Genomic DNA, 57671 nt, shown 5'->3' with positions numbered 1-57671 from the left:
TGAAGCTAGATAAGTACACAGTGGGTAAACGCTACGGTAAAGCTTTGTTTGAATTGGCAATTGAAAAACAAGAAGCCGACAGCATTTATCAAGACTTATTAAAACTTAGAGAAATTTTTCACGAAGTTCCAGAATTAGGCGATATTTTAAGCGATGTACGTCTTGAACCATACGAAAAAGATGAAATCATGAAACAATTAGTTAGCGGGTTTGAAGGAACAATAGAAAACTTCTTATACGTTGTTTATAACTATAGTCGTATGAATGATTTATTATTGATGATCGATGAGTATGAAAGACGTTATGATGAACATAAGAGCTTGCTTTTAGGCACAGCTTTGACGGCAGTTCCATTAACCAAAGAACAACATCAACTGATGGAAGAAAAAGCAGCAAAACTTTTAGGGTACGAACAAGCTAATTTAATCAATCTAATCGATCCTGAAATCGTTGGCGGAGTCATCATAGAAGCCAATTATAAAGTCATCGACGGTAGTATCCACAAACAATTACAACGAATCCAAGAATTGTTATTAAAATAACGTTCAGCACAATAAAGAGGTGAATTGAATGGCTATCAAAGCAGAAGAAATCAGTGCCTTGATTAAGGAACAAATCAAAAATTATCAACAAGAATTAGCAGTCGAAGAAATTGGGACTGTCACATATGTTGGGGATGGAATCGCTCGTGCCCATGGCTTAGAAAATGCGATGAGTGGAGAATTACTTGAATTTTCTAACGGTTCATATGGAATGGCGCAAAATCTAGAAACCAATGATGTCGGTATTATCATTTTAGGTGATTTTGAGACTATTCGAGAAGGCGATAAAGTAAAACGTACGGGTAAAATCATGGAGGTTCCAGTTGGTGAAGCAATGATTGGACGTGTTGTTAATCCGTTAGGTCAGCCAATCGATGGATTAGGCGAAATCAAGACAACGAAAACTCGTCCAGTAGAAGCAGCTGCACCAGGCGTTATGCAAAGAAAATCGGTCGATCAACCAATGCAGACAGGTCTTAAAGCAATTGATGCATTAGTACCAATTGGCCGTGGACAACGTGAATTAGTCATCGGTGACCGTAAAACAGGTAAAACATCTATTGCCGTTGATACAATCATCAACCAAAAAGGGCAAGATGTCATTTGTATCTATGTTGCGATTGGTCAAAAAGAATCAACTGTACGTAACCAAGTTGAAACTTTAAGAGCGTATGGTGCACTTGATTATACAATCATCGTAAATGCAGGAGCCTCTCAACCAGCGCCATTACTATACATTGCCCCTTATGCAGGAGCTGCGATGGGTGAAGAATTTATGTATAACGGCAAACATGTTTTGATTATCTTTGATGATTTATCAAAACAAGCGGTAGCTTATCGTGAACTATCATTACTATTACGCCGTCCTCCAGGTCGTGAAGCCTACCCAGGTGACGTGTTCTATCTACATTCTCGTTTGCTAGAACGTGCGGCAAAATTAAGTGACGAATTAGGTGGCGGTTCAATGACGGCCCTACCATTTGTTGAAACCCAAGCCGGAGATATTTCAGCTTATATTCCAACAAACGTTATTTCAATCACTGATGGACAAATTTTCTTAGAAAGTGATTTGTTTTATGCAGGGACTCGTCCAGCTGTTGATGCCGGTCTTTCAGTATCACGTGTTGGTGGTTCAGCTCAAATCAAAGCAATGAAAAAAGTAGCAGGTACGCTTCGTTTAGATTTAGCAAGCTACCGTGAATTAGAAGCATTTACTCAATTTGGTTCGGATTTAGATGCGGCAACACAAGCCAAATTAAACCGAGGCCGTCGTACAGTTGAAATTTTAAAACAAAAATTACACGCACCACTCGCTGTAGAAAAACAAGTTGTGATTTTATATGCGTTAACTCATGGATTTTTAGATAGTATCAGTGTTGCTAAAATTCTGGATTTTGAATCAGAATTATTCGACTTCTTAGATGGAAAACATCCTGAATTATTTGAAACGATCCGCACAACGAAAGACTTGCCAAAATCAGAAGACCTAGATGCTGCAATCAACGAATTTAAAGAAATTTTTGATGCTGCTAATTTAACAGGATCAACAGCTAAAGATACACTTGAATCAATTCAAAATGCGTAAGAGAGGTGACAAGAATTGGGTGCTTCATTAAATGAAATCAAACAACGCATTGCTTCAACTAAAAAAACAAGTCAAATTACTAATGCCATGCAGATGGTCTCTGGTGCTAAATTGACAAAATCAGAAGCGGCTTCTAGAAGCTTTCAAGAATACGCCTCAAAAATCCGTTCTATCGTTACGCATCTTGTTGCTGCTCAATTAAGTGATCTGGAAGAATTGGATTCATATAATTCTGGGGAAGCATCAGAAAATGGCAACTTTCATATGATGCTGACATCACGTCCAGTTAAAAGAACCGGTTATATCGTCATCACCTCTGATAAAGGATTGGTCGGCGGATATAATAGTTCAATTTTGAAACAAACGATGAAAATGATGGCAGATGATCATGAATCGCAAGATGAGTATGTTTTGGTTGCAATCGGCGGAACTGGCGCAGATTTTTTTAAAGCACGTGGAATAAATGTTGCATATGAACTTCGTGGTTTAAGTGATCAACCAAGTTTTGATGAAGTTAGAAAAATTGTTTCAACAGCAACAAGTATGTATGAAAATGAAGTGTTTGATGAGTTGTATGTTTGTTATAATCACCATATCAATTCACTAACAAGTCAATTTCGTGTAGAGAAAATGCTACCGATTTCTGATTTAGATCCAGACGAAGCAACAACCTATGAGCAGGAATATATTTTAGAACCTTCAGAAGAAGCGATTTTAGATAATTTATTGCCTCAATATGCAGAAAGCTTGATCTATGGCGCAATAATTGATGCGAAAACAGCAGAACATGCTGCTGGGATGACCGCAATGAAAACCGCCACTGATAATGCACAAAATATTATTAGTGACTTGACGATTTCTTATAACCGAGCTCGTCAAGGCGCGATTACACAAGAAATCACCGAAATTGTAGCTGGCGCAGCTGCGTTAGAGTAATAATCAAGACTTGAGCCTATAGGGCAAGAAGTTCTTACGAAGTAATAGAAGGAGACAGGTTTTTATCACGACCTCGTTAGGGCATAAAATGTCGAAAGCCTGACACTTTTATACCTCTTCAAACGAAATGGAGGAAAGACACATGAGTTCAGGAAAGATTGTTGAAGTAATCGGTCCCGTTGTTGACGTGGAATTTTCACTAGATCAATCCTTACCAGATATAAACAATGCATTAGTCGTTTACAAAAATGGCGAAGAAAAACAAAAAGTCGTTTTAGAAGTAGCTTTAGAATTAGGTGACGGTATTATCCGTTCAATCGCAATGGAGTCCACAGATGGTCTTCAACGAGGAATGGAAGTTATCGATACTGGAAAACCGATCTCTGTCCCAGTTGGGAAAGAAACATTGGGTCGTGTATTCAACGTTTTAGGTGATACGATCGACTTAGAAGCTCCATTTCCAGAAGATGCAGTCCGTAGCGGTATCCATAAGAAAGCCCCAGCTTTCGACGAATTAAGCACAAGTAATGAAATTTTAGAAACAGGAATCAAAGTGATCGACTTACTAGCACCTTATTTAAAAGGTGGTAAAGTTGGGCTTTTCGGTGGTGCCGGTGTTGGTAAAACCGTTTTGATTCAAGAATTGATTCATAATATTGCCCAAGAACATGGTGGTATCTCTGTGTTTACCGGTGTTGGTGAAAGAACGCGTGAGGGGAATGACCTTTATTTTGAAATGAAAGACTCTGGTGTTATTGAAAAAACAGCCATGGTTTTTGGACAAATGAATGAACCTCCTGGTGCACGTATGCGTGTAGCTTTAACTGGTTTGACAATTGCAGAATATTTCCGTGATGTTGAAGGTCAAGATGTGTTATTGTTCATTGATAATATTTTCCGTTTCACGCAAGCTGGTTCTGAGGTTTCTGCCTTATTAGGCCGTATGCCTTCAGCGGTTGGGTACCAACCAACACTTGCAACTGAGATGGGGCAATTACAAGAGCGGATCACGTCTACTAAAAAAGGCTCCATCACATCGATTCAAGCAATCTATGTGCCAGCCGATGACTATACTGACCCTGCTCCTGCAACAGCATTCGCTCATTTAGATGCAACAACTAACTTGGAACGTCGATTGACTGAAATGGGTATTTACCCAGCGGTGGATCCGTTGGCCTCCTCTTCAAGTGCTTTAGCACCAGAAGTTGTGGGAGACGAGCATTATGCTGTAGCGACAGAAGTCCAGCACGTATTGCAACGTTACCGTGAATTACAAGATATCATTGCCATTTTAGGGATGGACGAATTGTCTGACCAAGAAAAAATCTTGGTTGGTCGTGCCCGTCGCATTCAGTTCTTCTTATCACAAAACTTTAACGTGGCTGAACAATTTACAGGACAACCAGGATCGTACGTTCCGGTTGCTGATACAGTCAAAGGATTTAGAGAAATTCTTGATGGAAAATATGATGATTTACCGGAAGAAGCTTTCCGTAGCGTTGGTAGAATTGAAGATGTTATAGAAAAAGCTAAAACGTTGAACTACTAAAAGGAGGAGACACAGAAATGGATTATTTAACTGTCAATGTGGTGACTCCTGATGGATTAGTTTATGATCATCATGCAGCGATTGTTGTTGCAAAAACAACAGATGGCGAAATTGGTATCTTACCTAAACATGCACCGATCATCGTTCCTTTAGCGATTGATGAAGTTCGCGTAAAAAGAACTGATTCTGATACACATGTCGATTGGATTGCTGTTAATGGCGGCATTATGGAAGTTCGTGATAATGTCGTTTCGATCATTGCCGATAGTGCAGAACGTGAAAGAGATATTGATGTAAGCCGTGCAGAACGTGCTAAACAACGAGCTGAACGTATGATTGAAAAAGCGAAGGAAAATGCTAACACAGATGAATTACGCCGTGCAACAGTTGCACTTCACCGAGCAATCAATCGGATCAATGTGTCAAAACATACGTAAATTTATGGTTGGCTGAGACAACGAAAATGAGCTGTCTCAGCCATCTCTTATAGTAAAAAAACAGTATACATATGTTATTTATATAAAAGTTAAGAATCTTTATTTTTTGTTTGAGACAATCTATGATAAACTATCTTTATATTACTTAATGAGGCTTAAGAAATCGTTCAGAAAAACAGCAACTATCCCTGTGACCAAAACGTCACAACTCTGTTTTTGTTTTTTCAGTCGAAGTTAGATGAGCCCACTACTTTTTTTAATTAAGGAGAAAGTTATGCAATTTTTTGGTGTTGATGCAGTAATTCGAATCATCTGCCATATGATGTTTATTTATGTTAGCTTTTGGGCGATGCAATCTATCAGAATAGAGCAGTTTTTTAAGACACATCAAACCTCTCAAGTACGCTTACTGATCGTATTATTTTCAATAGTTATCGGCTTCACTGTAAGCTCATTTTTCTTAGAGTTTCTAGCGTTATGCCGTAACTTATTTAGTGTATTTTTTCCATGAGGATTGACAAATAAAAAGAAAAGATACAATTTGTTGTTAAATAGTGGTATAATAGAAAAGATTTTGGGTCGAAGCATCCAATTCTAACTTTTTTGGGGGGAACAAAATGGAACAGATCATTGTTCATGGTGGTAACCAATTAAAAGGAACTGTGAAAATCGAAGGGGCTAAAAATGCAGTATTACCAATTTTAGCAGCTACCCTTTTAGCAGAAGAAGGAACAACAACATTAACGAATGTGCCGATTCTTTCTGATGTCTTTACAATGAACCAAGTAATCAAACACTTAAATGTAGATATCGAATTTAATGAAGAAAATAACCAAGTCACTATAGATGCAACGCAACCTTTAGGCATCGAAGCAAATTATGAGTATGTTAGTCAAATGAGAGCATCGATTGTTGTCATGGGTCCTTTATTGGCTCGCAACGGCCATGCTAAAGTTGCTATGCCTGGTGGATGTGCGATTGGTAAGCGACCAATTGATTTACACTTAAAAGGCTTCCAAGCGTTAGGTGCGAAGATCATTCAGAAAAATGGCTACATTGAAGCGATTGCTGATGAATTGATCGGAAATACGATTTATTTAGATTTCCCAAGTGTTGGGGCGACTCAAAATATCATGATGGCGGCTGTTAAAGCCAAAGGTACGACCGTGATTGAGAATGTCGCGAGAGAACCTGAAATCGTAGATTTAGCGAACATCCTAAATAAAATGGGTGCCAAAATTGTCGGTGCGGGTACTGAAATGATGCGTATCGAAGGGGTGAATAAACTTCATGCCGTTGAACATTCAATTGTTCAAGATCGTATTGAAGCCGGTACATTCATGGTTGCAGCTGCGATGACCGAAGGAGATGTTTTGATCGAAGAAGCAATTCCTGAACATAATCGTCCACTTATTTCTAAATTAACCGAAATGGGCGCTGTTATCCGTGAAGAAAGAGGCGGTTTACGCGTTATTGGTCCTAAAGTGATCAAACCAACTGATATTAAAACACTACCGCATCCTGGTTTTCCAACAGATATGCAAGCACAAATGACTGCGATTCAAATGGTTGCAGATGGTTCAAGTGTTGTAACAGAGACTGTTTTTGAAAATCGTTTCCAACACTTAGAAGAAATGCAGCGAATGAATGCTGATGTGAAAATGGACGGCAATATCGCTATTATAAATGGTAGTCAAGCATTACAAGGTGCTGCTGTAGAAGCAACTGACTTACGTGCTGCTGCTGCGTTGATCTTAGTAGGATTACGTGCCCAAGGTATTACACGTGTATCACATCTAGAATATTTAGATCGCGGATACTATAAATTCCACGAAAAGCTTCAAAAATTAGGAGCAAAAGTGGAACGAGTAAACGACGAAAAAGCGACAGAAAAGACACTGTCAACAGTTAGCTAAAAGGGGAAATAGATATGAGTTCGACACGCTATATTATAGTGACTTTGTTGAAAGTTTTAGTAGTGATTTCTTTAGTGATTATTTTATTTGTAGCCGGCACCATGATCGGTTACGGAGTAGTCGGTGGAGGAAATCCAAAAGATGTGTTCAAAGAAGAAATTTGGACTCATATTCTAGATTTTTTTAAGTAGACCATATTAAAAAGCAATCCAAACCGTACATTTGTTTGGGTTGCTTTTTTTGCTCAGTTTAAAATAATGGATGTTCTATAAATTCCTTTCAACATTTTTGTAATATAAAGGCTTTTGATAGCGTTTACATACGTAATTATTGAAAATATAACAAATAAGGCTAAATAAAAATTTCATATCATTTCTAAAAAGAAAATAGAAAGTCCGTCATATCAGGCCTGATTGATACAAAATTTAACTATTGCTCTTATAACATGTTTTGGAGCGCTTTCCAACAGATTGTAACGTATCCTTAATTGAATAGTAGCCATCAAAGATCAACGACATGGTATCATAGCTCTCGTATGAATTTTAGGGAGGATCTAATGAATGAAGAAACGATGGTTACCAATTTTATTTATCAGTTCCTGTTTTGTTAACGGCTCACTCATTCCTGTCTATGCTGCAGAGAATAAAAATAATGAAATCAAGAGCTTAGATAGTTACACAGTTGTGTCAGAAGAGTCAGCACAAAATTTATCGAGTTCATTGATTTATTCAATAACAGAAAACAAAGCCTTTAAACAAGGAAAAAGCAGAAGCTGAAATTGTTAAACCAGAGGGACAAATCATGATGATGGAAGCCGCAGCTTATTCAAGTAATGAAGGATTATAGGGTGAGGCAATTTAACTGCTACAGCTCAAGATTTACGTGTAGATCCAAGGGCAATTGCTGTTGAACCCAGTGTGATTCCACTGGGTACAAAATTATATGTCGAGGGGGATGGAGAGGCTATTGCAAGTGATACTGGTGGTGCAATTAAAGGGAATATCATCGATCTACATTTTTCAGATGTATCTCAATGTATCAACTGGTGGAGAAGACAAGTAGCTGTAACGATTTTATCTTAAAGATCTAAACACATTTTAACTATAGTTCTCTACAACGATCAAAAGATGGACAGAATGTTTGAATTCTTGTTTGTCTTTTTTTATGGTGCTCAAAGTCCGAATTATAGAATAAGAAAAAAAGTTATATGTTATAATAAAGGTTGATTAATGAAAGAAGGAGCGATAAATATATGAAAGCTGTAATTACTGAAATTGGTAGTCGAGCATTAGATGAAAAAGAACCGATGATCATACTTTTTGGTGAGAGCGCCACAGAGGCTTTAAAAGAATATTCTGTGATTCAAAAATTTCAAGAAGATCAATCTTTAGAAGTAAAAAAAGGGGATTTACTAAAGATCGATGACCAAGAGTACACGATTGATTATGTTGGATCTTTTGCAAATAATAACTTAAAAAGCATTGCTCATGTGACCTTGGTTTTTGCGGATGTACCAAAAGAGGATGCAATTGTTAATGGGGTATACCTCACGCCTAAAGTCTTTCCAACACTCAAGGTTGGTTCAACAATAGAATATATATCTCGTGGAGTGTAAGTGAATGGAACAAGAGAAAAATAAAGAGAAACGATTATCTTGGTTTTGGCGTTGGTTTTTAAATAATCAAGTTGTAACCACCTTATTGATCGTGCTATTGATTTTGCTAATTTTATTAGTATTTACAAAAGTATCATACTTATTTGAACCAGTTTGGCAGTTTATTGGCGTTGTTGGCTTGCCATTGATCATGGCGGGCATTTTATATTATTTAATGAATCCTGTCGTCGACTATCTTGAACTAAAACGAGTACCCCGTATTTGGAGTATTATCGGACTGTTTATCATCGTCGTAGCGTTGATTATTTGGGGACTTGTAGTGATTGTTCCTAAAATTCAAGAACAGACTGTTAGTTTTGGTAATCATTTTCCTCAATATATTGATACGATCGATCAAAAAATGCAAGAAATTTTAAGTGAACCTTTCTTTGCGCAGTTTCGTAGTCAGTTAGAAGATATGGGCGATAAGCTGGTCAGTTCTTTAGGGGATATTATTCGTAATATTTCTACGTTTACGGTCCAAGGATTAGGAAGCTTTGTCGGAGCTGTTGCGACTATCGTAGTAGCGATTATCACGATGCCATTTATTTTGTTTTACCTTTTAAAAGATGGGAAGCAATTAGCGCCTTATTTGATGAAGTTTTTACCGAATAAAATGCGAAAACCCACATTAAAAGTATTAGGTGAAGTGAACTCACAAGTTTCTTCTTATATACGCGGGCAATTAACAGTAGCATTTGCAGTTGCTGTAATGTTTATTCTAGGTTTTTCATTTATCGGACTCGATTATGCGATTACGCTAGGAATAACAGCTGGATTTTTGAATTTGATTCCATATCTAGGTTCATTTCTAGCGATGGTACCAGCTGTATTTTTAGGAATTGTGGGCGGACCAGTATTATTGGCTAAAGTTTTAGTTGTTTTTATTATTGAACAGACAATCGAAGGCCGTCTAATCTCACCGTTAGTATTAGGTAGCCAGTTAGATATCCATCCAGTGACGATTCTAGTCGTGCTGTTGACGTCTGGGAAATTATTCGGTGTCGTAGGAGTCATTCTGGGAATACCTGTTTATGCCGCAGCTAAAGTCATAATTACGCATATATTCGAATGGTATAAAGATGTATCAAGTTTATATCACGAAGAAGAAGAACTTAATAAATTAGAATGAAAAAAGAGGGCGGGATAGAAGCTTATTTCCGAAAGCATTGCTTCTATCCCACCCTCTTTTTTTCATTTTTAAGGTGTGAAACAAAAGTGATTTTTCCTTTTGCCACACCCTTTTTTTGTTATTAGAATGATTTACCTAAAGTTGTTGCTTGGTCCATTGCTGCACTTAATAATTCTTCAGCTTTTTCTGGATGGTGATCGATTCCTTCGATAAACAATTGATCGACTTCAGCCACACCGATGAAGTTTAAAATTCCTTTTACATATTGGGAAGCAAAATCTTGTCCTTCATAAAAGCCACCATTCGATTGAATGTGTAAAGCTTTTTTACCAGTAGTTAAAGGTTTAGGTCCTTCTTCAGTATATTTAAATGTTTTTCCAGCCACATTGATTGTATCAACCCATGCTTTTAAGCGAGTTGGAACATTTAAATTCCATAGAGCGTTTGCGATAACTACTTTGTCAGCTCCTAAAAATTGATCCGTTAATTCATTGAAGCGAGCAACTTTTGTTTGTTGGCTTTCATTTAAAGCTGTAAATTCAGTACCAGTGCGTAATGCACCCCATCCGGAAAGTAACTCTTCATCTATTTCAGGAACGAAATCAGCATAGACATCAAGTACATCGATTTCATCAGCTGGATTTTGAGCTTGATAACTTTCTAAAAATGTTTCTAACGCGCGGACAGAACGAGATTCTTCTTTAGTAAGTGGGTGCGCTTTAACAACAAGTAATTTTGACATGTAAAGTCTCCTTTAAATACCTAAGTATCATTATTATTTATAAACAAAAACTATTTTACTAATAAAAAGTAAGAAAATCAATGTTTTTATTTAATTTCTATAAAAAAACTAGTATTCAGTAGTAGAACTCCTGTTTTTATGCTACTAATAAGCCCTAGAAAGTTGTTTCATGCCGCCCACTGTATCGAATGATAGGGTATGTTTTTACTTTATTAAGCTGCTTTGACGTAGTAGGTTATTTTTAGTGTAAAGCGATTGAGAATCAGGAGTAGAAAGGGATTTAGACATCAACGAATCCTTTAAATTTTTTTTAAAACTACGGGATAGATTGTAATGCTTTTAAAAGTGATTTAGAAAACAGTTCGACAACTCTTGATAAGTTTCATGAAAAATACATTTAAATTTCGTTTTTGAAAAGGGTTGCAAATAAAGTAGAAAGATGGTATGCTAATCATGTAATAAGGATTGTTACTGTTCGGCAGGCAAAACCTGAATCTTCCATATTATTTTGTTGGGGTGGATTCTAGGTTTTTTTCGTTTGTAATTGTAAAAGTGAGGTTCATCATGCATATTGAAAAAATTTTAAATAACAATGTCGTTATGACAAAAAATGAATCAGGTGAAGAAATAGTCTGCATGGGCCGAGGACTAGCCTTTCAAAAAAAAATTGGCGATGTGATCGATCCGACTTTTATTGAAAAGGAATTTGTTCTGAAAGATTCTATTACTTCAGGTCAGTTCCAACAATTATTTGCGGATATTCCGTTAGAAGAAGTAGAGCTTGTTAAAAAAATCGTGGATATGGCAGAAGAAGAACTGGGTATCGAACTTTCTTCGAATATTTATTTGACATTGACTGATCACGTACATTACGCGATCATGAGGGCAAAAGAAGGAATAGAGATGCCGAATCCATTGATGTTTGAAACAAAAAAGTTTTATCCTAAAGAATATGCTATTGCAAAAAAAGGCGTAGCGCTGATTAAAGAAAAACTGAACATTGATTTCTCTGAAAGCGAAGCAGGTTTTATTGCTTTTCACATCGTGAACAGTGAACAGGCAAATGGAAATATGGAAGTGACAATGTCTGCGACTGAAATGGTAAGAGATATTCTAACGATCATTAGTCGTTATTTTGGGAAACCATTTGATGAAGATTCATTGAACTATCAACGAATCGTTACCCACTTACAATATTTTGCTCAACGGTACTTGCAAAACGAAGCACACGATGAAGAAGATGACTTTCTTTATGAGTTGATTCAAAGCAAATACCCTAAAGCCTTTCAATCAGTACAAAGAATCAGTGATTATTTAGTCCAAAAATATCAAAAGCCAGTTGACAAAGCAGAACAAATTTATTTGACGATCCATATCCAACGCGTTGCTGGTGAAAAAAAAGTGTAACATCGATTTATAAAAAATTAGCATTCAATCGAAGCGGATTGTTACTGTTTAGCAGGCAAAACCTAGATTGAAAAAACAAGAGATTCATCTATAGTTACGTCTTTGTAAGTATAGTAGATTATTGTTTTTTCAGTTTAGGTTTTTTTATATAAAAAATCAAAGAAAAGAGGCATATAAAATGAGTAAAAATCAAGAAATCGCCGAGCGCGTCTTAACGCTAGTTGGTGGAGAAGAAAATGTGAATAGTGTTGTCCATTGTGCAACTCGTCTACGTTTTAACTTAAAAGATGAGGATAAAGCAGAAACAGAAAAATTGAATCAAGATCCTGATGTGATTCAAGTTGTTAGAAGTGGCGGACAATATCAAGTCGTTATCGGCAGCCATGTAAGTGATGTGTATAAAGAGTTGATGGCACATAGTGGTTTAGGTGAGGATGATACTGAAAAAAATGAAGGACCTAAAGGAAATGTTTTCAACCAGTTAATTGATATTATTTCTTCTATATTCACACCTTTCTTAGGTGCGATGGCAGGAGCTGGGGTTTTAAAAGGATTCTTGACGTTAGCAGTAACATTGAACTGGCTAACAGCCGAATCGGGTATCTATGTAGTCCTCTTTGCGATTGCAGACGGAATTTTTACCTTCTTACCGATTATTTTAGCGTTTACTGCTGCGAAGAAATTCAAAACAAACCAATTCTTAGCGGTCTGTCTTGCAATGGCACTTGTTCATCCTAGTATTACTGCTTTAGCTGGACAAACCCTAAGTTTTGCTGGAATTCCAGTGATTATCGGCGCAAGTGCGTATACATCATCTGTTATTCCAATTATTTTAGCAGTATATGTTCAAAGTTATGTTGAACGTTTCTTCAAGAAAGTTATTCCATCTTTCTTACAAATCATTTGTGTTCCTTTAGCTGTTTTTCTTGTGATGGCACCTGTTACGTTTATTGCAATTGGCCCGATCGGAACCATTTTAGGTGATTTGCTTGGTAAAGGGTATGATGGAATTTATGGATTTAGCCCAATTATTGCGGGTGCAGTTATGGGTGGTTTATGGCAAGTGTTCGTTATGTTTGGTATGCATTGGGGCTTTGTTCCAATCATGCTATTAAATCTTTCAGCTACAGGTATAGATACAATGGCACCAATGCTTTTACCAGCTGTATTATCACAAGGAGGAGCGGCATTAGCTGTATTCTTTATGACAAAAAATGTAAAACTAAAAGGATTAGCGTTTTCTTCAACAATTACGTCGATCTTTGGGATTACAGAACCAACCGTTTATGGTGTGACATTACCACTTAAAAAACCATTTATTGCTGCATGTATCGGTGGTGCAGTTGGTGGCGCTTTTATCGGTTTCAGTCATGTTCAAAACTATGTCTTTGGGTTGATTAGCTTATTGAGTTTACCAGGATTTATTCCCCAAGATACTAAAGATACTTCTGGTCTAGTTGCAGCAGTTATTGGAACGGTGATCGCTTTTGTAATTGGTTTTGTTTTAACATTTATTTTAAAATTTGACGATAAACCAGAAGCAGGTAGTGAAACTCCCAAAGAAACGAACTCAAAAGCGCAAATTAATAATGATAGAATTGTTTTAACAAGTCCAATTACAGGTACGATTGTTCCTTTAGAGAAAGTCGAAGACCAAGTATTCTCATCAGGAGCTCTAGGTAAAGGAATCGCCATCGAACCAACAGTAGGCGAACTTTACGCTCCCGCTAACGGTGAAATCACAACCTTATTTCCAACAGGACACGCAGTTGGAATCACAACGGAAGATGGTGCAGAAGTTTTGATGCATATCGGGATGGATACCGTTGAAATGGACGGGGATGGATTCGAATTAGTAGTGAAACAAGGGGACAAAGTAAAACAAGGTGATTTGCTAGTGAAATTTGATATTGAAAAAATCAAAGCAGCTGGACATCCTGTGGTAACACCAATCGTTGTTACAAATAGTGGTGATTATTTGGATGTATTAGATATGGATCAAACAGATGTTTTACATGGTGAAGATTTCTTGGCGATTGTACGTTAATTGAATTCACTTAATCGCTTTTACGGTTATCTAGCTTCAGGAGTCAGTATCTCGGAAAAAAGATAAAATCAGCTTGTGACTAAAATCGTCACCATCTTATTTTCCTATTTTTCGACGATACTAAGCGACTCATTACGCTTTTACGGTTATCTAGCTTCATGAGTCAGTATCTCGGAAAAAAGATAAAATCAGCCTGTGACTAAAGGCGTCACCATCTTATTTCCTATTTTTCGACGATACTAAGCGACTCAACTTACTATTAGGTTAACTTGCTGAGAGGGCTAGTGTTTTGGGAAAAGAGCCCTCAATGCTTTTAGAATAAGGAGGAATTGATATGTCAACTAAAACAACAGTATTTCCAGATGGATTTTTATGGGGTGGTGCAACGGCAGCGAATCAATTAGAGGGTGCGTATCGCTCAGATGGTAAAGGTTTATCAGTTGCGGATGCAATGCCTGGTGGCAAGCAACGTTTCCAAATTTTAGGTAGTGATACATTTAATTGGGAAATCGATTCGGATAAATTCATTTATCCGAATCATCGCGGGATCGATCATTATCATCGCTTTAAAGAAGATATTGCATTATTTGCAAAAATGGGCTTTAAATGTTACCGTTTTTCAATTGCTTGGTCTAGAATCTTTCCTAAAGGAGATGAGACTACACCCAATGAAGCAGGCCTGAAATTTTATGATCAAGTAATCGATGAGTGCTTGAAACATGGTATTGAACCAGTAATTACGATTTCTCACTATGAAATGCCTTTGCATTTAGCTAAAGAGTATGGTGGTTGGAAAAATCGTAAAATGATTGATTTCTTTGAAAATTACGCAACAGTTGTCTTAACACGCTATGGCAAAAAAGTAACCTACTGGATGACATTTAATGAAATCAATTCAGCGTTTCATTTTCCAGCACTAAGTCAAGGAATGGTCAAAGCAACAGGTGCAGGCGATTATCAAAATGTTTTCCAAGCATGGCATAATCAATTTGTGGCTAGTGCTAAAGCTGTGAAAATTGGTCATGGCATCAATCCTGATATGCAAATTGGTTGTATGATCATTTACGCAACAACTTATAGTATCGATGCAAATCCAGTGAATCAAATGGCGACATTGGCTCAAAATCAAGAATTCAATTTCTATTGTACAGATGCTCAAGTTCGCGGTGAATATCCTGCTTACCAACAACGTATGTTTGATAAATATGGTGTTTCAGAATTAGAAATCGGTGCAGATGATTTAGAGTTAATGAAAACATATTCAGTAGATTATATTGGCTTTAGTTACTACATGTCCTCAGCAGTTAATGAAACAGCTGAAGAGGATGATACTGTAGTTGGAAACTTATTAGGTGGCGTACGCAATCCATTCTTAGAAGCGAGTGAATGGGGCTGGCAGATCGACCCTGAAGGCTTAAGAATTGCATTGAATGAATTATATGATCGTTACCAAAAACCGTTATTTATCGTTGAAAACGGCTTAGGTGCAATCGATAAAGTAGATGAAAACTTTTATGTAGAAGATGATTATCGAATTGATTATTTACGTCGTCACATTGAAGCTATGTCAGATGCAATTAAAGATGGCGTTGATTTAATAGGGTACACACCGTGGGGCTGTATTGATTTAGTGAGTGCTTCAACAGGTGAAATGAGTAAACGCTATGGCTTTATCTATGTGGATCTAGATGATAATGGCGAAGGAACCATGAATCGCTATGAGAAAAAATCATTTAATTGGTACAAACAAGTAATCGAAACGAATGGACAAGAGTTGAAATAATGAATAAAACCAGAGGAATAGGTCAGACAACATCTGATTTATGCTCTGGTTTTCTTAATAGTCAAAGATACCAACTAGAAGAACATTTGGCTTTTCTTTTTCATTGAAAGGAAACTTTAGTTATTGTATAGTCAATATTAGGAGGAGTGATCAGTGAAAAGAACCGAATTAAAGCATCCATTTTTTGTTGTGATAGGTCCTAGTGGTTCAGGAAAAACCAAGGTAGCTGAAGCTGTTTTTCCAGCATCGTACAAGGTGATTTCTCACACAACAAGACCCATCAGAAAAGAGGAAACAAATGAGATAGATTATTACTTTGAATCAGAGGACCGATTTGAGAAGCTACTTACTACAGGCGCGTTAGCAGAACATGATACATATCATGGGTATCAATATGGCGTTGGAAGAGCCGAGTTGATTGAAAAAACATCAGATCATTATGCTTACGACGTTTTAACAATTAAAGGATTTCAAGCAATCGAAAACCAATTCGGCAACAGGGTGATTCCAATTTTTTTAGAAGTATCTAAAGAAAATATTTTAGCTAGGTTACAAACGAGAGATGAGGATACAAAAATCATATTACAACGCGGTGCTCTATATGATCAAGAAATAAAGAATAAAAGTAAAGTGATCGAATACACAAACAGTTACATAATCAATGCGAATCAGCCATTCGAAAACGTGGTGAACGATGTAAAGCAAGTGGTAAATGAGACCCTAAAAATCAAGTTAAGATGAGCTGTAAATTAACACAGGCAGGCTAGGCGTTCTGAGTTTCTAGATGATTGAGAACTGACTCCAAGAGTTAGCGCTATTCACAAAGAACTTTCATTATTTTTAAAGTATGAACGTATAGCTGTTATTTAAACTCTGTTTTTTTAAATTGGTATAGAGTAACTAAATGGTTAAAAAGATGATCGAATCCCTAGATTGGTATAGGAGCAAGCCCCCTATTTATCAAAATGCTCTCCTAGTGACATTTTTTTTGAAAAGAGCATTTACTTGCTGAAATCAGTAGACATGTTTAGAATAAATAGATGGAGACATTCGGAGGGGGAAGACGAATGGGAAAGTTTCAATTAGCTGAAGATGTATATGTGAAAACGATTGCAATTCGTATCGACGATGTAGAGAGAATGGTTGACTTTTATAAAAATGTATTGGGATTTATTTTAAAGCTAGAGGAAAATAATTTATCAATATTTGGTTCACAAAAAAGAGATAGTCGATTACTGATATTAGAGGAAACGGCTTCTGAAGAAGGACAAATAGAATCTTTTGAAAAATCTGTCTGCTTTTCTTTGTTGATTCCAACAGTGGGAGAGTTTGGTAGTCTTTTACGAAGAATTACAGCGCATAATTATCCAATCAAGAAATCAGTACAAGATGGAAATCGCCAAAGTGTATTTTTAGAAGATCCAGAAGGAAATGAACTTGAAATTAGTTATCAAGGCGCAACAGGTCAAATGAAAGAAACAGTTGAAACACTGGATATACAATCGTTGATTGATCAAAGTAACGTTTTGTATTCGAGCCTTTCGGCAGGTGTAAGAATTGATCGACTTAAACTGCATGTAAATGATAAAATAGCACACCATTCGTTTTATCAAGACATTTTAGGAATGGTACCTGAAAATAACACAGCCGATAAGTTAACAATGAATAATCGAAACTTTTGGATTTTTTTAGACGATTCAGTCGAACAAAATAGTCAAAAAGCTACCATAGAAAAATCGCTGGGAGTAGATTTTTTTGTTGTAACCTTAAATGATGAAACAGAAATGGAGCATCTAAAACAACATTTAGAAGAACAGAAACAAGAATTTTTTGTCGATAAAAAATTAACGATTTTAACGATTTACGATCCTAGTCAGATCGAATGGTGGTTTGTTAGAAATTAACGAATAAAAATTGAACACAAACAATGAGGAAAATAAATCATGTATAAAAAAACAAAACAAAAAATAGAAGAGTTGGTAGATGAGAAGGTTTTTCCTGGTGCCAGTTTTTCGTTTATAACAAGAGGAGAATCTGAAGATCACACTATAGGGAACGCTCAAATAATCCCTAAAATCGAACCATTGAAGCCGTCATTACTTTTTGATGTTGCCTCTTTAACGAAGGTCGTTTGTACGACAACGGTCGTGTTACAGTTGATGGAGGCAGGACAGATTGACATTGATGCACCATTTAACACCTATTACTCAGCCTTTGAAGATGGAAATATAACGATTCGCCACCTCTTGACGCATACATCTGATATTCAAAGTTTTATTGAAAATCGAGATGCCTTGTCAAAAGATGAATTAATAGCCGCTTACAATCAGGTTCGGCCAGGTGTAGAGATAGGGAACAAGGTAATGTATACAGATACGGGAACAATTTTACTTGGTTTTATGTTGGAAGAATTATTAGGGAAAGATGTTATAGAAATTTTTAAAGAACGAGTGCTGCAACCAATGGAAATGACCGAAAGTAGTTTTTTACCTAAGGATTTTTCTAAAGTCGTGCCAACTGAAAATCATCCTATCAGAGGATTGATTCAGGGACAAACGCATGATCCAAAAGCGTTTGTTTTAGCTGAACATGCTGGAAATGCTGGACTCTTCACTAATTTGAATGATCTAAAAAAATTCACGTCAATGTACATGAATGAAGGGCTGCATCAGACAACCAGAATAGTGGAAAAAGATACAGTTCGCTCGCTATTAAAGGATCAAACACCTAGTGGAAAAGGACATCGCTCATTAGGATGGGATCTCAAAGATGATTTAACAGGACGACCATTGTTGTTTCATACAGGTTATACTGGCACTTTTTTGATGATTGATCTTCTGGAAAAAGAAGGATTTATCTTCCTTTCTAATCGAGTTCATCCAGCAGATAATCGGAAAGAGTATATCCAAAAAAGAGATGAGCTTATTGAAATTTATTTAAAAGAAAAAAGAATACTCAAAGATGAATCGCTTTCTTTTTAGTGGTATAATTGACGAGTGTTAATGGAAGGGAGTCTCTAAACTATGCAGGAACCTTTATTTTTAAAGCCAGTTTTTCAAGAAAAAATTTGGGGTGGGGATCGGCTACAGACTGTATTCGGTTTTGACCTACCAAGTAATAAAATTGGAGAAGATTGGGCAATCAGTGCTCATCCTCATGGGGTAAGTAAGGTAGAAAATGGGGAATTTTCTGGTCAAAAACTAGATGAACTTTGGACGAATCATCGTGAATTATTCGGCAATGCTAAGGGAGCTGTTTTTCCTTTATTGACGAAAATTTTAGATGCTGAAGATGATTTGTCTGTACAAGTACATCCAGATGATACTTATGGAATGGCTCATGAAGGCGAACTTGGGAAAACGGAGTGTTGGTATATTATTGACGCTGAACCAGGATCAACCATCATTTACGGACATAATGCCCAGAGCCGAGAAGAACTTGAAGCGATGATCAAAGAAGAACGCTGGGATGACTTGCTCAAGAAAGTCCCAGTAAAAAAAGGCGACTTTTTCTATGTACCAAGTGGCACGATTCATGCTATTGGTAAAGGAATCATGATTTTAGAAACACAACAAAGCAGTGATACCACTTATCGTGTGTACGACTATGATCGAAAGGATGATCATGGTCGAACAAGAGAACTGCATATTCAACAATCTGTTGATGTGACGACAGTTCCGGCAAAAAATGCACAATTATCGATTCAACAACAAAACCAAGGACAATCAAGCATTATTACGTATTTGAAAACACCATTTTTCAATGTGTATGAATGGCAAGTCCAAGGGATATTGAATTTGAAGAAAAATGCGCCCTATACATTAGCAACCGTTATTGACGGTATCGGTCACTTAATTATTGAAGACACAGAATCAATGAAGACTGACCGTTATGAATTGGCTAAAGGGACAAGCTTCATTTTACCGACCGATATTGCCAAATGGCGCATTGAAGGCAATCTTACGATTATTGCGTCTGAACCGGGAATTGACGCGTAAAAGTTAAAATAAAAAGAGACTGGATTAGAAGCGTTTAATCCCGAGAAATAAGAAGTAACCCTTTCAGCTTGTTACCGAAAGGGTTACTCCTTCTCCCACTGTTTTTTCGCATTAGGGTGTGATACAAAAGTGATTTTTTACTTTTGTACCACACTCTTTATTTATTCTGTAGTCTGCATTTCTTGTGGTACATTGAAAGGTTCATTGTATTTTTTTTCTAAAGCAGTTTTAATCAACCGAATCCCTAAATTTTCATTGCGCGCAAGAATGGGACCATGGAAATAAGAGCCAAAAACATTTTTGTAAATAACGCCTTCAGAACCATCTTCACTATTGTTGCCATTACCTTTAACAACATTGCCTAGCGGGCGTTCACCTTTACCTAAAAAAGTTCGACCGTTATGATTTTCAAACCCATAATAGGTTTCATTAAATTCTTCATTATGAATCACGATATCACCGATGTAACGGTTATTATCTTGGCTTAACGTATAGTGATCAAGCGCACCAATGCCGTGAATTTTTTCACCTTTAGCCCCCATGTAATAATGGCCCAATAATTGATACCCACCACAAATTGCGAGCATAACTCCGTCATTTTCAATATATTCAGTCAAGGATTCTTTTTTTGTCTGGATATCATCTGAAATGATCAACTGTTCAAAATCTTGTCCGCCACCTACAAAGACTAAATCATATTTAGTCGTTTCAAATGGCTCGTGAATACTAACAATTTCAGAGCGAAAGGTTACATTCATTTTTTCAGCCAAATATTTTAACATCAGTAAATTACCATTGTCGCCGTAAGTGTTTAACAGATTTCCATATAAATGACACACAACTAATTCTTTAGGCACTGTTTGTTCCTCCTCATATATAGATAACAAGGTTTTGTCTTACGTAACCTCGTATTTGATTGACTATTTAATAGCGAAAGAATATAAGCTATTAAATAGTCTTTTTAGCTGGTAATATAGCCTTGTGCAGCCAACGATTTGCGCAATTGCAATACTGCTGTATACGTAGCTAAAATATATACATGTTCTGTCGGCAATTCTTTGATTGCTGTGATCACGTCGTCTAAGTTTGGAACTTCTTTTAATTTCTCTTCAGAAATACCTGCAACTTTTAGGCGTAAAGCCATATCTTGATGACGGTCACCACCTGCGATGACTTCAGGAATATTCATTTGGGCAAACGCCTCATGATCACCATCCCAGATCCAGCTAACATCGATTCCATCCGCATAATTTGCATTTAGTAAAGAGACAAGTGAGAAAGAGTAAGGTGCAAGAGCCATCATATCAATAACTTGATTTAAGCCCACAGGATTTTTAACTAAAATTAGTGTACATAATTTACCTTCTATGTTGATTGTTTCTTGACGGCCAAAAACTTTTTCATCATAGCTTAGTCCAGCTCTGATTTTTTCAGGAGAAACACCGTAGTGTTCAGCAACAGAGGTCGCTGCTAAAGCATTATATACATTATACATACCGCCAACTGCGATGCTGTACTCTGCTCCATCGATTACGAAATCAGCAGAAGTATTATCCATCGCCACCATTTGCGTTAATTGTACGTCTAGCTTAGGGCGATGAAAACTACAATTAGGACAATAATATTTCCCGAGATTAGCGTAAGTAATCATTTTATAATGTAAAATATGGTGACACTTAGGACAAAGTAAGCCGTCCGTATTGTAATGAGCCATCTGTTCTTCATCTGCTTTGTGATTAAAGCCATAATATTTTCGCGGATTGATCGTTTCAACTGAATTGAAAATCGGTGAATCGCCATTACAAAGAATCGGTGCATTAGGAGCTGCAGCAGCACCATCAACGATTAATTTATAGGTGGTGTAAATTTCACCGTAGCGATCCATTTGGTCTCGAAAAATATTGGTAAATAAAAATAATTTTGGTTCAATATACTTTGTGACGCGGCTTAAACTTGCTTCATCGATTTCTAGTACTGCAAATTTCTTTTTAGCCCCTTTATTTTTAGCAGATAAGAAGGTTGAAACGATTCCTTGCTCCATATTGGCACCAGTCGGATTGGTCAGTACGTGATCAAATTCTTGTCTTAAAATATTTACTGTTAAAGCAGTCGTCAATGTTTTTCCATTTGTACCCGTGACAACCACAATTTCATAATCTTTAGCTAAAGTATCCAAAATTTTTGGATCGATTTTTAATGCTAATTTTCCAGGGTAGCTACTCCCACCTTTGAAGAAAGTTTGTAATACCCATTGAGAAGTTTTACCAGCGGCGATTGCTACATGACTTCTGATTCCCATAAAGTGCCCTCCAATTTATATCAACTATCGTTATGCCATTCAATAATAAACTCAATCTATAATACCACAGTTGAAAAAAAAAATTAATTCCTTTTACTCTTTCTTACTATTATTAATTTTATACCGTTAGATGTACGACTGAGATGAGGAGAAACCATGAATCTTACAAAAAAGGATGTGAGATTAAATCGTTCTTCAAATTATGCTGATTACTGTATATATAAATGAAAAAGTTCTCAAAAATTTTGAAGAGCGCTTACAATGTGGTATTCTTACATTGTCTTAATTTAAGTAAAAAATAATTTTATTACATAAAAGTTTTTTATTTAGAATTAGCAGAACCTAGGCCGTTTTTTATTAGGAGGATGATTTTCATGTTTCATTGGAAAAAACTTAAAAAAGAAGATATAAAACGAGAAGTCTTAGCAGGAACAACATCATTTTTCGCTATTTCTTATATTATTATGGTGAATACAGTGATTTTAGCGGAGGCTGGAATGCCAAAAGAATTAACGATTTTCGGTACGATATTTATTTCGATTCTCGGCTCTATTTTGATTGGACTTGTGGCAGATGCTCCAATTGTTTTAACTACGGGGATGGGGGTCAATTCATTTTTTACGTATACATTGGTTCTTTCCTTAGGTTTGACTTGGCAGCAGGCATTAGCCGTTAGTTTTTGTGCAGGTATTGTCTATTTACTAGTTGCGTTTACCAAGTTAAGTAAATTGTTTGCAGAAGTTGTGCCTAAATCATTGAAAACGGGTATCACTGTAGGAATTGGATTTTTTCTTGTATTGATTGGACTGGAAAAAGGCCATTTGATAGTAAGAGGAGAACATACCTTTTTACAACTAGCCCCTTTAGATAACGGTTTAACCTTATTGACTTTATTTTCATTGATCTTGACTGTGATTCTTTTTATAAAAGGCGTGCAAGGAAGTTTTTTTATTGGGATAGTTGTAGTGACAATCAGTGCAAATTTCTTCGGAATGGTACAACCTGCAGAACATTTTTCATTGAGTGGGATAGGGAACTATTCTCGCATATTTTTACAATTAGATTTCAGTGCATTTTTTTCTAAAAGCTTTTTATTGGGCGTCTTTGCCTTATCCATGATTTTAATCTTTGAGTCAATGGGCTTACTGAAAGGGTTGATGCCAGATGCGGATGAAAAGAAATATTTACGTGCCTATCGTGTCACAGGGTTTATCACATTATTATCCAGTATTTTGGGAACAAGCCCCACAGTAGCCGCCGCTGAGAGTGCAACAGGTATTGAGGAGGGGGGAGAAACTGGGATCACCTCGATTACGAGTGGTATTTGTTTTCTTCTTGCTTTACTAGCACTGCCTTTACTTTCATATATTCCCGATTCGGCATTAGCACCAGCAATTATCATAACAGGATTCTTGATGATCCAACAAATCAAGACTGTACATTTTAGCGATTTTAGTGACTACTTTCCTGCGATACTTATGATCGTACTGATTCCTTTTACAATGAATATTTCTGATGGAATGGCATTTGGATTTGTAGCATATCCTCTGACGAAATGGGTTGGGGGGAAAAAATCGGAACTCTCTTTACCAATGTGGTTGATTTCAGGCTTATTCTTACTCTATTTGATTGTTAATGTGTTGATTTAAGCGAAAAAAACCTTGCTCAACCCATCAGAAGTGATGTCGAGCAAGGTTTTTTAACCAATAATAATTTTTTCAGAGGGATACTCATAACCAATATCTCGTGTTTCTTTTGGTACAAATAACATCAATGTATACAGCATGCCGATACGCCCGATAAACATCAAAAGTGCAATCATCACCTTACCGACCGTTGTTAAATCTGAAGTAATGCCCAAAGACAACCCAGTCGTACCAAAAGCTGAAGAAACTTCAACAATAATTGCAATCAATGGATGATCCTCAGTAGCAGTTAAAAATAAAACGGCAAAGAAACACATGATCATTGAAAGCATAAAGACAACGATTGATTTCTTAACATCATCGTCATCGATTCGGCGTCCAAACACATTGATTTTATCTTCACTTTTCAAAAAGGCGTACAAGTACAAGCCGATAATAGCAACGGTCGTCGTTCGAATCCCGCCACCAACAGAACTGGGACTACAACCGATAAACATCAGTAAAGAAAAAACAATTAATGTCGTAATCTGAAAATCACCTAAATCATTGATCTGCAAACCTGCATTTCGTGTGGTCATAGAATAAAACATAGAAGTAATCCAACGCTGAATTTCTCCCATCCCTACAAATAAATGGTCTTTCTCTAATAAATAAATCAAAATCGTTCCACCCACAAACAAAATCACAAACGCCAATAATGCAATCTTGCTAAATAATGAAAAGCGGAAAGGTAAACCACGTTTTTTCTTTTTAAAAAATAACCACTCACGAACTTCCATCAGTACTGGAAAACCAATCCCGCCAACAAAAATCAAAAACATGATCACAATCAAGAATAAATAATCGTTAGCAAAAGGCATAATCGAATCACCAGTCACGTCAAAGCCAGAGTTGGTCACAGCTGAAATCGATTGGTAAAAACCGAAGAAAATAGCTTTTGACCAGGTTGTATAATAGCCAGAAAAATAAAAATAAATAGAGAAAAATGTACCAAAAATTAGTTGGAACCATAAAATGATTGTAAACGTGATGCGAATTAACCGAACAATGCCACTTAACTTAGGCTGATTCATATCAGTCATGATCAATTGCCGCTGTTTTAAAGAAATCCTGCGTTTTGAAAGGATAATAAAAGCTGTGGAAATCATCATGATCCCTAGTCCACCAACTTGAAATAACACTTCCAATAGCAATACACCACGGTCATTAAAAACGGAGTCAATATCAAAGGTAGACAACCCCGTAACACTCACTGTACTAATCGCCATAAAGAGCATATCAATGAAACCAACTTGAGAGCCTGGTTCTCTAAAAAATGGTAAACAAAATAATAAGTAAGAAACGACGGTCATAATAATATAATATGAAACAATGATTTGGATAGATGATAAATTATTAGAAATAAAACGCCTTCCTTTGCGCTGTGCCAGCCATAAAAGCCGAAATCGATTCATAATGGACCTCCTGAACATCGTTAAAACAAGTATAGCAGAAAATAAATGATGGGCAAACAAAGAATAAATGCTTAGAAGAAATAAGAAATTGATTAAAAAAAATAAGAATCTAGCACAAATGAACAAGAACATGCTATTTTAATTGTGATAGAAGTAACATTGTTTTGTTTCTTATTTTTTTAAAAGGAGTGAAATAAGTTGCACCAGCTACTTTTTTCTTGAAATGAATGTGAATTAAATCACATTTTAGCGGCTTTTTCTATAATGAAATAATCAGGGTTGATTGGATAAAATTTACCGAGGTGGGGAAAAAATGAAAAAAGTCATCATAAGTTTACTATCGTTGAGTTTGTTTGCTGGAATTGCTGTGGGCTGTACTAGTGATCAAGAAAAAACAGCGAAGAAAAGGAAAGAATCTAAAGAAAGCACAGAAGTTACTTCTGGAGCATCGGCCAATGGTTATACGGATTTAAGCGAATTGAAGGATCAATATGATATCGTGATCATTGGTGCTGGGGGAGCGGGTATGACTGCGGCATTACAAGCCAAAGAAGCGGGAATGAATCCAGCAATTCTAGAAAAAATGCCCGTTGCGGGTGGAAATACAATCAAGTCGTCTTCAGGTATGAATGCATCAGAAACAAAATACCAAAAAGTCGAAGGGATCACTGATAGTAATGATAAATTTTTTGAAGAAACACTAAAAGGCGGAAAAGGGACGAACGACAAAGAATTATTACGCTTTTTTGTAGACCATTCAGCCGATGCAATTGATTGGTTAGATACAAAAGGCATCGAACTTAGCAACCTGACAATCACTGGTGGAATGAGCGAAAAGCGTACACATCGTCCAGCAGATGGTTCTGCAATTGGTGGTTACTTAGTGGATGGACTTGTTCGGAATGTCAAAGAAGAAAAAGTTCCGTTATTCGTCAATGCAAATGTCACTGAAATCACTGAAAAAGATGGTCAAGTGAACGGTGTCAAAGTGAAATTAAATGACAAAGAAACAAAAGAAATCAAATCAAATGCGGTAATCGTCACAACAGGTGGATTTGGTGCAAATAAAGAAATGCTTGAAAAATACGATCCCAAATTAAAAGATTACGTAACGACAAATCAAGAAGGTACAACTGGTGATGGAATCAAGATGATCGAAAAACTTGGTGGTGCCACAGTGGATATGCAAGAAATTCAAATCCATCCAACCGTGCAACAAGACAAATCATTTTTGATTGGTGAAGTAGTTCGCGGTGAAGGAGCTATTCTAGCATCGCAAGAAGGAACGCGTTTTGTTAATGAAATGGATACCCGTGATAAAGTTTCTGCTGCTATTACTGCGTTACCAGAAAAATCAGCTTACTTAGTCTTTGACCAAGGTGTTCGTGATCGAGCGAAAGCAATCGATTTTTATAATGAACAAGGTTTTGTAGTCGAAGGAAAAACAATCGAAGAATTAGCCCAAAAAATCGATATGCCTGAAGCAAAACTAAAAGAAACCGTAGAACAATGGAACAAAGAGGTTCAAACGAAATCGGATACTCAATACAATCGTACAACAGGAATGGATCATGATTTATCAACTGGACCATTTTACGCAATCAAAATCGCACCAGGAATCCATCATACAATGGGTGGTGTGAAGATCAATACGAAGACAGAAGTCTTAAAAGAAGATGGTGCTCCAATCAAAGGCTTGTATGCCGCTGGTGAAGTAACTGGTGGGTTACATGGTGCAAACCGTATCGGCGGAAACGCTGTGGCGGACATCATCATCTTTGGACGTCAATCTGGAACAGAAGCTGCAAATTTTGCTGCTACTCAAAAATAAAATAAACTTAGAAAACCAATAGATCGAACGTTTCCATTTATCTATTGGTTTAGAATAATCAAACGTGAGGTTGGGGCAGAAGTGTTTAACTCCGAGAAATAAGAAGGAATTTACGAAAATTGATCTTCAAATTTTTGCGACCAAGTAGGTACTGTGCAACATCAACTTGTTCCTTGTTGTGTTTTACAGCAATTTCGGCTTATTTCCGAAGGAGTTGCTTCTGCGCCCACCGTTTATTCGGTTACTAAGAGCCTGAAACATACCCTTTTTAGTTATATCCCAGGCTCATCTTTTTTTACAAGAGTAAAAAGAGAACCTAGTGCAGTAGTACACAGCGATTCTAAACAAGTTATAATTCGTGATAATGACAATAAAAAACGTAAAGATAGTTAAGTAATTTTAATTGGATAATAAGTAGTGAAATAAGTCATATTTATAAAACTAGAAAGGAATTAAAGAATGGATGTTAAAATAGTAAGTCTACTACTGGGAATGTATCGCGTTCATCAGTAAATTTACAAGCACATTAAATAGCGTCGATATTTCTACGAGTGTTGCGAAAAGAACGAATGTGATTGGAAACAGAATAGAAAAATTTTTCTTAGCTAATAAAGTAATAACATTGGGAGAATTAAATTACAGTGTACATTAATAGTCAACGCTAATAGTTAAATTAGATGATGCCAAATACGCATATGATGATCCTAATGCTAACCAATTAGATATTGATAATGCTACACTAGCATTGCAACAGGCAATTAATAATTTAGTTTAATATAATAATACTAAGTAGAGGGATAGTGAGCTAAAAGCATACTATCTCTTTTTTTATCCATAAATCAGTAACATTATTTAAAAATTAAATAACAAAAATGTAATATATAACTATCTATTTCATCTTACTTTTGGTAAAATAAATATTGATTAAGGTGTAAATAAATTTCATCCTGTTTAGGAGGAGAAAATATTTTGAAAAAATTATATTTATTTATAGGAGGACTAATGATAATGAGTGGATTAACTGGATGTGAAACAAAAAATAAAGCAGAAATTGAACAAAGTTTTGATAAGGTATTAGCAATGTATCCAACACCAAATCTAGAAAGTTTCTACGATATGGAAGGCTATCGAGATAATGAGTTTGATAAGGATGATAAGGGGGTTTGGGTACTTGATTCTAGTATGTCCATTAGTCAATCAGAAGATGGGGGGCTGTTTACAGAGGGGATGATTTTAAGGCTAAACAGAAATACAAGAACAGCGAAGGGATATTATTACACCTTTACAACATGGAATGATTTGAGTAAACCAGTTTTAAAAAAGAAGTATGAGGTAACTTATAATAAAGAAGGATTTCATCTAGTTGATGATGTGAATGAGGATAGTATTAAAGATAAGATACAAAATTTTAACTTTTTTGTGCAGTATGGTGATTTTAATCATTTAGATACATACGAAAATATTAAAAAAATGTACAATCCAGAAGTACCTATGTATGAATTAGAATATCAGTTAACAAATACTGACAATAATGTTCAAGCATTGAGAGAACGATATGATATTCCAACTGAAAAAGCGCCTACATTATTATTAAAAGGAACAGGTGATTTAGAAGGAAGTTCTATAGGATATAAGCAGTTAGAGATAAGATTTTCTAAAAAACCAGCAATTGTGTTTGATGATTTAGTCGATTTTCAACCTTTATCAGAGGAGGATATTGTAGATGAGTAGCTATGACATCAGAGATAAAGGGATTAAAAAAGACTTAGAAGCGACTAGTGCAGTAGCAACAATTTCATATGAAGTTGAGAACGCTCAAGTAAATGGTCTTGATAAAAATGATATTAATAAACAAATAATAAAATTACAAGGTGCTGATAAATTCCCTTCCAATCTCCAACTAGTAGATGCATTCTACGACCCTAAAACAAGTTCAAGTGGCGTAGCGTTTTTGGATAACAACACAGGAAAAGTTGTAGTTGGCTTTACTGGTACTAACCTTGACAATGGTATATTAGAAAGCGCAAAAGACATAGGTCAATGGGTGAATATAGCATTTAAAGGAGATGGCCCTTCCTCGGCATATTTTGATGCTAGTAACAAGTTTATGAACAATTTAAAAGCAAATGGTTATGATATTGATACAGTACAGGGCACTCTTTAGGTGGAAGAAATGGAACTATTATGGGTATGGAACACAATATACCGAATATTATACTTTATAATTCAGCTCCATTGATGAATTTATTAGGAAATTTAAAGAAGTCAAATCAACAAGAATTATCCGATTTATTTGGACGATATAGTGGAAATATTATTTATTTTGTATCTGAAAATGACCCATTAAATAAAGCTGCGAGTGGAGTTCCTGGAAGTATCTATCCAGGAAAAATTATCATCATAAAAAACGGAAAAGAGCATGACATTACTGGTTTTTTAACAAAGGAAGAACAGGATTTTATTCGTCAACATACCCTTGATTTAAATAAAATTTATGTTGCTCAAAAAAAGGTTCAAACTGATACAACAAAAAAACTAATTGGACTGGAATTACTCCGAGCAAAATTTCTAAAAAGTGGTGGAAGATTATCTGCTTCAGAAGAAATTTATTTAGATGCGTCCGAAGCATTGATTTTAACACAAGGAATGAGTAAAACCCTTCAAATAGAAATAGATGATATTAAAAAAATGTATCGGGAAGCAAAGAAAGATTCAGATAAATTATGGACTGATACGTTGAAAACAGCCGACTCCATAGGCTCTACATTACATCAAGGAGAAGTATTAGATTCTTTAAATGGTGGTGGTGCAACAGAGCCAATTGTTCGAATAGAACCAAAAGAAGAATATGAACAAAAAATATCAGAATTATCTTCGATACAACAAGAATACAATGAATTAATTGGTCAAATACAATCATCCACAAATAAACAAGTAGAAACAGACCAAGAGTTAGCGAGACAAATAGGGGGATAAACTCTCATGGAGAGAACATGTGTAAATAAATTAACAGAGTTAGAATCAGAGTATGAAAAGAACCAAAGAAAGATTGAAGAAGAGTTAGAAGAAGCCTTTTATGAAAAGCAAAAATTTGGTCGTGCGTTAGAAAATCTTTCAGAAAATTATCGCTATCATTATCAGCAAGCTGAGTACAGTGAACCAATAAATATGAGCAGAGTTTATCATTTATTAGAACAATGTAAAGATGATGGAGATAGGGTAGTTAATCAGGCAATGAAAGAATTAGAAAATAAACAAGAAGAAAACACGATTCATTATAAGAAACAAACCCGATTAATAGAAGATGAACTTACTCTTTTAAAAGAGAAGGAGAGAAAAAAAGAAAATGAGTAGTGAAAAAATGAAACTGGAGTTAAAAAGATTGCGAAAAGAATTGGAAAAAGCTTTGATACGAGGCATGGTTGCTCCGCCATGTGTTCAAACGGCAGAAACGAAAAAGCAACTGGTTAAAAGTATGGGACAAGCTCGAGTAGAACGATTAAAAAGTAGTAGTGCAAACTATATTTCAAACTTTCAGTCTTCCGCAAAAGGTGCATGGGTAACAAAAGCAAAGACAACTTTTGAGAATACTTCTAAAAAACTAACAACTATTACAGCAGAGGGAAAATGATGGGCTTCCAAAGTTCATCATTTTTTGTATGTTCTGTTAATCTATGGAGCGTTTTAAAAGTTTGAATAAATTTTGCCAAATTGAATTTTAAAACTCTAAAAACTATTCTGGTAGCGTTAAGGTGTGTTTAAAATAACAGAACAAACAATTTAGGATGATATCAAAAATGGAAATTCCTGACAAAAAACCCCCTTGCTACATAAGCAATAAATTTACCACTGTAAAAAACTTCGATTTTATAGTAAAATACGAGAGGAACTAAACGAGAGGTGACGACGAAGGAATGGCACAATTATTTTTTAAATATGGCGCAATGAACAGTGGGAAAACCATTGAGATCTTAAAAGTAGCACACAACTATGAAGAACAAGACAAGCCTGTTGTGATCATGACAAGTGGACTTGATACTAGAGATGGCGTAGGTGTCGTTTCAAGCCGTATTGGCCTTAGAAGAGAAGCCATTCCCATTTTTAAAGAAACAAATGTTTATGAATTAATCCAAAAGCTAGAGTATAAACCTTACTGTATATTAGTAGACGAATCTCAATTTCTAGGAAAACAACATGTGATTGAATTTGCTAGAGTGGTAGATGAACTTAATATTCCTGTTATGGCTTTCGGTTTGAAGAATGATTTCCGTAATGAACTATTTGAAGGCTCAAAATATTTGATGCTATATGCTGACAAATTAGAAGAACTCAAAACAATCTGCTGGTTCTGCCACAAAAAAGCCACAATGAATTTACATTACATTGATGGTCGACCCGTTTACGAAGGAACTCAAGTTCAAATTGGAGGCAACGAAGCCTATTATCCAGTGTGTCGAAATCACTATTTTCATCCGCCAATTGACGGTGAACAAGTAGCAAATAAGTAACTCCGTAAAAAAGAGGAAAAATAAAAAACAGTGACTTAACGAAAAAGGAGCAACCAACTATGTACGATCAGTTACAATCAATCGAAGATCGCTATGAAGAGCTGGGCGAATTATTAAGCGACCCAGAAGTGATTAGTGATACGAAACGCTTTATGCAATTATCTAAAGAGGAAGCGAATACTCGCGAAACGGTAGACGTTTATCGCCGCTATAAACAAGTAGTAGAAGGAATCAGCGACACAGAAGAACTGTTAGGCGAAAAATTAGATGCTGAAATGGCAGAAATGGCGAAAGAAGAACTATCAGAATTAAAAAAAGAAAAAGACGTTCTTGAAGAACGAATCAAAATTTTACTATTGCCGACAGATCCAAATGACGATAAGAATATCATTATGGAGATCCGTGGTGCAGCAGGTGGAGATGAAGCAGCTTTATTTGCAGGAGATCTATTCGGGATGTACCAAAAATATGCGGAATCTCAAGGCTGGAAGACAGATGTCTTGGAAGCTAGCATCACTGGGATTGGCGGATATAAAGAAGTAATCATGATGATTTCAGGAGACAATGTCTTCTCTAAATTAAAATACGAAAGCGGCGCACACCGTGTGCAACGTGTTCCTTCAACAGAATCTCAAGGCCGTATTCATACATCTACTGCAACAGTCGTTGTATTACCAGAAGCAGAAGAAGTAGAATTGGATCTTGCGGATAAAGATATCCGTACCGATATCTACCATGCAAGTGGAGCCGGTGGTCAGCACGTCAATAAGACAGCTTCTGCCGTTCGTTTGACACATATTCCGACAGGGATTGCGGTTGCGATGCAAGATGAACGTTCACAAATCAAAAACCGTGAGAAAGCGATGAAAATTTTACGTGCGAGAGTCTATGACCAAATGCAGCAAGAAGCACAAAGCGAATACGATGCGAATCGTAAATCCGCTGTTGGTACTGGAGATCGTTCTGAACGAATTCGTACCTATAATTTTCCGCAAAACCGTGTGACTGATCACCGTATTGGGTTAACGATTCAAAAACTAGATCAAATTTTAGCTGGAAAATTAGATGAAATCGTCGATGCTTTAGTGTTATACGATCAAACATCAAAATTAGAAGAGATGCAAAATGGGTAACCGTTATTTTGAAGTCCTTGAACGGGCTTCTTCTTTTTTAGAAAAACATGGGAAAGAAGGATACAGTATCCTCTTTGTTTTTCTAGAAAGAAAGGGGTGGACGAAGACGGATTGGCTACTCCATTTAAAAGATGAAATAACATGTGCAGATGAACAACAAATCAATGAGGACTTGAAGCAACTAGCTAATAATTATCCGCCACAGTATCTATTGGGTTACGGTGATTTTTATGAACAACGTTTTCTAGTCAACGAGCATACCTTGATTCCTAGACCTGAAACCGAAGAATTAGTAGACCGTTGTTTAAAAGAAAATCCCAACCAATCTCTAACTGTTGTTGATGTAGGGACTGGGACGGGGGCGATTGCAATCAGTTTAAAATTAGCTCGTCCAAACTGGCAAGTGACAGCCATCGATATTTCCGAAGAAGCATTGAAAGTCGCAAAGAAAAATGCACAACAACTAGAGGCTGAAATTGAGTTTATTCACGGCGATGCGCTAAAACCGATAAAAAACAAAAGGATTGATATCTTGATTTCAAATCCTCCCTATATTAGTAATGCTGAATGGGCATTAATGGATGAAAGTGTTCGGACATACGAACCAAAAACAGCATTATTTGCGGAAAATGATGGATTAGCTATTTATCAGCGATTAGCTGACGAAGCAAAAGATAAACTGAATCCAGAAGGAAAAATTTATTTGGAAATCGGTTTTCAGCAAGGAGAGGCCGTTAAAGAACTTTTCCAGCAAGCATTCCCTCAAAAACAAGTAGAAGTTGCCCAAGACTTATCAGGAAATGATCGAATGGTGATTGTTTCAACTAAAAAAGAGGAGGGATAAAAAGTGGAAACAAAACAATTTACAACAGACGAAATTGGTGAAGCAGCAGAGTTGATTCGTCAAGGAGAACTGATAGCCTTCCCGACTGAAACAGTATATGGACTTGGCGCAAACGCTTTGGATGAACAGGCAGTAAAGCAAGTGTACACTGTAAAAGGACGACCTAGCGACAATCCATTGATTGTACATGTCAGTGATTTTGAAATGGTCACACACTATGTGACGTATTTTCCTAAACATACAAAGGCACTTGTCGATGCTTTTTGGCCTGGTCCTTTGACCTTGATTTTCGATGTGAAACCTACTACGTTTTCTACTACAGTTACGGGTGGTTTAAATACGGTTGCTTTTCGGATGCCTAATAATCTGAAAACAATTGAATTGATAAAAGAAGCAAATGTTCCTTTGGTTGGGCCAAGTGCAAATACTTCTGGCAAACCTAGCCCAACAACCGCGAAGCATGTCTACCATGATTTACATGGTAAGATCGCTGGTATTTTAGATGATGGACCAACACAAATTGGAGTAGAATCAACTGTTCTAGATTTGACTACAAAAAATGGAGTTCCCGTCGTATTAAGACCAGGTGCTATTACGAAAGAGCAGTTGGAACAGGTAGTAGGAAAAGTGACGTTGGATCAGCATTTAATCACTGAAAAGGAAGCCCCAAAGGCGCCAGGAATGAAGTATAAGCATTATTCTCCTGATGTTCCAGTCTGGATCATAGACGGCGATAAAGATGTATTTGACAAAGCGATCAATTGGGCCAAAAGTAAAAATCAACGAATCGGGCTATTTGCAAGTGATCGTATCACATCAGCATTTTCAACTGAGGTAACAGCTATTTTTTCTTTTGGGGAAGATACAGTGGAACAAGGGACTAAACTGTTATTTGCTGGTCTCAGAAGTTTAGATGAACAGAATATCGATGTTATTTTTGCCCAAGCTTTCCCAGAATCAGAGTTAGGGATCGCTTATATGAATCGTCTAAAAAAAGCAGCAAATCAAAAAATATTGAAAATTGATTCTATTTTCGAGTAGAGAGCTTTTAAGTATGATACAATCGGTACAAACAAATGAAATGGAGGCTTGTTTAATGGATTATAAAACAGTTGATCCGGATTTATGGGATGCTATTGAAAAAGAGAACGAACGTCAAGAGAACAACTTGGAGCTGATTGCATCGGAGAACGTTGTTTCGAAAGGTGTGATGGCTGCGCAAGGAAGTATTCTTACAAACAAATATGCGGAGGGATATCCTGGCAAACGCTATTATGGTGGCTGCGAGTTCATTGATATCGTTGAAGACTTAGCAATTGATCGTGCGAAAGAATTATTTGGAGCTAAATTCGCAAATGTACAACCACATTCTGGGTCACAAGCGAATACAGCCGCTTATCTTTCATTGATCGAACCAGGCGATACTGTTTTAGGGATGGATTTGTCTGCGGGAGGACATTTAACTCATGGATCACCAGTAAACTTTAGTGGCAAAACGTATAACTTTGTAAGTTATGGCGTTGATCCAACAACAGAAGTAATCGATTATAATGTCGTGCGTATTTTGGCACGTGAGCATCAACCAAAATTGATCGTAGCGGGTGCCAGCGCGTATTCTCGTACCATCGACTTCGAAAAATTCCGTGAAATTGCGGATGAAATTGGTGCAAAATTAATGGTAGATATGGCGCATATTGCAGGACTTGTAGCAGCTGGTTTACATCCAAATCCAGTTCCTTTTGCAGATATCACAACATCAACAACACATAAAACATTACGTGGGCCTCGTGGTGGGCTTATTTTAACTAATGATGAAGAGTTAGCGAAAAAAATCAATAGCAATATCTTCCCTGGTATTCAGGGCGGACCATTAGAACACGTGATTGCTGGTAAAGCAGTTGCTTTTAAAGAAGCATTAGATATTACCTTTAAAGAATACAGTGAACAAGTGATCGAAAATGCGAAAGCGATGACGAAAGTTATCAATCAAACACCTGAAGCGCGTTTAGTAAGCGGATCAACTGATAATCATTTGTTATTGATCGATGTTAGTGGTTTTGGTTTAAATGGAAAAGAAGCAGAAGCGATTCTAGACAGTGTGAATATTACAGCGAACAAAAATTCAATTCCATTTGAACAGCTTAGTCCATTTAAAACCAGTGGTATTCGGATTGGTACTCCTGCGATCACAACTCGAGGCTTCAAAGAGGATGATTGTGTTGAAGTCGCAAAATTGATCGTTAAAGTGTTAAAAGATCATGAGAATGAAACGACTCTTTCTGAAGTTCGGGCTGCAGTTAGTGAGCTTACAAAAAAATATCCACTTTATAAGTAAAAGATTCGAGTGATTGACTAGTCAATCGCTCGATTTTGTTTTACAATAGGAAGGAATAAATTATTGAAGGAGAATGAGCATGGGAAAATTCCAAGTTATTGATCATCCACTGATCCAACACAAATTAACAATTATTAGAGATAAAGATTGTGGAACAAAGGTTTTTCGTGAAGTCGTGAATGAAATTGCAATGCTAATGGCATACGAAGTTTCAAGAGATATGCCGTTAGAAGACGTTGTGATCGAGACACCGATCTGTGAAACAACACAAAAAACATTATCTGGTAAAAAGGTTGCAATCGTGCCGATTTTACGTGCAGGTATTGGAATGGTAGATGGTATTTTGGAATTGATTCCAGCAGCGAAGGTTGGACATATCGGGTTATACCGTGATCATGATACATTAGAACCAGTTGAATACTTTGTGAAGATGCCAGAAGATATTGACGCACGTCAATTATTTGTAGTGGATCCAATGCTTGCTACAGGCGGATCAGCAATCATGGCAATCGATGCATTGAAAGCACGCGGCGGCAGCAATATTAAATTTGTATGTCTCGTTGCAGCGCCAGAAGGTGTGAAAGCATTACAAGAAGCACATCCTGATATCGATATTTATACTGCAGCATTAGATGAGTATCTAGATAAAGATGGCTACATCGTTCCAGGTCTTGGCGATGCTGGTGACCGTTTGTTTGGAACCAAATAAGTAAACGACAAAATAGCTGAGTAGAGAGATGAACTCTCTCTACTCAGCTATTTTTTTAATTAAAAAATCCATCCACTAATAATGGATGGAAGAGTCTATACTTTTTGTAATTTTTTGTAATTGATGACAATCACACCATTACTTTTGACCATTAAATCAGTGTTATCAGATTTCTCATCAATTTCCACTACAGCAGAATTATTTAATTGTTTCGTGATAATCCCAGTCTGTGGTTGACCATGCATCAAGAAAGTGACCTGAGTATCAACAGTGAATAAATCCCCTTCAGAAGAAGGCTCAACAGGACGATTAAAGTTACCGAAATTAGACATTCAAAAAAACTTCCTTTCTTAACTTCTTTTATTATACCACATTTAAAGAAAAATTTCAGAAAACTAAATTTATTTAAAAAAAGACAGGTTTTTGTCTTTACAAAAAATAAGTTTAGTTCTATAATTTGCATTGTATTGCCAGCTTAGCTCAGTCGGTAGAGCAACGCACTCGTAACGCGTAGGTCGTAGGTTCGATTCCTACAGCTGGCATAAAATAAAGGCTCAACATCTTGTTAATTAAAGATGTTGAGCCTTTTTATAAAGAAGTGTAATAAATTCGTAGATAATCTTTGTATATTTGCAAAAATAAGCCTACACTTAAATAAGAAGTAAGTATATAGGAGGAATGCATCATGTCAGAAAATGTTGATAAAATCACTAAATTAGTCAATGAAGCAAAGAAAAAAGTCGAACGCTTAGAAGACAAACGTCAAGAAAATCTTGGGAACTCTATCAATTACATTGAAAATGAACTGCAGATCCAACGTTTGTATGCGCAAATCGAAGCTTATGAAGAAGTCTTAGATTTTGTAGAATAATTTGATTCTCGTAATAACTTAGCAGACTATATAAAGGGTGAATTTGAATAGGAGTCTGGGACAGAAGCATTTAATCCCACACCCCTATTTTTTTCATTTAAATTCAATAGAAATACTATTTCATTTACGTATATTCTCACTAGTTGCTTTCATCATAAAGAATGAATTTTCTTCGATTAATTAAATCAGTAGCGCCTAAAACTTCATTTGTTTTGTCATATCGGAATGTGATATAAGGAATCTGCTTTTTATCTGGATATAATGTACTGGCCGTTTTATCTTGAATTAGAAAGCCGATTGTATCCATATATTTCTTCTTCATACCATTACGTTCATACTTTACATCTAAAGGTACTGTTACTAGCAAGCTCCGATAACTATGATATTTTTTGTCAATATTGATAATCATACTTTCAGAAGAAGCAATAATTTCTTCTAATAGTGCAGGCATTGTAGCGTTGATTTCTTCTTCTATCAACCTATTTTCTTCCTGTTTAGCTACGAATTTACTATAATCAACGTTAACTTGGTATTGAATCTTTTCTTTTTCTTTATAAGTTGAAAAAGAAACATCTGTTGTAGGTGCCTGTCCATTTATAAAAATATTTTTCCAAATAAATGAACCGTCTTTCTCAATTTTGAGCACACCTCGTGGTTCTTGTAAACTGAGGCCATTCTTATTTTGGATGATACTAGCAGAAAAACTGCTGTATTTGGCTTTTCCAGTAAGTTGAAATTGGCCATTTTCATCTGATTCAATCGTATCTTTGTCGAGCGTGATCCAAGGTTCATCTGAATCTTGAGATTTGTTTTCTTTATCAGTAGGCTTCCCACAGCCACCAAGTGATAATAGAAGCAGACTAATTCCCAACACGTAAATCTTTTTCAACGTTATTCATCTCCTTTAAATGTTATTATATAGTTTTGCTGAGGAACAATGCAATGTATAACTAAATTGATATTTATGCGTTTATTGAACGTCACATTTGTCAAAATAAAAAAATACAATTATAACGACTCAATTTGTACTTTAAAGTTTTTCAAAAATCATCAAGACTATACTTTCTTTTCTTCCTATAGAAAGTTATAATAAAAGGCGTATGATTTAAGGAAAAGGGATGACGAATGAATAAAAATAAACTAATGCGTAATTTAGATAATAGAATCGATTATGGTGTGATCTTACCGGTATTCCTTCTTTCAATCATCGGAATACTATCACTTTATGTAGCATTGAGCAATGATCCAAATCGACCAGAAATCGGCAATATGCTCATGAAACAAGGATTATGGTATTTGGTTGGCGGTGTTAGTATTGTGATTGTCATGCATTTCAGCTCTAAGCTCCTCTGGCGATTGACCCCGGTGTTTTATGTGATTGGGTTGATTATGATGGGTTTGCTTCTAAAATTTTATGATCCGTATCTAGAGGCGCAAACAGGCTCTAAAAACTGGATCAGTATTGGCGGAACGACTTTTCAACCTTCGGAATTAATGAAGGTAGCATTCATTTTGATGCTGGCTTATGTAGTGACGATGCACAATGTGAAGAATGTCAATCGGACAGTAAAATCTGATTTTTGGCTGATTGGCAAAATGTTGTTGGTTACGATGCCGGTGATTATCTTGATTTTACTCCAAGATGATTTTGGGACGATGCTAGTCTTTCTAGCCATTTTTGGCGGAGTATTTCTGATGTCGGGAATTTCTTGGAAAATTATCTTGCCGACTTTTTTGGCCGCGTTACTAGTTGGAGCAGGAACGATTTACTTAGTAACGACAACAACTGGACGGGAATTTCTTTATTCTGTTGGATTTAAACCGTATCAGTTTGATCGAATCGATTTATGGATGAATCCTTTCCATCATGATCCAGACCGTTCATTCCAGCCAGCTTTAGCAATCACTGCAATTGGTTCTGGCGGTTTACTTGGCAAAGGATTTAATGTCAGTGATGTTTATGTACCGGTTAGAGAGTCAGATATGATTTTTACTGTTGTAGGTGAGAACTTTGGTTTCATTGGCGGTTGCTTTATTATTTTACTCTACTTTATCTTGATTTATCGCATGATTCGTGTGTGTTTTGACACAAATAATGAATTTTACGCCTACATTGCAACTGGAATCATCATGATGATTCTATTCCACGTATTTGAAAATATAGGAGCGAATATCGGACTTCTACCATTAACAGGGATTCCGTTACCATTTATTAGCCAAGGTGGTTCCTCGATTTTAGGAAATATGTTAGGTGTAGGATTGATTATGTCAATGAAATATCAAAAAGAAGCAACGATTGAAGACTATTAAATGAAAGAAGGCGTTGAAATGTACACATTTTTCTGGTATCCAAAATGTTCGACTTGTAAGAAAGCAAAAGCTTGGTTAGATCAACAGCAGGTAAAATACGAAACGATTGATATGATCGAACATCCACCTACAGCTAAACAAATAGCAAGTTGGATGGAACAAAGTGATTTACCAGTCCGCCGTTTCTTTAATACAAGCGGTATTCGTTATAGAGAACAAGGACTGAAAGATAAAGTCAATGACTTTTCAATCAAAGAAGCAAGTGAATTACTGGCAACCGATGGTATGTTGATCAAACGTCCGATTTTTGTTAAAGGAGATCAATTTTTAGCAAACGGGTTTAAAGAATCTGACTATGAAGGAGCTATTGACTAATGGCTGAAGAATTGAAAATAATCGATAGTTTATGGGTTTTAAAAACAGATGCTGGCTATAAGATTGGTTTAACGAATGAAGCACAAGAAGACCTAGGAAACATCACTTTTGCAACAATGCCTAAAGTTGGTCAAACGTTGGAAAAAGGGGATTCGCTGATTGAATTGGAAGCTGAAAAAGCTGTCAGTGAATTTAGTAGTCCCATTAGCGGAACGATCGCAGCGATTAATGAAGCAGCTGCGCAAGACCCTAGTGTGTTAGATGATGCAGAACAAAAAAATGCCTGGATTGCTATCCTCACGGACATTGATGAATCAGAATTAACCCAAGTATAATAATTGACAAGCTATTTGTATATTGCTATAATTTCATCAATAAAAGTAAAAGCTTTGAAAAGAAGAGTACATGTCAAACGTGTTTGAAGAGAGCCTTGATTGCTGAAAATAGGCAACATAGTTGAGATGGAAGATGGTCTTTGAGCGGAATAAGTGAGCAGATGTGAACTTATTACGGGAGTGCCCGTTATAGCACGACAGTATACGAGTTCAAGTACTGTATAAGGCTATTATTGTGAAATAATAGTAAATCAAGGTGGTAACACGAAAGACAAGCTTTCGTCCTTATGTCAGATTAATGACAGGGACGGAGGCTTTTTATTGTGAATCACTACGACTGGCTTTACCAGAGTAGATGATGAACAATACTTGGCGAACGAAGTGAGAGAAGTTTCCTTACTAGTGAATCACCATCAAGTTACTACGTCAAAAAAGGTAGACGAGTGGCACAAGAAGTAAGCGTACCAGAGTAGATGATGAACAATACTTGGCGAACGAAGTGAGAGAAGTTCCCTTACTAGTGGATCACCATCAAGTTACTACGTCAAAAAAGGTAGACGAGTGGCACAAGAAGTAAGCGTACCAGAGTAGATGATGAACAATACTTGGCGAACGAAGTGAGAGAAGTTCCCTTACTAGTGGATCACCATCAAGTTACTACGTCAAAAAAGGTAGACGAGTGGCACAAGAAGTAAGCGTACCAGAGTAGATGATGAACAATACTTGGCGAACGAAGTGAGAGAAGTTCCCTTACTAGTGGATCACCATCAAGTTACTACGTCAAAAAAGGTAGACGAGTGGCACAAGAAGTAAGCGTACCAGAGTAGATGATGAACAATACTTGGCGAATGAAGTGAGAGAAGTTCCCTTACTAGCGAATCACCATCAAGTTACTACGTCAAAAAAGGTAGACGAGTGGCACAAGAAGTAAACGTGCCCGATGAAAAATAAGATAATTAATCTGTCTATTATTTCACAACACAGCGCAAAGCATGTAGTATAATAAAAAAGAAGCAAAACCAAAGAAAGCGGAGGGGAAAAAATGCCTCTAATTGAATTACAACACGTAAAAAAAGAATTTTCTGGTAAAAGTGGACAAGTAACAGCTGTGAGTGATGTTTCATTGACAGTCGATCGAGGAGATATTTATGGCATCGTCGGCTATTCTGGTGCCGGTAAAAGTACATTGGTTCGTTTATTAAACGGTTTAGAATTGCCAACGCAAGGTGAAGTCGTTGTCCAAGGGCAAAATGTTGCACAAATGGCGAACCGTGAACTACGTCAATTTCGAAAAAAAATTGGGATGATCTTTCAACATTTTAATTTATTATGGTCAAGAACGATTCTAGAAAACATTATGCTCCCTTTAGAACTTGCCAATGTTCCAAAGAACGTGAGAAAAGAACGGGCCCAGGAACTTTTAAGTTTAGTTGGATTAGAAGGTCGTGGGGATGCTTACCCAAGCCAATTATCTGGTGGGCAAAAGCAGCGTGTAGGGATTGCTAGAGCGTTAGCGAATAATCCTGAAATCTTGCTTTGTGACGAAGCAACGAGTGCACTAGATCCGCAAACGACGGATGAAGTATTGGATCTACTGTTAGAAATCAACAAAACACTGAATTTAACAATTGTTTTGATTACCCACGAGATGCATGTGATTCGCAAGATTTGCAATAAAGTTGCCGTGATGGAATTAGGACAAATTGTAGAAGAAGGTGACGTTTTAGAAGTCTTTAGAGATCCTAAACAAGCTGTTACAAAACGCTTTGTCCAACAAGAATTAGAACCTAAAGAAGACACAGAAGAGTTATTACAAGAGCTGATTCAGGAAAATCCAGCGGGACTTGTAGCGACACTTCAATTCAGTGGAGACAATGCAAATGAGCCTGTCATTTCACAAGCAATTCGAAAGTTTGCTGTAGATATCAATGTGGTTCAAGGACAAGTGCAACAGGCTAAAGAAGGTGCATTTGGCACACTTACAGTCATGATCACTGGATCATCGATTGAAGTAGAAAAAGCAGTAACGTTCTTCAAAGAAAAAGAAGTAGGTTTGGAGGTGATTCACCGTGGCGAATGAAACATTTGTAGAGAAGTACTTAAATTTCAGTCGGGTGAATCCAGAATCAATGAAACAAGCCGCAATTGATACATTATTCATGACGATTGTTGCGATGATTTTTGTTATTATTATCGGATTTTTGTTAGGGCTATTACTGTATAGCTTAAGTCGTAATAAATCACCATATGCAAAGGTATGTTACAGTATTTTGTCAGTTGTTAGTAATATTTTTCGATCGATTCCGTATATTGTTTTGATTATCTTATTGATGGATTTCTCAAGAAAACTAGTTGGGACAGGAATCGGCGCAACAGCAGCAATTCCTTCATTAATCGTATCAGCAGCACCATTTTATGCTCGCTTAGTTGAAATTGCGTTTCGTGAAGTTGACAGTGGGGTGTTGGAAGCGGCAGATGCAATGGGTGCTTCTAGAATCCAAAAAATCTTTAAAGTACTCATTCCCGAAAGTACCCCAGCACTACTATCTGGTGTGACACTTACAACAATTACGATGATTGGTTTTACTGCAATGGCAGGAATCATTGGCGGTGGTGGACTTGGTGGCTTAGCTTATCAAGAAGGGTTCAGCCGTAACAATAATACCGTTACGTTGATAGCTACTGTTTTAATCTTAATTATTGTGTTTATCATTCAATTTGTCGGTGATCAATTAGTGAAACGTTCTGACAAACGATAAACAATCAAAATAGAAAACAATTGGAGGAAGTAAATATGAAAAAGAAATTATTCGGTTTAGCAACATTAGCAGTTGTGGCGTTTGGCTTAGTCGCTTGTGGTGGATCAAAAGACAAAACAGATGATAGTCAATCAGCTGGCTCTGAAAAAGAATCTTCTGTTCTAAAAGTTGGCGCATCTGCTTCCCCCCATGCAGAAATTTTAGAACAAGTAAAACCCATTCTTAAGAAAGAAGGCATTGATTTAGAAATCGTTCAATTCGATGATTATATTTTGCCAAATAAAAACCTAGCTGAAGGCGATATCGATGCAAATTACTTCCAACATATCCCTTACTTTAATTTACAAGTTAAAGAAAACAACTATGATTTCGCAAATGCTGGTGGTATTCATATCGAGCCAATGGGTCTTTATTCAAAACGAATCAAAGATATCAAAGACTTAAAAGAGGGGGCAACAGTCATTACCTCAAATTCAGAATCTGACTGGGGTCGTATCATTACAATTTTACAAGATGCTGATTTAGTAACGGTCAAAGATGGGGTTGATTTAGAAACAGCAACGTTTGAAGATATCGATAAAAATCCTAAAAACTTGAAGTTTATCCATAATATCAATCCAGAAGTTCTAACAACAACATATAATAATGACGAAGCAGATCTTGTCGCAATCAATGCAAACTTTGCATATAGTGCAGGTTTAAACCCTTTGAAAGATTCAGTGTTACTTGAAAAAGATAACTCACCCTATGTAAATATTGTGGCTGTTCGTTCAGAAGACAAAGATAGTGATAAAATCAAAAAATTAGTAGATGCATTGCACAGTAAAGAAGTTCAAGATTGGATTCTTAAAAAATGGGATGGATCAGTAAAACCAGTAAATAAATAAAAATGAAATCTGAAACAAGTGCTTAAACTGCTTGTTTCAGATTTTTTGTTCGAGTTGAAATAATATCGAAATGAAATAGATCTTTTGTTCAATTTTGTGGCTGTTTTCATGTAAAAAGGAAAAAAGTAATTTTTAATGAAAGTATAGATAGCCATTTTAGAAAGATTCTAATTAAGTCTATTTTTTCACAAAGAAAAGCTAGACTAAATAAGAATTATTCTAGTAAAGAGATTGCTTATCATTCTCAATTAGGATAAAATGAATGAGAACGATAAAACAATAATTTTAAGTTGGAGGGAATTGTACATGTCCGTTTTAGAAATTAAAAATTTGCACGTATCAATCGAAGATAAAAAGATTTTAAAAGGGGTTAACCTGACCATGAAAACAGGTGAAATCCACGCAATCATGGGGCCAAACGGAACAGGTAAATCAACCTTATCTGCTGCGATCATGGGAAATCCTAATTATGAAGTCACAGAAGGCGAAATCTTGTTTGATGGCGAAAATGTATTAGATCTTGAAGTGGACGAACGTGCCCGTTTAGGTTTATTCCTTGCAATGCAATACCCAAGTGAAATTCCAGGAATTACAAATGCTGAATTTATGCGTGCCGCAATCAATGCAAAACGTGATGAAGACGATAAAATTTCAGTAATGGAATTCATCAAAAAATTAGACAAAAAAATGGACCTTTTAAATATGCCAGAAGAAATGGCTGAACGTTACTTAAACGAAGGCTTCTCTGGTGGAGAAAAGAAACGGAACGAAATCCTACAATTATTGATGTTAGAACCAACATTTGCAATCTTAGATGAAATCGATTCTGGTTTAGATATCGATGCGTTGAAAGTTGTGTCAAAAGGCGTAAACGAAATGCGTGGCGAAAACTTTGGTGCATTGATCATCACTCACTACCAACGTCTATTGAACTACATCACACCAGATGTGGTGCATATCATGATGGAAGGCCGTGTCGTGAAAACTGGCGGTGCTGAACTTGCCAAACGTTTAGAAGCAGAAGGCTATGCAGGAATCAGCCAAGAATTAGGTATTGAATACAAAGAAGAAGCATAAGGAGGACAAGATAAATGAAGGAAATAACAACAGCAAATTATCTTGACGACATCAACGCTTTTTCAGCCCGTAACGAAGAACCTACTTGGATGACGGACTTACGTGTAGCGGCTTTAGAAAAAGCTGGAAACTTAGAATTACCAAAGATCGAGCGTGTGAAATTTCACCGTTGGCCTTTGTTTAATGTGAATACTGAAGAGTATGCACCTGAAACAATGAACATCCCAAGCTTTGACGCAATGAAAGACAATCCAGTAATCGTGCAACAAGGATCGATCACAGCGTTTGAACAACTTTCAGCTAAATTAGCAGATCAAGGGGTGATTTTCACTGACATGTTCACAGCATTGCAAGAACATGGCGATTTAGTCAAAGAATATTATATGAATAAAGCGGTTGAGATGGATGAAGATAAATTAACAGCGTTCCATACAGCCTTTATGAATAGTGGTGTGTTCTTATATGTACCGAAAAATGTTGTCATTGAAGAACCGATCGAAGCAATCTTTATACAAGATTCAGCGAGTGAAGAATCGTTCTTCAAGCATGTATTGATCGTAGCAGATGAGCATAGTGAGTTTAGCTATTTAGAACGATTCCAAACAATTGGCGATCAAAAAGTAAAAGTATCAGCTAATATCGTGGTTGAAGTGATTGCAAAAGCTGGTTCAAAAGTGAAATATTCTGCTGTGGATCAATTAGGCGAAAATGTTTCAACGTATATGAACCGTCGTGGACATATTATGCGTGATGCTTCTGTTGATTGGGCCTTAGGTGTAATGAATGATGGTGACGTAGTTGCTGATTTTGATTCTGATTTAGTGGGTGAAGGCTCTCATTCAGAAGTTAAAGTTGTGGCAATTAGTGCGGGCAAACAAACACAAGGAATCGATACTCGTGTAACCAATAAAGCGTCTCACTCTGTAGGTCACATTCTACAACATGGTGTTATCCGTGAGCGTGGGACATTAACTTTCAATGGAATTGGTCATATCTTAAAAGGGGCTAAAGGGGCAGATGCCCAACAAGAAAGTCGTGTCTTAATGCTTTCTGATAAAGCCCGTGGCGATGCGAACCCGATTTTATTGATCGATGAAAATGAAGTAACTGCAGGGCATGCAGCCAGTGTTGGTCGTGTTGATCCAGAAGAAATGTACTACTTAATGAGCCGTGGTTTACGTAAAGATGATGCGGAACGTTTGGTTATCCGTGGCTTCTTAGGTTCAGTGATCACAGCGATTCCTGTTAAGGATGTTCAAAAAGAATTTGTAGACGTAATCGAAGGGAAGTTGAATGCATGATAAACGCAGATAAGATTCGGCAGCAGTTTCCCATCTTGTTTCAAGAAGTAAATGACGAGCCGCTTGTTTATCTGGATAATGCAGCAACAACTCAAAAGCCTAAAGCAGTTTTAGATAAACTGACTTATTATTACGAACACGATAACGCCAATGTCCACCGTGGTGTGCATACGTTGGCAGAACGTGCGACGAAAGAGTACGAAGATGCCCGTGAAAAAGTTAGAGCCTTTATCAATGCGAAAGAAACAGCGGAAACGCTCTTTACCCGAGGCACAACGACTAGTTTAAACTGGGTTGCAAAAAGCTATGGTGATTTAGCAGTCGAAGCAGGGGATGAAATTGTGATTTCCTACATGGAACATCATTCCAATATCATTCCTTGGCAACAATTAGCTGAACGAAAAGGCGCAACCTTAAAATATATCGAAATCACAGCAGATGGCTTTTTAGATATGGAAAGTGCAAAAAAACAAATCACGGATAAAACCAAGATTGTTTCTATCGCGCATGTATCGAATGTTTTAGGTGTAATCAATCCAGTGTCAGAGTTGGCTAAGCTAGCTCATAGTCACGGTGCTGTCTTAGTTGTCGACGGTGCGCAAGCTGTCCCTCATATGCCAGTAGATGTTCAAGCAATCGATGCTGATTTTTATGCATTTAGCGGGCATAAAATGTGTGGTCCAACTGGAATTGGTGTATTATATGGAAAACGTGAATTACTAGATCAAATGGAACCAGTGGAATTCGGTGGGGAAATGATCGATTTCGTGAATTTGCATGACAGTACGTGGAAAGAACTGCCTTGGAAATTTGAGGCTGGAACCCCAAATATTGCTGGAGCAATCGCTCTAGGTGCGGCAATCGATTTTCTAACGGAGATTGGGTTAGAAGAAATTCATCAACATGAAGCGGAATTAGTGGCTTATGCGTTACCAAAACTATTGGCGATTGAAGGTCTGACGGTTTACGGACCGCAAGATCCAGCCCATCATACAGGCGTTTTGGCGTTTAATTTAGATGGCTTACACCCACATGACACTGCGACAGCGTTAGATATGGAAGGCGTGGCCGTTCGTGCAGGACATCATTGTGCCCAGCCATTACTGAAATATTTAGACGTTCCGGCGACAGCTCGTGCAAGTTTCTATCTTTATAATACCAAAGCAGATGCTGATCGATTGATCGAAGCAATTTTAGCGACAAAGGAGTTTTTCCAACATGGCTCTATCTAGATTAGATAATTTATACCGTCAAGTGATTTTGGATCATTCCAGCCATCCTCATCATCATGGAACATTAGCAGAATCAAGCAAGAAAATCGAAATGAATAACCCAACTTGTGGCGATGTGATCGAATTGCAAGTGGCTATTGAAGACAATGTCATTAAAGATATTGCTTTCAGCGGAAGTGGCTGTTCGATTAGTACAGCGAGTGCAAGTATGATGACAGATGCGGTGATTGGGAAGACATTAGCCGAAGCAGAAAAGTTGGCTGAAGATTTTTCTCAGCTGGTGCAAGGAAATGATGTACCAGAGGAAGAAAAATTAGGTGATGCAGCGATGCTTAGTGGTGTAGCAAAATTCCCCGCTCGGATCAAATGCGCAACATTGGCTTGGAAAGCATTAGAACAAGCAGTTGAAAATGACGGACAAGGAACCGCAGGACAATTACACTGCGAAGAATAATAAATAAGTTGAAGTCAGTAAGGAATCAAGAAAAGGACGTGAGATAATTTGAGTACTGTACCTGAGTTAGAAGAATATCAATTTGGTTTTCATGATGATGTGAAACCAATTTTCAGTACGGGAAATGGACTAACAGAGGAAGTTGTTAGAGAAATTTCACGTAAGAAAGAAGAACCAGAATGGATGTTGGAATTCCGTTTGAAATCATTGGAACAATTCAACAAAATGGCCATGCAAGAATGGGGACCAGATTTATCTGATATTGATTTTGAAAAAATCAAATATTTCCAAAGAGCCAGCGATAAACCTGCTCGTGACTGGGATGATGTACCAGATAAAATCAAAGAAACCTTTGAAAAAATCGGGATTCCAGAAGCAGAACGTGCTTACCTAGCTGGAGCTTCAGCGCAATATGAATCAGAAGTGGTTTACCACAATATGAAAGAAGAATTCCAAAAATTGGGAATCATCTTTACAGATACCGATTCAGCGTTGAAAGAATACCCAGATATATTCAAAAAATACTTCGCAAAATTAGTCCCACCAACAGATAACAAATTAGCCGCACTAAACTCAGCGGTTTGGTCTGGTGGAACGTTTATCTATGTACCTAAAGGTGTTCGTGTGGATGTGCCATTACAAACATACTTCCGAATCAATGCGGAAAACACAGGACAATTTGAACGTACACTGATTATTGTTGATGAGGGCGCAAGTGTTCATTACGTAGAAGGCTGTACAGCACCTACGTATACAAGCAATAGTTTACACGCAGCAATCGTTGAGATCTTTACTCATAAAGATGCGTATACACGTTATACAACCATCCAAAACTGGTCAGATAACGTTTATAACTTGGTAACAAAACGTGCCAAAGCTTACGAAGGCGCAACAGTTGAGTGGATCGATGGAAACTTAGGGGCCAAAACAACGATGAAATACCCAAGTGTTTATCTTGATGGAAAAGGGGCTCGTGGCACAATGCTTTCAATTGCATTTGCTGGGGAAGGCCAAATTCAAGATACAGGGGCGAAGATGATTCATAATGCGCCAAATACATCAAGCTCGATCGTTTCTAAATCAATTGCCAAAGACGGCGGTGAAGTGAATTACCGTGGTCAAGTAACGTTTGGAAAAGATAGTGCTGGCTCGATTTCACATATTGAGTGTGATACGATCATTATGGATGATAAATCGAAATCAGATACGATTCCGTTTAATGAGATTCATAACAGTCAAGTGGCGTTAGAGCATGAAGCGAAGGTTTCGAAGATTTCGGAAGAACAGCTTTATTACTTGATGAGTCGTGGGTTGACTGAAGTTGAGGCGACTGAGATGATCGTTATGGGATTTGTGGAGCCGTTTACGAAGGAATTGCCGATGGAGTATGCGGTTGAACTTAATAGATTGATTTCTTATGAGATGGAAGGGTCTGTTGGTTAACCCTTTAATATGTGCTAGGAATACTGTTAAATCAGTATTCCTAGCCTTTTTAATTTTAGGTGAATCATTAGATAGTTTGTTCAGCCAAGATTATGAAGTATTACGTATTATGAAGCAAAGTGGGTTCTTACTTAAATAATAATATTTTTAAAGCTATGTTGATAGAGGATTAAATTAGTCGCTATATCGTTACAGATAATAACAAAGCTGATCTACTTTGGAAGTTTATTAATTCTGAGTATCTAAGAGTTATTAACTCCAAGGACTTTCATGCAAATGAAGTTGAAGATATGGAAATGTTTTTAAAAGAGATACTAGATAAGAAGGATGAAACAGATTTAGGTAGAGTAGATTGTTTTAAGATTAAACAATTAACTGAATCTCTAGAACAATTAATTGAACGCTTAAGATAACGGATATAGTTAATAGTAATTAGTTTCTTTTACTAATCAAAATTATATATAGCAAGATTTGGTGGGTAAAATTAAAAGTTAGAATTGTTATTAACTTAACGATTCTAACTTTTTTCATACATAATTGCTAGTTATACCTATATATTTATACATTTATGAAAAAAATATGATACAATTATTTTGAGGTGAGAATATTGTTCAAAAATAGTGAATTATTATTCAATAATGTTGATACTGTAAATAAACTAAAAGATAAATTGAAAGAATATCATAAAGAAGAGATTGAAGGGAAAGAAGAACAACTTTTAAATATATTAATTAAAGCTATGGAAAAAAGAATTAGTGTTCGATATTTTTCAATTATGAAGCAATGGAATGACAAAAAAGACCCTAATAAGGAACAATGGGGATTTATTTTGATGAGTGTTAACTGTATTTTAATAGAACTTTATTTTCAAATCGTTAATGGTTTTGTTTATTCTGATGATTGTGGTAACTCAGTATGTGATGCTTATCGTAAAGCAATTCCAGACTTAATCAGTAATACGAGTGCTGAAGATGGAGAGCAATTTTATTATGATATCAGGTGTTCGCTAATTCATCAGGCTCAAACTAATCGAAGGGTAGCTATATCTTTTGAGATTTCTAAGGAGATTTTGCCGAATAACATAGAAGGAGAGCAATATTTTTTGTATAATCCTTCGCTAATATTCATTTCAATCGAGGAGAAATATAAAAATGTATTTAAAAAAGCCATGAATACAGAGGAACATACTTTAAGGAATAACATACTCAAGAAAATCGAATATATTCTTTATAAAAAAGTTTGATATTATGTGGTGAAATTTTTCGATAAATTAATCTATTGTCTGATTTGAAAAGAGAAGAGGAGAAGTAATGGAGAGTAATTTTAGTTTTTTTTCTAAAAAATGGGTATATTTAGCAAATTTGGGAGAGGCTGCACAAAGAAATGCTTTTCAAGATCCAAATGCTTCATTGATTAAAACGAGGCAATATAGTGAAGCCATGGTTGAAGCAATTTTTAGATTAGAGAATATGAATATTCCTAAAGGTTTTAATCAATGCGATAAAATTAATTATCTAAGTAATAAAGGTGTTTTATCGAAGTCAATTACAGAGATTTTCCATAGGGTTAGAATGATAGGGAATAAAGCAGCTCATAACGGAAATTATGGTACTACAGATGAAGCAAAAGAATCAGTCAAATTTATTTTTTATTTGGGTTGCTGGTTTATGGAAGTTTACGATATTCATACCTTTAAAGCGCCTGAATTCCAAACCTTAGTGGACGAGGATTCTATACGAGAAAGTAAAATTGCAACATTAGAAAACCATCTGCTAAAACAACAAAAAGAATTTGAGAAAACATTAGATTTACTAAAAGGAATCTCCCAAACTTCAGAGACAAAAAAGGAAAGAAGAGAGGCATCAAAGAAGTTTACTTCTCAATACCCATTAGACGAAAAAGATACAAGAGTATTAATTGATCAGCAATTGAGAGATGCAGGTTGGGAATGTGATACTAAAGAGCTGAATTTCAAAATAAATAAAACGATGCCTAAAAAAAATAGAAAAATGGCAATTGCAGAATGGAGATGCGGAGATAAGTGGGCAGACTATGCCTTGTTTAATGGAACTAAGTTAATTGGTATTGTTGAAGCAAAGAAATATGAGAAAGACATACCAGGAGATATTGGACAAGCAAAGGAATATGCTAAGAACGTTCAATCAATTGAAGGAACTGAGTTGTTTTATTCTGATAGAGATTATAAAGTTCCTTTTATCTATGCAACGAATGGGCGTCCTTATTTGAAACAAATTGAAGAAAAATCAGGTATTTACTTTTGGGATAGCCGTACACCTCAAAAAGCTGAAAGAGCATTGGAGGCATGGCATAGCCCAAAAGATTTAGAACAAAAACTAAAAAGTGATGAGCAAGCTGCAGATCAAGAACTTCAAAATGAGCCCTATCCAGAGTTTGCCGAAAGAAACTACCAAATTGAAGCAATTAAAGCTGTAGAAGCTGGTTTAAAAGATAATAAAGAAAGAATGTTGCTCGCAATGGCAACGGGAACAGGGAAGACTAGAACTGCTCTGGCTCTGATGTATCGATTAATTAAAACCGATAGAGTTCGTAGAGTTCTATTTTTGGTAGACAGAACTGCGTTAGGCACACAGGCAGCAGATGCATTAAAAGATACGAAAATTGAAAAATTAGCTTTTTCGGACATCTATGATGTCAAAGAAGTTACGGATGCTATGCCAGAAGATACAACTAGGATTCAAATCTCAACAGTTCAAGGAATGGTACATCGACTTTTTTATAGCGGAAATGAAAAATCAAAACCTTCGATAGGACAATATGATTTTATTATTGTGGATGAAGCGCATAGAGGATATACAGAAGACAGAGAAATGTCAGATGAGGCTTTATTATACATGAATCAGAATGATTACGTGAGTCAATATCGTAGAGTCATAGACTTCTTTGACGCTACTGTCTTAGGTTTAACAGCAACACCAGCTTTGCATACAACAGAAATTTTTGGGGAACCAATCTATACGTATTCTTATACCGATGCGGTGGTGGATGGTTATCTTGTAGACCATGAACCACCTTACAAATTTGAAACTGAGCTTTCTAAGAATGGTATTTCTTTTGTTAAAGATGAAGAAATTGATGTATGGAATAATGAAAGCCAGTCAATTGATAAAACAAAGCTTAAAGATAATCTGTCATTCGAAGTCGATAAGTTTAATAGGAAAGTGATGACAGAAGAATTTAATCGAGTAATTCTAGATCGATTAACCGAAGATATACATCCAAATGATGAAGAAAAGACCTTAATATTTGCGGCAAATGATCAGCATGCAGATAAAATTGTAAAACTATTAAAAGAAATTTATTCTGATAAAGGTGTTATTGTTGAAGAACATGCAATTGAAAAGATTACAGGTGCTATCTATGATTCGGGGCAAATGATTAAGCGATTTAAAAATGAAAAGTATCCAAGTATTGCAGTGACAGTGGACTTATTAACAACGGGAATTGATGTTCCTGAGATCTGTAATCTAGTTTTCTTAAGAAGAGTTCGTTCAAGAATTCTTTACGACCAAATGTTAGGAAGAGCAACAAGGTTGTGTAAGCGTATCGGAAAAGAATCATTTAAAATCTACGATGCTGTACATTTATATGATGGTTTACAGAAAATTTCTGATATGAAACCAGTCGTTAAGAATCCAAACCATTCAATTACTTACTTGTTAGATGAAAGTCTTCAATCAAAATCAGAGGAAGAGTTCAATTTTTATAAGAAAGAATTGATTGCAAAGCTACAACGAAAAAAGCAATCCTTAACTGAAAAGCAAGAGGAAGAGTTTATGGAGAGAAATAATGTAGATTCCATTGATAAATGGTTGCAAAATTTAAAAGAAATGAGTAAAGTAGAACTACAATCTCAAGTGAAACAAATTGAACGAATGGCTCAGTCAAAAAATGTTCGCTATTCTATGTACATCTCAAATCATAAAGATACGTTTATTGATGAAACACGCGGGTATGGAGAAGGGAATGAAAGACCCGGAGATTATTTAGATAGTTTTAATCGATTTATAAGAGAAAATATGAACTTGATTCCTGCATTACAAATTGTTGTAAAACGACCAAAAGAATTGACAATAGTCGACTTGAGAAGTATTCGATTGACGTTAAAAGAAAAGCACTTTGATGAAAAAGACTTACAGTCTGCTTGGAAAAAAGAAAAAAAAGAAACAATTGCTGCTGATATTATCAGTTTTATTCGTCAAGCTGCGTTAGGAAGTCCATTGGTACCTCATGAGCAACGAATTAAAAATGCAATGGAAAAAGTTTATCAAATGTCAGACTGGACGAATATACAGGAAAGTTGGTTAAATCGTATTGAAAAGCAACTTCTTCAAACAACAGTGCTTGCTCCAACTGCGAAAGAGTTTTTTGAGGAAAATCAACTTTTTGAAGATAGTGGTGGGTATAATCGAATGAAGCAGATTTTTAAAGATGATGTCGATACCATTGTAGAAGTTATAAATGATAATTTATATGCATAATAAGATTCGGACTCTTGAAAAAGGGTCCGAATCTATTGTGGAGGAAGAGGAGAAACAATGACAAATAACGAAATTGTTCAGAAATTATGGAAGTTAGCGGATGTCTTAAGAGATGATGGTGTTAGCTATCAAAACTATGTGACAGAATTAACATTTATTTTATTCTTAAAAATGATGAAGGAACAAGGAGATCGCTCTGAGAGCAAAATTCCAGAAGGATATCGTTGGGATGATTTAGTTTCTAAAGAAGGATTAGAGTTAAAAACGTTTTATCAAAAACTATTAACGGATTTATCAAATCCTAAAATCGCTAAAGACTCACGTTTGCAAATGATTTATCACAATGCTTCAACAACGATTGATGAACCAAAGAATTTAGAAAAAATTATCAAGGCAATTGATGATTTAGACTGGTATAATGCCAAAGAAGAAGGTCTTGGTGATTTATACGAAGGATTACTGGAAAAGAATGCAAGCGAAACGAAATCTGGTGCTGGTCAATACTTTACACCAAGAGTATTAATTGATGTCATGGTTGAATTGTTAGACCCTAAACTAGGTGAGCGCTTAAATGATCCAGCAGCTGGAACATTTGGATTTATGATAGCGGCAGACCATTACTTAAAAAATAAATTTGATCATTATTTTGATATTGCACCTGACTTAGCTGAATTTCAAAAAAAGGAAGCTTTTTCAGGAATGGAATTGGTACCTGGAACACATCGTTTAGCATTGATGAATGCTTTGCTACATGATATTGAAGGTCGTTTAGAGTTGGGGGATTCATTATCTACGAATGGGAAATGGATGAAAGACTTTGATGTGGTGTTAACCAATCCACCTTTTGGTACAAAAAAAGGTGGAGAGCGGGCAACTCGTGATGATTTGACATTTGAAACCTCTAATAAACAGTTAAATTTTTTACAAACAATTTATAATTCGTTAAAACCAAACGGTAAATCTCGTGCGGCGGTTGTTGTTCCAGATAATGTTTTATTTGCTGATGGTATCGGAGAACAAATTCGACGTGACTTGATGAATAAATGTAATGTTCACACTATTTTGCGTCTACCGACAGGTATTTTTTATGCTCAAGGAGTACAAACCAATGTATTGTTTTTTGAGAGAGGTACTTCTGAAAAAAATAATACAAAAGAAGTTTGGATTTATGATATGAGAAATAATATGCGCTCCCTTGGAAAACGCAATCCTTTGACGATACAAGATTTTGAAGAATTTATTGCATGTTATCACCAAGAAAATATTGAAGAACGAAAAGAAATATATACACCTGAAAATTCTAATGGACGTTGGCGAAAATATACGATAGAAGAAATCATGGCTCGTAATAATGCAACGTTAGATATTTCATGGTTGGAAGCAGAGAGTACTGCACCAGACTACACACTCGATGAAATGCTACAGTTAATGAAGGAAAAATCTCAAATTATTTCAACTACGGTTTCTGAGTTGGAAAGCTTGTTGGGAGAGATTGATCAATGATTGATACAAAAGTCTTGAAAGAAAAAATATTAGATTTAGCAATGCGAGGTAAATTGGTCGAGCAAGATCTAACTGATGAACCTGTAGAACAGTTATTGAAAAAAATGCAAGAAAAAAAAGAACAGCTTATTGAAGAAAAGAAACTAAAGAAAGAAAAAAAACTTCATAAAATCACTAATGAAGAAGCACCTTTTGAGATACCAAAAAATTGGAAATGGGTTAGAATGGGAGAAGTTGTTCAACTTATTTCTGGTCGTGATTTAAAAGCAACTGAATACAATACAGATGATAAGTTAGTACCTTACATTACGGGAGCAAGTAACTTTGAAAATGGTCGTCTTTCTATTAATAGATGGACAGAAAAGCCTAGTGTTTTATCAAAGAAAAATGACTTGTTAATCACTGTTAAAGGTACTATAGGAGAACAAGCTTTTTTAAATATTGAAAGAGCTCATATAGCTAGACAAGTAATGGCAATTAGAGATACTTTTAATTGTATAGAGTTACTATATTTAAAGAAGTATTTGGATTTAAGAATGAGAAGTTTAAAAATGACTGCCAAAAGCATGATACCTGGAATAACAAGAGATGATTTATTAAATCAAATTATTCCCTTTCCCCCTTTAAATGAACAAAAACGTATTGTAAAAAAAATAGAAGAACTATTTTCTAAAATTGATTTGTTAGAACAAAGTTTACAAGATTTTAATCAATTGACAGATTTAATGGATCAGAAGATTCTAGAAGTAGCAATGCAAGGAAAATTAGTGAAACAAAATTCAACTGACGAACCCGCTTGTGACCTGATTGGAGAAATTCAAGAAAAAAGAACAAAAGGAGAAAAGTTAGTATCTTCATTTATAGAAAAAGAGATACCATATCACATTCCCGAAAATTGGGAGTGGGTTTGTTTAAAAGATGTAATGAACTTGTTGAATGGAAGAGCTTATAAAAAGCATGAACTCCTTTCTAATTCTACTTTAACACCTGTTTTAAGAGTAGGAAATTTTTTTACAAATAAAAGTTGGTATTACTCTGACCTGGTTTTAAGCGATAATAAATATGCTGAATCAGGAGATTTATTATATGCTTGGTCAGCTTCCTTTGGACCAAAAATTTGGAATGGAGGTAAAGTAATTTATCATTATCATATTTGGAAGTTAGAATTATTTGAAGTCAAAATGAAGGAATATATTTATTATTTTTTGAAGGAGAATAAAAATGAAATAAAGAAAAATTCTAATGGTTCAACAATGATTCATATAACAAAAGAAAAAATGGAAAATCTACCTATACCGTTACCTCCTCTAAATGAACAAAAACGTATTGTAAAAAAAATAGAAGAGTTACAATTTTTAACAGAAAAACTAAGAAATAACTAATTTTTATTCGTAATACGGAGGTGTTGTTTTGGTTCTTTATAATGTAAACAAACAAGAAATGACAGAAATTCAAGAAGAAGTTTTTACCAACGAAAAAGAATTACAAACATTAATCGAAACTAATTTAGATATTTTATTTAACTTGAAATTTGTTTCTACAGAATTCTCTGTAGATAACTTTCGTCTTGATACCGTTGCGTATGATGAAGAAACAAAAAGTTTCGTGATCATCGAATATAAAAAAGGGAAACGTTTTAGCGTGATCGATCAAGGTTATGCATATTTAAATACATTGGTCGCTCATAAAGGTGAATTTGTACTAAGCTACAATGAACAATATCCTGATCAGATAAAACGTATCAATGATATTGAGTGGTCACAAACACGTATCATTTTTGTCGCGAATGACTATACTAGTTATCAGTTTGGCGCAATAAATAATCCAGATTTACCAATAGATTTAGTTAAGGTGCAGAATTACAAGAATGGGCTAATGAATGTAGAGATGTTAGCTAAAACTACAGTTAAGCAAAATATAACTGCCAATCACAAAAAAGAAGATATAAATAGAAAAGGCCTATCTAAGGAAATCAAAGTATACACAGAAGAGGAACATGTTGCTAAAGGCTCTGAAGAGATTCAAGAACTTTATGAAGAGCTAAAGGAGCTTATTTTAAGTTGGGATAGTGCAATTCAAATTAAACCAGTAAAACTATATAATTCTTTCAAGCTAAA

At 36.0% G+C, this 57671-nt stretch carries 54 protein-coding genes, 1 tRNA gene, 1 pseudogene and 1 other annotated feature (3 of these 57 only partly in view); of the genes and pseudogenes, 50 read left to right on the top strand and 6 right to left on the bottom strand.

Annotated features, from left to right (window positions below):
• Nucleotides 1-13, top strand: the end of a protein-coding gene (gene atpF, locus BCR22_RS09320) for a F0F1 ATP synthase subunit B (protein WP_069654655.1). It extends 515 nt beyond the left edge of the window; the window shows 13 of its 528 coding nt (coding positions 516-528); its start codon lies off the left edge, out of view; it ends in the stop codon at nucleotides 11-13.
• Nucleotides 1-542, top strand: partial view of an ATP synthase F1 subunit delta gene (gene atpH, locus BCR22_RS09315; RefSeq protein ID WP_069654654.1) — the 3' portion only. It extends 1 nt beyond the left edge of the window; 542 of the gene's 543 nt are visible here — the last part of the coding sequence; its start codon straddles the left edge of the window (only 2 of its three bases are visible, at nucleotides 1-2); the stop codon is at nucleotides 540-542. Before atpF ends, atpH begins: the two co-directional genes overlap by 14 nt.
• 28 nt (nucleotides 543-570) lie before the next feature.
• Nucleotides 571-2127: a F0F1 ATP synthase subunit alpha gene (atpA, locus tag BCR22_RS09310; protein WP_069654653.1), complete on the top strand. Its 1557-nt coding sequence runs from the start codon at nucleotides 571-573 to the stop codon at nucleotides 2125-2127.
• A 15-nt stretch (nucleotides 2128-2142) separates the two neighbouring features.
• Nucleotides 2143-3063, top strand: coding sequence for a F0F1 ATP synthase subunit gamma (locus tag BCR22_RS09305; protein ID WP_069654652.1), 921 nt, complete (start codon nucleotides 2143-2145; stop codon nucleotides 3061-3063).
• Nucleotides 3064-3205: 142 nt separating this feature from the next.
• Nucleotides 3206-4612, top strand: a complete 1407-nt coding sequence (atpD, locus tag BCR22_RS09300) for a F0F1 ATP synthase subunit beta (RefSeq protein WP_069654651.1) — start codon at nucleotides 3206-3208, stop codon at nucleotides 4610-4612.
• Between the two features lie 17 nt (nucleotides 4613-4629).
• Nucleotides 4630-5049 carry a F0F1 ATP synthase subunit epsilon gene (locus tag BCR22_RS09295; protein ID WP_069654650.1) on the top strand — a complete coding sequence of 140 codons (420 nt, stop codon included), beginning with the start codon at nucleotides 4630-4632 and terminating at the stop codon, nucleotides 5047-5049.
• 274 nt (nucleotides 5050-5323) lie between these two features.
• Entirely contained in the window at nucleotides 5324-5560 is a 237-nt protein-coding gene (locus BCR22_RS09290; RefSeq protein WP_069654649.1) for a DUF1146 family protein, read from the top strand.
• 106 nt (nucleotides 5561-5666) lie between these two features.
• Nucleotides 5667-6965: a UDP-N-acetylglucosamine 1-carboxyvinyltransferase gene (gene murA / locus BCR22_RS09285; protein WP_069654648.1), complete on the top strand. Its 1299-nt coding sequence runs from the start codon at nucleotides 5667-5669 to the stop codon at nucleotides 6963-6965.
• 14 nt (nucleotides 6966-6979) lie between these two features.
• A complete protein-coding gene (locus BCR22_RS09280; RefSeq protein WP_069654647.1) occupies nucleotides 6980-7156 on the top strand; it encodes a DNA-directed RNA polymerase subunit beta in 177 nt (58 codons plus the stop codon).
• A 369-nt stretch (nucleotides 7157-7525) separates the two neighbouring features.
• Nucleotides 7526-8047 (top strand): annotated as a pseudogene (locus BCR22_RS15850) (3D domain-containing protein).
• A 170-nt stretch (nucleotides 8048-8217) separates the two neighbouring features.
• Complete coding sequence (locus tag BCR22_RS09270; protein WP_069654646.1) at nucleotides 8218-8580, top strand: PTS glucitol/sorbitol transporter subunit IIA; 363 nt, start codon at nucleotides 8218-8220, stop codon at nucleotides 8578-8580.
• Nucleotides 8581-8584: 4 nt separating this feature from the next.
• Nucleotides 8585-9751 (top strand): AI-2E family transporter, encoded by a 1167-nt coding sequence (locus tag BCR22_RS09265; RefSeq protein WP_069654645.1) that lies wholly within the window; start codon nucleotides 8585-8587, stop codon nucleotides 9749-9751.
• A 121-nt stretch (nucleotides 9752-9872) separates the two neighbouring features.
• On the opposite strand, the gene BCR22_RS09260 is transcribed toward BCR22_RS09265, so the two are convergent.
• Complete coding sequence (locus tag BCR22_RS09260; protein ID WP_069654644.1) at nucleotides 9873-10493, bottom strand: FMN-dependent NADH-azoreductase; 621 nt, start codon at nucleotides 10491-10493, stop codon at nucleotides 9873-9875.
• A 564-nt stretch (nucleotides 10494-11057) separates the two neighbouring features.
• On the opposite strand from BCR22_RS09260, the gene licT reads away from it, so the two are divergent.
• The 7 genes from licT (at nucleotide 11058) to manA (ending at nucleotide 19728) form a co-directional block, all read left to right on the top strand.
• Nucleotides 11058-11900, top strand: a complete 843-nt coding sequence (gene licT / locus BCR22_RS09255; RefSeq protein ID WP_069654643.1) for a BglG family transcription antiterminator LicT — start codon at nucleotides 11058-11060, stop codon at nucleotides 11898-11900.
• 178 nt (nucleotides 11901-12078) lie between these two features.
• The gene (locus BCR22_RS09250; RefSeq protein WP_069654642.1) at nucleotides 12079-13947 is read left to right on the top strand and encodes a beta-glucoside-specific PTS transporter subunit IIABC; all 1869 of its coding nucleotides are present in this window, start codon (nucleotides 12079-12081) and stop codon (nucleotides 13945-13947) included.
• Between the two features lie 334 nt (nucleotides 13948-14281).
• Nucleotides 14282-15730: a glycoside hydrolase family 1 protein gene (locus tag BCR22_RS09245; RefSeq protein ID WP_069654641.1), complete on the top strand. Its 1449-nt coding sequence runs from the start codon at nucleotides 14282-14284 to the stop codon at nucleotides 15728-15730.
• A 153-nt stretch (nucleotides 15731-15883) separates the two neighbouring features.
• Nucleotides 15884-16471 carry a guanylate kinase gene (locus BCR22_RS09240; protein WP_069654640.1) on the top strand — a complete coding sequence of 196 codons (588 nt, stop codon included), beginning with the start codon at nucleotides 15884-15886 and terminating at the stop codon, nucleotides 16469-16471.
• Between the two features lie 326 nt (nucleotides 16472-16797).
• Nucleotides 16798-17634: a VOC family protein gene (locus tag BCR22_RS09235; RefSeq protein ID WP_069654639.1), complete on the top strand. Its 837-nt coding sequence runs from the start codon at nucleotides 16798-16800 to the stop codon at nucleotides 17632-17634.
• A gap of 39 nt (nucleotides 17635-17673) precedes the next feature.
• Nucleotides 17674-18711 carry a serine hydrolase domain-containing protein gene (locus BCR22_RS09230; RefSeq protein WP_069654638.1) on the top strand — a complete coding sequence of 346 codons (1038 nt, stop codon included), beginning with the start codon at nucleotides 17674-17676 and terminating at the stop codon, nucleotides 18709-18711.
• A gap of 42 nt (nucleotides 18712-18753) precedes the next feature.
• Nucleotides 18754-19728 carry a mannose-6-phosphate isomerase, class I gene (gene manA, locus BCR22_RS09225; RefSeq protein WP_069654637.1) on the top strand — a complete coding sequence of 325 codons (975 nt, stop codon included), beginning with the start codon at nucleotides 18754-18756 and terminating at the stop codon, nucleotides 19726-19728.
• Nucleotides 19729-19889: 161 nt separating this feature from the next.
• Here the strand turns inward: manA and BCR22_RS09220 are convergent, their stop codons facing one another.
• Nucleotides 19890-20585 (bottom strand): type 1 glutamine amidotransferase, encoded by a 696-nt coding sequence (locus tag BCR22_RS09220; protein ID WP_069654636.1) that lies wholly within the window; start codon nucleotides 20583-20585, stop codon nucleotides 19890-19892.
• A gap of 104 nt (nucleotides 20586-20689) precedes the next feature.
• The gene (locus BCR22_RS09215) at nucleotides 20690-22027 is read right to left on the bottom strand and encodes a Mur ligase family protein (RefSeq protein ID WP_069654635.1); all 1338 of its coding nucleotides are present in this window, start codon (nucleotides 22025-22027) and stop codon (nucleotides 20690-20692) included.
• 374 nt (nucleotides 22028-22401) lie between these two features.
• On the opposite strand from BCR22_RS09215, the gene BCR22_RS09210 reads away from it, so the two are divergent.
• Nucleotides 22402-23676, top strand: coding sequence for an NCS2 family permease (locus tag BCR22_RS09210; protein WP_069654634.1), 1275 nt, complete (start codon nucleotides 22402-22404; stop codon nucleotides 23674-23676).
• Between the two features lie 50 nt (nucleotides 23677-23726).
• Here the strand turns inward: BCR22_RS09210 and BCR22_RS09205 are convergent, their stop codons facing one another.
• Nucleotides 23727-25127: a TrkH family potassium uptake protein gene (locus BCR22_RS09205; protein WP_069654633.1), complete on the bottom strand. Its 1401-nt coding sequence runs from the start codon at nucleotides 25125-25127 to the stop codon at nucleotides 23727-23729.
• A gap of 313 nt (nucleotides 25128-25440) precedes the next feature.
• Here BCR22_RS09205 and BCR22_RS09200 point away from each other — a divergent pair, with 313 nt between their 5' ends.
• The 12 genes from BCR22_RS09200 to upp all read left to right on the top strand — a co-directional run bounded on the left by BCR22_RS09200 (nucleotide 25441) and on the right by upp (nucleotide 36487).
• Nucleotides 25441-26958 (top strand): flavocytochrome c, encoded by a 1518-nt coding sequence (locus BCR22_RS09200; protein ID WP_069654632.1) that lies wholly within the window; start codon nucleotides 25441-25443, stop codon nucleotides 26956-26958.
• Nucleotides 26959-27927: 969 nt separating this feature from the next.
• The gene (locus BCR22_RS09195) at nucleotides 27928-28689 is read left to right on the top strand and encodes a tandem-type lipoprotein (protein ID WP_083241802.1); all 762 of its coding nucleotides are present in this window, start codon (nucleotides 27928-27930) and stop codon (nucleotides 28687-28689) included.
• On the top strand, nucleotides 28682-29122 hold the full coding sequence (locus BCR22_RS09190) for a hypothetical protein (RefSeq protein WP_069654630.1): 441 nt from the start codon (nucleotides 28682-28684) through the stop codon (nucleotides 29120-29122). Before BCR22_RS09195 ends, BCR22_RS09190 begins: the two co-directional genes overlap by 8 nt.
• Nucleotides 29123-29148: 26 nt before the next feature.
• Nucleotides 29149-29934: a hypothetical protein gene (locus tag BCR22_RS09185; RefSeq protein WP_141706558.1), complete on the top strand. Its 786-nt coding sequence runs from the start codon at nucleotides 29149-29151 to the stop codon at nucleotides 29932-29934.
• A gap of 6 nt (nucleotides 29935-29940) precedes the next feature.
• Nucleotides 29941-30312 carry a hypothetical protein gene (locus tag BCR22_RS09180; RefSeq protein WP_069654628.1) on the top strand — a complete coding sequence of 124 codons (372 nt, stop codon included), beginning with the start codon at nucleotides 29941-29943 and terminating at the stop codon, nucleotides 30310-30312.
• A complete protein-coding gene (locus tag BCR22_RS09175; protein ID WP_069654627.1) occupies nucleotides 30305-30589 on the top strand; it encodes a hypothetical protein in 285 nt (94 codons plus the stop codon). Before BCR22_RS09180 ends, BCR22_RS09175 begins: the two co-directional genes overlap by 8 nt.
• A gap of 283 nt (nucleotides 30590-30872) precedes the next feature.
• Nucleotides 30873-31466: a thymidine kinase gene (locus BCR22_RS09170; RefSeq protein WP_069654626.1), complete on the top strand. Its 594-nt coding sequence runs from the start codon at nucleotides 30873-30875 to the stop codon at nucleotides 31464-31466.
• Nucleotides 31467-31525: 59 nt separating this feature from the next.
• Nucleotides 31526-32599, top strand: a complete 1074-nt coding sequence (gene prfA, locus BCR22_RS09165) for a peptide chain release factor 1 (protein WP_069654625.1) — start codon at nucleotides 31526-31528, stop codon at nucleotides 32597-32599.
• Nucleotides 32592-33443, top strand: coding sequence for a peptide chain release factor N(5)-glutamine methyltransferase (prmC, locus tag BCR22_RS09160; RefSeq protein ID WP_069654624.1), 852 nt, complete (start codon nucleotides 32592-32594; stop codon nucleotides 33441-33443). The genes prfA and prmC overlap by 8 nt, the downstream gene beginning before the upstream one ends.
• A gap of 3 nt (nucleotides 33444-33446) precedes the next feature.
• A complete protein-coding gene (locus BCR22_RS09155; protein ID WP_069654623.1) occupies nucleotides 33447-34484 on the top strand; it encodes an L-threonylcarbamoyladenylate synthase in 1038 nt (345 codons plus the stop codon).
• Between the two features lie 55 nt (nucleotides 34485-34539).
• On the top strand, nucleotides 34540-35778 hold the full coding sequence (gene glyA / locus BCR22_RS09150) for a serine hydroxymethyltransferase (protein WP_069654622.1): 1239 nt from the start codon (nucleotides 34540-34542) through the stop codon (nucleotides 35776-35778).
• Nucleotides 35779-35857: 79 nt separating this feature from the next.
• Nucleotides 35858-36487 (top strand): uracil phosphoribosyltransferase, encoded by a 630-nt coding sequence (gene upp / locus BCR22_RS09145; protein WP_069645130.1) that lies wholly within the window; start codon nucleotides 35858-35860, stop codon nucleotides 36485-36487.
• Nucleotides 36488-36582: 95 nt separating this feature from the next.
• Here upp and BCR22_RS09140 read toward each other — a convergent pair whose 3' ends face one another.
• Entirely contained in the window at nucleotides 36583-36819 is a 237-nt protein-coding gene (locus tag BCR22_RS09140) for a hypothetical protein (protein ID WP_069654621.1), read from the bottom strand.
• Nucleotides 36820-36956: 137 nt separating this feature from the next.
• Between BCR22_RS09140 and BCR22_RS09135 the strand changes: the two genes are divergently transcribed.
• Both BCR22_RS09135 and BCR22_RS09130 read left to right on the top strand, forming a co-directional pair.
• Nucleotides 36957-37029 (top strand) — tRNA-Thr (locus tag BCR22_RS09135).
• A 143-nt stretch (nucleotides 37030-37172) separates the two neighbouring features.
• The gene (locus BCR22_RS09130) at nucleotides 37173-37358 is read left to right on the top strand and encodes a hypothetical protein (protein ID WP_069654620.1); all 186 of its coding nucleotides are present in this window, start codon (nucleotides 37173-37175) and stop codon (nucleotides 37356-37358) included.
• Between the two features lie 139 nt (nucleotides 37359-37497).
• Here the strand turns inward: BCR22_RS09130 and BCR22_RS09125 are convergent, their stop codons facing one another.
• Complete coding sequence (locus BCR22_RS09125; RefSeq protein WP_069654619.1) at nucleotides 37498-38247, bottom strand: hypothetical protein; 750 nt, start codon at nucleotides 38245-38247, stop codon at nucleotides 37498-37500.
• A gap of 236 nt (nucleotides 38248-38483) precedes the next feature.
• Between BCR22_RS09125 and BCR22_RS09120 the strand changes: the two genes are divergently transcribed.
• From BCR22_RS09120 to BCR22_RS09045, 16 genes are all read left to right on the top strand, one after another.
• Nucleotides 38484-39668, top strand: a complete 1185-nt coding sequence (locus tag BCR22_RS09120) for an FtsW/RodA/SpoVE family cell cycle protein (protein ID WP_069654618.1) — start codon at nucleotides 38484-38486, stop codon at nucleotides 39666-39668.
• A gap of 18 nt (nucleotides 39669-39686) precedes the next feature.
• Nucleotides 39687-40043: an arsenate reductase family protein gene (locus BCR22_RS09115; RefSeq protein WP_069654698.1), complete on the top strand. Its 357-nt coding sequence runs from the start codon at nucleotides 39687-39689 to the stop codon at nucleotides 40041-40043.
• On the top strand, nucleotides 40043-40378 hold the full coding sequence (locus BCR22_RS09110; RefSeq protein ID WP_069654617.1) for a glycine cleavage system H family protein: 336 nt from the start codon (nucleotides 40043-40045) through the stop codon (nucleotides 40376-40378). The genes BCR22_RS09115 and BCR22_RS09110 overlap by 1 nt, the downstream gene beginning before the upstream one ends.
• Nucleotides 40379-40423: 45 nt before the next feature.
• Nucleotides 40424-40668, top strand: a binding site (T-box leader).
• A 752-nt stretch (nucleotides 40669-41420) separates the two neighbouring features.
• Nucleotides 41421-42458 (top strand): methionine ABC transporter ATP-binding protein, encoded by a 1038-nt coding sequence (locus tag BCR22_RS09105; protein WP_069654616.1) that lies wholly within the window; start codon nucleotides 41421-41423, stop codon nucleotides 42456-42458.
• A 49-nt stretch (nucleotides 42459-42507) separates the two neighbouring features.
• On the top strand, nucleotides 42508-43137 hold the full coding sequence (locus BCR22_RS09100; RefSeq protein ID WP_069654697.1) for a methionine ABC transporter permease: 630 nt from the start codon (nucleotides 42508-42510) through the stop codon (nucleotides 43135-43137).
• 35 nt (nucleotides 43138-43172) lie between these two features.
• Nucleotides 43173-44024, top strand: coding sequence for a MetQ/NlpA family ABC transporter substrate-binding protein (locus BCR22_RS09095; protein ID WP_069654615.1), 852 nt, complete (start codon nucleotides 43173-43175; stop codon nucleotides 44022-44024).
• A 306-nt stretch (nucleotides 44025-44330) separates the two neighbouring features.
• The gene (sufC, locus tag BCR22_RS09090) at nucleotides 44331-45101 is read left to right on the top strand and encodes a Fe-S cluster assembly ATPase SufC (protein WP_069654614.1); all 771 of its coding nucleotides are present in this window, start codon (nucleotides 44331-44333) and stop codon (nucleotides 45099-45101) included.
• 14 nt (nucleotides 45102-45115) lie between these two features.
• A complete protein-coding gene (gene sufD, locus BCR22_RS09085; protein WP_069654613.1) occupies nucleotides 45116-46402 on the top strand; it encodes a Fe-S cluster assembly protein SufD in 1287 nt (428 codons plus the stop codon).
• Entirely contained in the window at nucleotides 46399-47634 is a 1236-nt protein-coding gene (locus BCR22_RS09080; RefSeq protein ID WP_069654612.1) for a cysteine desulfurase, read from the top strand. Before sufD ends, BCR22_RS09080 begins: the two co-directional genes overlap by 4 nt.
• On the top strand, nucleotides 47621-48088 hold the full coding sequence (gene sufU, locus BCR22_RS09075) for a Fe-S cluster assembly sulfur transfer protein SufU (RefSeq protein ID WP_069654611.1): 468 nt from the start codon (nucleotides 47621-47623) through the stop codon (nucleotides 48086-48088). The genes BCR22_RS09080 and sufU overlap by 14 nt, the downstream gene beginning before the upstream one ends.
• Nucleotides 48089-48136: 48 nt before the next feature.
• Entirely contained in the window at nucleotides 48137-49531 is a 1395-nt protein-coding gene (sufB, locus tag BCR22_RS09070; protein ID WP_069654610.1) for a Fe-S cluster assembly protein SufB, read from the top strand.
• Between the two features lie 607 nt (nucleotides 49532-50138).
• A complete protein-coding gene (locus tag BCR22_RS09065; RefSeq protein ID WP_069654609.1) occupies nucleotides 50139-50774 on the top strand; it encodes a hypothetical protein in 636 nt (211 codons plus the stop codon).
• Nucleotides 50775-50841: 67 nt separating this feature from the next.
• Nucleotides 50842-54051 (top strand): type I restriction-modification system endonuclease, encoded by a 3210-nt coding sequence (gene hsdR, locus BCR22_RS09060; RefSeq protein ID WP_069654608.1) that lies wholly within the window; start codon nucleotides 50842-50844, stop codon nucleotides 54049-54051.
• A 57-nt stretch (nucleotides 54052-54108) separates the two neighbouring features.
• Entirely contained in the window at nucleotides 54109-55554 is a 1446-nt protein-coding gene (locus BCR22_RS09055) for a class I SAM-dependent DNA methyltransferase (protein WP_069654607.1), read from the top strand.
• Entirely contained in the window at nucleotides 55551-56936 is a 1386-nt protein-coding gene (locus tag BCR22_RS09050; RefSeq protein WP_069654606.1) for a restriction endonuclease subunit S, read from the top strand. The genes BCR22_RS09055 and BCR22_RS09050 overlap by 4 nt, the downstream gene beginning before the upstream one ends.
• Before the next feature lie 28 nt (nucleotides 56937-56964).
• Nucleotides 56965-57671 carry the 5' portion of a DUF5655 domain-containing protein gene (locus BCR22_RS09045; protein WP_069654605.1) on the top strand. The gene runs 235 nt beyond the window's last position, so the window shows 707 of its 942 coding nt (coding positions 1-707); it begins with the start codon at nucleotides 56965-56967; its stop codon lies beyond the right edge, outside the window.

Origin of the sequence: Enterococcus plantarum, assembly GCF_001730295.1 — a bacterium.
Lineage (GTDB): Bacteria > Bacillota > Bacilli > Lactobacillales > Enterococcaceae > Enterococcus_L > Enterococcus_L plantarum.
This window is presented reverse-complemented; position numbering and strand designations above follow the sequence as displayed.

What these genes read in the sequence shown, in the direction of transcription:
- BCR22_RS09250 (WP_069654642.1), top strand. Translation starts at nt 12,079, where the DNA reads ATGAGTAAAAATCAAGAAATCGCCGAGCGCGTCTTAACGCTAGTTGGT.
- BCR22_RS09245 (WP_069654641.1), top strand. Translation starts at nt 14,282, where the DNA reads ATGTCAACTAAAACAACAGTATTTCCAGATGGATTTTTATGGGGTGGT.
- BCR22_RS09230 (WP_069654638.1), top strand. Translation starts at nt 17,674, where the DNA reads ATGTATAAAAAAACAAAACAAAAAATAGAAGAGTTGGTAGATGAGAAG.
- BCR22_RS09185 (WP_141706558.1), top strand. Translation starts at nt 29,149, where the DNA reads ATGGAACACAATATACCGAATATTATACTTTATAATTCAGCTCCATTG.
- BCR22_RS09105 (WP_069654616.1), top strand. Translation starts at nt 41,421, where the DNA reads ATGCCTCTAATTGAATTACAACACGTAAAAAAAGAATTTTCTGGTAAA.
- BCR22_RS09210 (WP_069654634.1), top strand. Translation starts at nt 22,402, where the DNA reads ATGTTTCATTGGAAAAAACTTAAAAAAGAAGATATAAAACGAGAAGTC.
- BCR22_RS09270 (WP_069654646.1), top strand. Translation starts at nt 8,218, where the DNA reads ATGAAAGCTGTAATTACTGAAATTGGTAGTCGAGCATTAGATGAAAAA.
- atpD (WP_069654651.1), top strand. Translation starts at nt 3,206, where the DNA reads ATGAGTTCAGGAAAGATTGTTGAAGTAATCGGTCCCGTTGTTGACGTG.
- BCR22_RS09130 (WP_069654620.1), top strand. Translation starts at nt 37,173, where the DNA reads ATGTCAGAAAATGTTGATAAAATCACTAAATTAGTCAATGAAGCAAAG.
- licT (WP_069654643.1), top strand. Translation starts at nt 11,058, where the DNA reads ATGCATATTGAAAAAATTTTAAATAACAATGTCGTTATGACAAAAAAT.
- BCR22_RS09260 (WP_069654644.1), bottom strand. Translation starts at nt 10,493, where the DNA reads ATGTCAAAATTACTTGTTGTTAAAGCGCACCCACTTACTAAAGAAGAA.
- BCR22_RS09295 (WP_069654650.1), top strand. Translation starts at nt 4,630, where the DNA reads ATGGATTATTTAACTGTCAATGTGGTGACTCCTGATGGATTAGTTTAT.
- BCR22_RS09050 (WP_069654606.1), top strand. Translation starts at nt 55,551, where the DNA reads ATGATTGATACAAAAGTCTTGAAAGAAAAAATATTAGATTTAGCAATG.
- BCR22_RS09110 (WP_069654617.1), top strand. Translation starts at nt 40,043, where the DNA reads ATGGCTGAAGAATTGAAAATAATCGATAGTTTATGGGTTTTAAAAACA.
- BCR22_RS09115 (WP_069654698.1), top strand. Translation starts at nt 39,687, where the DNA reads ATGTACACATTTTTCTGGTATCCAAAATGTTCGACTTGTAAGAAAGCA.
- BCR22_RS09080 (WP_069654612.1), top strand. Translation starts at nt 46,399, where the DNA reads ATGATAAACGCAGATAAGATTCGGCAGCAGTTTCCCATCTTGTTTCAA.
- manA (WP_069654637.1), top strand. Translation starts at nt 18,754, where the DNA reads ATGCAGGAACCTTTATTTTTAAAGCCAGTTTTTCAAGAAAAAATTTGG.
- sufC (WP_069654614.1), top strand. Translation starts at nt 44,331, where the DNA reads ATGTCCGTTTTAGAAATTAAAAATTTGCACGTATCAATCGAAGATAAA.
- BCR22_RS09200 (WP_069654632.1), top strand. Translation starts at nt 25,441, where the DNA reads ATGAAAAAAGTCATCATAAGTTTACTATCGTTGAGTTTGTTTGCTGGA.
- BCR22_RS09280 (WP_069654647.1), top strand. Translation starts at nt 6,980, where the DNA reads ATGAGTTCGACACGCTATATTATAGTGACTTTGTTGAAAGTTTTAGTA.
- BCR22_RS09190 (WP_069654630.1), top strand. Translation starts at nt 28,682, where the DNA reads ATGAGTAGCTATGACATCAGAGATAAAGGGATTAAAAAAGACTTAGAA.
- BCR22_RS09175 (WP_069654627.1), top strand. Translation starts at nt 30,305, where the DNA reads ATGAGTAGTGAAAAAATGAAACTGGAGTTAAAAAGATTGCGAAAAGAA.
- glyA (WP_069654622.1), top strand. Translation starts at nt 34,540, where the DNA reads ATGGATTATAAAACAGTTGATCCGGATTTATGGGATGCTATTGAAAAA.
- prfA (WP_069654625.1), top strand. Translation starts at nt 31,526, where the DNA reads ATGTACGATCAGTTACAATCAATCGAAGATCGCTATGAAGAGCTGGGC.
- prmC (WP_069654624.1), top strand. Translation starts at nt 32,592, where the DNA reads ATGGGTAACCGTTATTTTGAAGTCCTTGAACGGGCTTCTTCTTTTTTA.
- sufU (WP_069654611.1), top strand. Translation starts at nt 47,621, where the DNA reads ATGGCTCTATCTAGATTAGATAATTTATACCGTCAAGTGATTTTGGAT.
- atpA (WP_069654653.1), top strand. Translation starts at nt 571, where the DNA reads ATGGCTATCAAAGCAGAAGAAATCAGTGCCTTGATTAAGGAACAAATC.
- BCR22_RS09290 (WP_069654649.1), top strand. Translation starts at nt 5,324, where the DNA reads ATGCAATTTTTTGGTGTTGATGCAGTAATTCGAATCATCTGCCATATG.
- BCR22_RS09180 (WP_069654628.1), top strand. Translation starts at nt 29,941, where the DNA reads ATGGAGAGAACATGTGTAAATAAATTAACAGAGTTAGAATCAGAGTAT.
- BCR22_RS09140 (WP_069654621.1), bottom strand. Translation starts at nt 36,819, where the DNA reads ATGTCTAATTTCGGTAACTTTAATCGTCCTGTTGAGCCTTCTTCTGAA.
- BCR22_RS09100 (WP_069654697.1), top strand. Translation starts at nt 42,508, where the DNA reads ATGAAACAAGCCGCAATTGATACATTATTCATGACGATTGTTGCGATG.
- sufD (WP_069654613.1), top strand. Translation starts at nt 45,116, where the DNA reads ATGAAGGAAATAACAACAGCAAATTATCTTGACGACATCAACGCTTTT.
- hsdR (WP_069654608.1), top strand. Translation starts at nt 50,842, where the DNA reads ATGGAGAGTAATTTTAGTTTTTTTTCTAAAAAATGGGTATATTTAGCA.
- BCR22_RS09120 (WP_069654618.1), top strand. Translation starts at nt 38,484, where the DNA reads ATGAATAAAAATAAACTAATGCGTAATTTAGATAATAGAATCGATTAT.
- BCR22_RS09265 (WP_069654645.1), top strand. Translation starts at nt 8,585, where the DNA reads ATGGAACAAGAGAAAAATAAAGAGAAACGATTATCTTGGTTTTGGCGT.
- BCR22_RS09235 (WP_069654639.1), top strand. Translation starts at nt 16,798, where the DNA reads ATGGGAAAGTTTCAATTAGCTGAAGATGTATATGTGAAAACGATTGCA.
- BCR22_RS09205 (WP_069654633.1), bottom strand. Translation starts at nt 25,127, where the DNA reads ATGAATCGATTTCGGCTTTTATGGCTGGCACAGCGCAAAGGAAGGCGT.
- BCR22_RS09215 (WP_069654635.1), bottom strand. Translation starts at nt 22,027, where the DNA reads ATGGGAATCAGAAGTCATGTAGCAATCGCCGCTGGTAAAACTTCTCAA.
- BCR22_RS09170 (WP_069654626.1), top strand. Translation starts at nt 30,873, where the DNA reads ATGGCACAATTATTTTTTAAATATGGCGCAATGAACAGTGGGAAAACC.
- murA (WP_069654648.1), top strand. Translation starts at nt 5,667, where the DNA reads ATGGAACAGATCATTGTTCATGGTGGTAACCAATTAAAAGGAACTGTG.
- upp (WP_069645130.1), top strand. Translation starts at nt 35,858, where the DNA reads ATGGGAAAATTCCAAGTTATTGATCATCCACTGATCCAACACAAATTA.
- BCR22_RS09095 (WP_069654615.1), top strand. Translation starts at nt 43,173, where the DNA reads ATGAAAAAGAAATTATTCGGTTTAGCAACATTAGCAGTTGTGGCGTTT.
- BCR22_RS09055 (WP_069654607.1), top strand. Translation starts at nt 54,109, where the DNA reads ATGACAAATAACGAAATTGTTCAGAAATTATGGAAGTTAGCGGATGTC.